We start from the raw sequence: 56,932 nt of genomic DNA on the forward strand, positions 1-56,932 counted from the left end.
CAAGCAAGCAAGCAAGCAAGCAAGCAAGCAAGCAAGCAAGCAAGCAAGCAAGCAATAAAGCTGCTCTCTTTTTCTGCCAAGCAGTCAACTGCATCAATGATTTAGGCGCATTCCGCCCGTTTTACAGCGGGCAGAATGCGCCTTTTTGCGCAGACGGCTGGTCCCTATACGGGGAAAAGCAGAGAAAAGGAGGGTAAAAAATGGAGACAAGCAACCAGAGGAAAAGACGCAGGTGCGGCAGGAATTGGTTTGCGGCGCTTGCTGTGGCGGCGCTCTTGTTGAGCATTCTTCCCACTGCCGCCTTTGCGGCGGGGAGTTACCTCGTTTGGTTGAACGGTTCCTGGCTTGGCGAAGGCGAGACAACGGTCGGCGGTGGCAGGGTTATACTGGATGCGGAAAACAAGACGCTGACCATGGAAAACGTTGCCCTGGATTCATTTGTGTCCTTTGAGGCGGGGGAGGAATTCACCCTGATCGTCAAGGGGACAAACACCGTTGCACCGACAAGCGGCGAGGTGGGGATCACGACTGCGGAAGGCATGCCGAAGCTGAACATCCTGTTGGAGGAAGGGGCCTCTCTCACCATCACGGCGGACACGTCGAATGCGATCTATGTGCGAAATGGCGGCCTGCGCGTTTCCGGTCCCGGCGCGTTGACGGCAAACTCTGTGGGCGGTTATCCCACGGTGTATGTCGCTGGGGACACCGTGTTTGAAAATTCGACGGTCAATATCACCGGCGATCAGGTGGGGCTGTTTGTACAGGACCCGGATTGGACCGAGTCGTATTCCGTTGTGATGCGCGGCGCTGCGGTGGACATCGACGTCACCGCCGGCACGACGCAGGCCGTTTACTGCTCCATGGGCGACATCACAATTGAGAACACAGTTTTGACCACAAAGACAGAGGGGTGGAGCGACGAAAGCGAGGGATTCGGCCTGTATACAGATGACGGCTCGATCCTCATCAAAGGCGACGGGAGCAACGTTGTACACACCGGCGCCATCGGCTTTTTTGCCGACCAGATCACCGTCGAGGGCGGCAAGGTGGACGTCAAGACAGCGGACACTGCGCTGTGCGGATACAACGGGGTGAGCATCACCGGCGGCGGGGTCAAGGCCGAGTCGACGATGAGCTATGCGATCCTCGGCACGAGGGGCCCCGTCTCCATCACCGGCGAAAAGACCGAGGTCACCGCGATCACCGGCGCGGAGGACTATGCCGCCATCAGCAATGCGAACGCGCCGAACAACCCGGCCTTTGGCGACGGCGGTGTCCATCTCGATGCGAAGGTCACTGTCAAGGGCAAAAAGTTGATCGTCGGCGTGAAGAAAAACGCTGAGTCGGCCATCACCCTCGGCCCGAACTTTGAGATTGCCGGCGCGGCACTCAAAACCGAGGCGGTGAGCGCCACAAAATCCAAGACGTATTTTGTGGCTGCGGACGGCGGCAGCGAACTGACCGGTGAGGCTGTGGTCTGCAAGCACAGATTCGGCGGTGCGCCAAACTGGACGTGGTCGGCGGATCACACCTCGGCAACGGCTACCTTCCCCTGCATTGAAAGCGGCGACTACAGTGAGGTTTTGACCGCGGCGGTCACCAGCAAGACGACGCCGGCGACCTGCACAGCGGCGGGAAAGACCGTTTACACGGCAGAGATCACCTTTCTCGGCACAAATTATTCCGATACCCGAGAGGTCCCCATAGCGATCGACAAAAACGCCCACGGCGAGATCGAGCTGAGGGGTGAGAGGGAGGCGACCTGTTCCGAGAAGGGGTACACCGGCGACAGAGTCTGCAAGGATTGCGGAGCGATCGTTGAGAAGGGCCAGGAGATCGAGTTGAAAGCGCATGTGTTTGTGGACGGCAGATGCACCGTCTGCGGCGCGGCTGAAAAACCGGACGATTCGGCCGACCGGCCCAAGGCGCAACCGATTCGCCGGAAACCGGAAGCGGCGGCAATGCCGTCTTTGGCGTTTCCCTCCTCTTTTTGGCGGGCGCTGTTCTGACCGGCACAGCCATACACAACCGAAAGAGAAAATATAACCGCTAAAAGGATTGGCGCCCTGTGGTGTGTTCCCACAGGGCGCCCTCTCTGTGTGCACTGCACAAAAATGGCCGCGGCGGTTGAAGCGGTACCAAAAATGCACGGCAGAGAACGCGTCTCTGCCGTGCATTTTTTGGACAGATATGGGGGGCGGCAAAACCAACAGACCTTTCTGTTTGCGGCTGTTTGGGAAAACAGACGGCCCGCTTGCCAAGGCCGGGATGAGCGGGGAAAAGGGAAGGACAGGCAAATCCGCTTTTCCCTCTTTCAACCCGTTCCAAACAAATCAAAAGGCGATCTGGGCGGGCTTGGACGACAGGCCGCCCTTTCTTCTTTATTCCCGCAAAAGGCGGTCTAGTTGGCCTTTTGCGGCAGGGAGCACCCGCCCCTTGAAAAGGGGGAGATCACTCCCCCACGAACGCCCGCCAGAACTGGAGATAGCTCTCCTTGGTGTACTTGGGGACGAAGTTCTCCTTGACCCGCAGGGCCTCTGCCGCCCCGTCCCAGAGCAGGTCGACGGCGGTGGCGGCCATCATCTTGGCGGGGAGGATGTAGGCCATCTCCTCGTCGCAGATGGCAAAGTCCTTGGCGTGGGCATTGCCGCAAAATCCCCCCGCCACCGGGTGGATGGCCGGGATCACATGGCTGAGATCGCCCATGTCCGACGAGCCGGCCCCCATTTTGGGGCCCACGGTGGCGTCGATGACCTGCTCCTCCCCCAGCAGGGCGCGGGCATTTTTCAAAAACACCCGGTCCAGGTCGGGGTTTTGCCGCATGGGCAGGTAGCCGGGCAGCTCTTTGATCTCGCACCGGGCCCCCACGGCGTAGGCCCCCGCCTCCAGGGCGCGGTTGACCTTGGCGCTGGCCGCCACCACCGCGTCGGTGTCCATCCCTCGGACATAGGTTTCGATGCGCACGTCGGCGGGGACGATGTTGACCAGGTCGCCCCCCTTGGTGATGATGGGGTGTACCCGGATGCCGTCGTCGTCTTTAAAGGTCTCCCGCTGGGCGTTGATGGCCATCAGCCCCAACATGGCGGCGTTGAGGGCGTTGACCCCGTTTTCCGGCTCCACCCCGGCGTGGGCCTCCTTGCCGGTGTACTGCACGATCTTCCCCACAAAGCCGGAGGAGGGGGCCCCCACCACCGACGAGCGGACGTTGGGGGAACAGTAGGAGTGGACCATCATCGCCATGTCCACATCGTCAAAGGCGCCCTCGGCGATCAGCTGTTGCTTGCCGCCCACAAATTCCACCCTGCCCTCGTCCCGCAGTTTTTGGCGGTACTCCAGCTCCACAAACTCCTCGGCGGGGACGGCCAGGAAGGCCAGGTCCCCGTCCAGCTGTTCCATCGCCCCTGAGAGGCAAAGGCCCATGGCCGCCCCCAGCATGGCGGCGATCTGGGCGTTGTGGCCGCAGGCGTGGGCCGCGCCGGAGCGCTCGTCGGCAAAGGGATGGGTGGGGGAGACCACCGCGTCCAGTTCCCCCAGCAGGGCCACGCAGGCCCGGTGGTCCCGCCCGGCGGCCCGGGCCTTGACCCCGGTGATCCCCAGCCCGGTCTGGTAGGGGAGACCCAGCTCGGAAAAGACCGACTGCACCAATTCGCTGGCAAAGTGCTCTTTATATCCCAGCTCAGGGTGGGCGAAGATGGCCCTGCCCGCCTCGATGATCCGCTCCCGGTTCTCGTCAATGGTTTTGAATACCCGCTCTTTCAGCGCCCTGTTGTCCATGGGTGCGCCCTCCTTGTAAAATGGCGGCAGCTGCAATTGACCACTGCCTCCTTGATGCCCCTCTATGATACCGCGTTTTGCGGGTGGGAGCAAGGAGCAAGCGGAAAGCGGCGGTTAAGAAAGAGAGAACAGGGCACTGTCAATCGGATGAACTTTATCGTATTTTCGAGAAAAGAAGTGAAAATCGGTGCTTTTGAAATTTTATTTGAAAAGAATCCGCCAATTTGTCTTATAAAGGAGATATTCGGGGGATTTTTATTGACGGGGACCTGAGGGGTCGATATAATGGGAGGGTAAGAAATGCAGAGCCGGCTGGCGCCGGGGAAAGGCGGGGTGGCGTGATCGAGACCATTCTTCTCGCCGTTTGGTGGGCCCGGCACAAGGGCTATTCCCTGGCCGGCCTCAAGCGGGCGAAACTCCTCTACCCCGCCTATCTGTTGGAACTTGGCACCATTGCCTTTCAGGTCTGTGTCTTCTGCGGGGTCTACACCTTCATTCCCTACGCCCCCATCCTCAAGACCAGCTACATGCTGGCCCTGGCCCTCCCCCTCATCGGCTACCGGCTCTGGGACGCGGGGCTGTTGAGCGCCGGGTGCGTCTTTCTGGGCAGCTTTCTCAACAACCTGGTCATGGGCCTCAACGGGGGGAAGATGCCGGTCTTTCCCACCCTCTCCTACCTGACGGGATATGTCAACAGCCGCAACCTCAACTTAGGGGGCGGCATCCACGTATTGGGTGATGGCGCCACCCGCCTAAAGGTGCTCGCAGACTACATCGACATCGGTTACAGCGTGCTTAGCATCGGGGATGTGCTGGTGCGGGTGATGGGCTTTTTGGCCGTCTACGCGACCCTGCGCCACTTTTCGCAGAGGGCTGCCTCAAAGGAGTTGGGATAGATGATTTTTTTGTTGGAACTCTTGCTGCGGGACATCCCGGAGGTGCTGCTGCTCCTCTTCGGGCTCTCCGTCTTTGCTGGCCGCCCGGTGGAGAAGCGGCGGTACTTCCTCTCTGCCGGGGTGCTGGTGATCACCACCATCCTCACCCGGGCCCTCCCCTTAAACAACGGCGTCTACATCCTCCTCAACGTCATCGTTCTCATCTCCCTGGCCACCTATCTCTGCAAGATCGACCTGCTCACCTCCATCAAATCCAGCTTGATCGTCACCCTGATCTTGGCCCTGTTGGAGGCGGTCAACGTCTTTCTCCTTCAACTCTTCTTCCACGGCGACCTGGGGGCGATCTTTGAAAACCGCCTCTACAAGACCGTTGCCGGCCTGCCCACCGTGCTGCTGATGGCGGCGGTTCTGCTGGGCGCCTACGGCCTTAAAAAAAAGCGGGCCGAGCGCCCCCGGCAGGACTGACCGATGGGCTGGCTGGAAGGGGTCGCCCACCGGGCAGCCGGGCGGGTGGGCGTCGCTCTGGCTTACCCGCAGGAGCGGGTGGAGGTGCTGGCCTACGGCTTTTTCGGCCTCTTTCAGACGGCGCTTCTCCTGCTGGCGGTGGGCGCGCTGGGGGCTTTGAGCGGCTGCCCGCTGGAGGCGCTGACCGCCCTGGCCGGCGGCTCCCTGTTGCGCCGGCTCTGCGGCGGCGCCCACGCTTCCAGCCCCCTTCTCTGCGGGGCGGTGAGCACCCTCTCCTGCTGGGGGATGGCTCTCCTCTCCGGCTGGGCCCTGTCCCTGTCCCGCCCGCTCTGGCTGGCGGGGGCGGCGGCCCTCTCGCTCCTCTCCATCCTGGCGATTTCTCTCTGGGCGCCGGTGGATCACCCCAACAAGCGGCTGCGGGATGCGCAGCTGCGGGCCGCCTTTCGCAGGCGGGGGGTGGCCCTGGCCTCCCTTTTGGCAGCCCTCTCCCTGGCCGGCGGCCTTGCCGGCGGCAGGTGGAGGAGTTGCGGAGGCGCCCTCTGCCTGGCCATTTTCTGGCAGGCGGCTGCCCTCACTCCAGCCGCGGTGCGGCTGACAAAGCGCCGGCAAGGGCCACTGTGCCGGCAGGGAAAGGAGGTGACATGACGTGAAAGGGAAGAAGTGGTATGCAGCGCTGGCGGCGCTGGCAACTGCTGCCGCGGCCCTGATGGCCTCTTCGGCTTGCCTGTGGTTTTTTTACCAGCCGAAGGAACCCGATTGCCTGAACAAGTAAGACGGCAGGGACTGCGCACTGCAAAAAAGAGCCGAAAGGCTCTTTTTTGCAGTGAAGCTATCCTTGACAGGGTCACGAATCGGTCATACAATCGAGAGAGTGGTGACAAAAAGCGACAGGTGTTCGGGCGGCTTGCACGCCTGGGCGGAAAGGGGGGCGGATACAAGAATGACAGCCAAAAAGACAGATCGCCTCAACATACAGGATTTTCTGTTTTCAGTTCGGTTGCTCTCCCTCTTCTTTGCTGCCATCGCCTTTTTGCAGTTTGCCTACTGGCAGGTAGAGACGGGGGCGGAGTTTGCCTCCTATGTGTGGTATGTGCCCCTGGCGGCCATCGCCATCGCCGCGGCCATCTACCTCTGCCTCTTCAACCTGCGCCGGGCCACCAAGCGGCAGCAGCGCTGGGGCAAGGCGCTGGAGTGCGGGCTGATGCTGGGGGTGTTCTTCTTCGCCATCGCCGTCACCGGCCTCTGGGAGAGCCAGTACAAAATCCTCTTCCTCTTCCTCATCATCAGCTATACCTTTGAGTCGGGGATGCGCATTGGCCTGGGGCTGGCGGCCTTTTCCTCCCTGGCGATCCTGGCCATCGACGCGATCTGGGCCCCCACCCAGGGCGGGGTCAACCTGCAGATGCAAAACGACCTGCTCCTCTGCGGCGCCTTCATTGTCACCGCCTGGGCGCTGGGCTTTTACACCCAGGTCCGGCAGGAGTACATCGCCAGCCTGGAGAAGCAGGTGCGGGTGGACGGACTCACCGGCCTTCTCAACCACCGCAGTTTTTACGACGCGGTGCAGGCGAGCTTTGAGGAGGCGGTGAAGGGGGATCGGCCCCTCTCCCTCATCTTTGCCGACGTGGACTACTTTAAGACCTACAACGACTGCCACGGGCACCAGGCCGGCGACGCGGCGCTGGTGGCCCTGGCGGGTATTTTCACCCAGTTGCTGGGGGAGGGGGCGCAGATCTTCCGCTACGGCGGGGAGGAGTTCTCCCTCCTCCTGCCGGGGATGGGGGAGGAGGGGGCCCACGCCCTGGCCGAGCGGCTCCGCACCGCGGTGGAGGGGCACCCCTTCCCCGGGGAGGAGGTGCTGCCCGGCGGGCAGCTGACGATCTCCTGTGGAGTGGCCGCCCGCACCCCCCAACAGGGGGACTACAAGGAGCTGGTGCACAGCGGGGACGACGCCCTCTACCGGGCCAAGTTCTTCCGCAAAAACCGGGTGGAGGTCTATGTCTCGCTGCTGGAGCAGTTCCCCCGGGAGGGGAGCGAGGGGGTGGAGGAGGCCCTGGCCTCCATCAAGGCCCTCATCGCCGTGGTCAACTCCAGGGACATGTACACCTTCGGCCACACCGAGCGGGTGGTCTACTACGCCGACATGATGGCCCGGCAGCTGGCCCTCCCGCCGGAGGAGGCGGGGCAGTTGGTCTACGCCGCCTATGTTCACGACGTGGGGAAGATCAACATCCCCAAAGAGGTGCTGCTCAAGCCCATCGGCCTCACCGACGAGGAGTGGGGGGAGATGAAGCGCCACCCTGAGGAGGGGGCCTACATCCTGCAAAACCTGCCCAGTTTGGCCTTTACCGCCGAACTGGTTCGCCACCACCACGAGCGCTACGACGGCAGCGGCTACCCCGACGGCCTGAAGGGGGAGGAGATCCCCTACCTGTCGCGGGTGCTCACCCTGGTGGACAGCTTTGACGCCATCCTCTCGGACCGGCCCTACAAAAAGGGGCGCACCTTTGAGGAGGGGATCGTGGAACTTGTGCGCTGCCGGGGCACCCAGTTCGACCCGGCGCTCACCGACCGGTTCATCGAGGCCCTGCGCACTGTGCGCTGATGGAGAGAGAAAAGAGAGGGGGGACAACCGGTCCCCCCTCTCTTTTTGGGCGCCCTACCCCTGCGGCGGAGGGCGCAGAGGAAGTGCAGCCGCTCGCCGCTGTAATAGCGGGTGAGAAAGGCCCGCTCCCGCTCCATCCCCAGGGCGCGGGCCACCCGGATAGAGGGCAGGTTGTCGGACTTGATGACGGCGTGCACCTTTTCGGCCCCCAGGGCGGTGAAGGCGCAGTCCCGGCAGGCGGCGGCCGTTTCCCGGGCATAGCCCTGATGCCAGAACCGGCGCTTGAGGAGGTAGCCCACCTCCAACACCTCTGCCCCCTCACAGGGCTGCCACGTCAGCCCCGCCTGGCCCACCGTCTCGCCATTGGCTTTTCGGCAGGCCGCCCAGAGGCCGAAGCCGTACCGGGCGTAGCGCTCCCGCTGCCGGTCCAGCCGGTCCTGCACCTCCTGGGGGGTGAAGTCGTGCTCGTAGGCCCGCATCACCTGCGGGTCCCAGGGCATCTGGGACAGGCCGGCGAAATCCCCCTGCTCCATCTCCCGCAAAGTGAGCCGCTCGGTCTCCAAAACGATCACCCGCCGGTCCTCCTTTCGATTTTGTCCGATCATTTTACTAAGTTTTCGGCGGGGGGACAAGGGCGGGCGCTGTGGTTTGGTGGGGGCTTTTTCTTTTTGTGGGCGGGAGGGGGAGGCCCCCTGGGACGAGTCTGTTTCGATTTTCGCAGCGGCTTGTTGGCAGGGCCTTTTTCTTTGGCTTTTGGCTTGCTCGCGGGGTTCCTCCCCGCCCTTGCCACAGCCGAAAAGGCGCCCGCCGCCCCCTGAAAAGGGAGGGGCGGCGGGCGCACAGACGTCGGATGTTCCCTATTGGGCCTTGACAAACTCCCGCCAGAAGGCGAGGTAGGACTCCTTGGTGTAGGTGGGCTTGTACTCGGCCTTGACCTGGCAGGCGGCCGCGGCGCCGTCCCAGAGCAGGTCGACCACGGTACAGGCCATCATCTTGGCGGGGTTGATGTAGGCCATCTCCTCGTCGCAGACCAAAAAGTCCATGGCGTGGGCGGTGCCGCTAAAGCCGCCGGCCACCGGCTGGATGGTGGGGATCACCAGGCTCAGATCCCCCACGTCGGAGCTGCCGCCCCCGGCGGGCATGGCACTGAGGTCCACCACATTTTTCTCCCCCACCAGCGCGGCGGCGTTTTGCAAAAACAGGGTGTCCATCTGGCGGTTGGTGTCGATGGGCAGGTAGCCGGGCAGCTGGACGATCTCCACCTCGGCCCCCACGGCCATGGCCCCGCCCCGCAGGGCCCGGTCCACCTTCTTGCTGGCGTCGACGATGGCGTCGATCCCCCGGCCCCGCACATAGGTCTCAATGCGCACGTCGGCGGGGACGATGTTGACCAGGTCGCCCCCCTTGGTGATGATGGGGTGCACCCGGATGCCGTCCTCGTCCTTGAAGGTCTCTCTCTGGGCGTTGATCCCCATCAGCCCCAGGCAGGCGGCGTTGAGGGCGTTGATGCCGTCGTGGGGGGCGGCCCCGGCGTGGGCCTCCTTGCCGCGGTACTTCACCAGCTTGCCCACAAAGCCCGAACAGCCCGCACCCACGGCGGTGAACTGGGGGGTGGGGGATCCGGGCATCGAGTGGACCATCATCGCCATGTCCACATCGTCAAAGGCGCCCTCGGCGATCAGTTGCTGCTTGCCGCCCAGAAACTCGATCTTGCCGTCGCGCAGCAGCTTCTCCCGGTACTCCAGCTCCACAAACTCCTCGGCGGGCACCGCCATAAAGACCGCGTCCCCGTCCAGCTGCGCCATCGCCCCTGAGAGACAAAGGCCCATGGCAGCCCCCAGCATGGTGGTGATCTGGGCGTTGTGGCCGCAGGCGTGGGCCGCGCCGGTCTGCTTGTCGGCGTTGGGGTGCAGGGGGGAGACCACCGCGTCCAGTTCCCCCATCACCGCCACCGCGGCCCGGTGGTCCCGCCCGGCGGCCCGGGCCTTGACCCCGGTGATGGCCAGCTCGTTTTGGTAGGGGAGCCCCAGCTCCTCAAAGGTGCGCTGCACCAGGGCGCTGGTGCGGGTCTCCTTGTAGCCCAGTTCGGGGTGGGCGAAGATGTCCTTGCCCAGGGCGATGAGCTTGTCCCGGTTTTGGTCGATGGCCGCGCAGACGGCCGCCTTGATCTGCTGTTTGTCCATTTGTCACTCGCTCCTTCTATCGGGCCGGCCCACAGCCGGCGAAATGGTCGCACAACAACACTATATCCGCCCGCGGCGGGGGCTGACAATGGGGGCTTTTGCCAAAGTTTCGCCCCCTTTTTTGGCGGTGGGGTCATTTCGCCCAAGGAAGGACTGCCGCTTTTGTGAACTTTTGGCGAACAGGAAAAATCAGGGGTTTAAACGCCGGGGGATTTATAGTATACTGTTAGGCGTATAGGAGCGTTTTGAGCCGCCCTTTTGCAGCCGGTTGGGCGGCCTCTTTTTTTCGTTTGGAGGAGGGGTGCGCCGTGGGGGAGAAGCGGCCGTTTGTGTCGGCCATTGTGGTGGCCGCCGGCAGCGCCAGCCGGATGGAGGGGATCGACAAGCAGTTTGCCCCGGTGGGGGGGATCCCCTGCCTGGCCCGCGCCCTGCTGTGCTTTGAGGAGTGCCGGGAGATCGGCGAGATCGTGGTGGTCACCCGGGAGGAGTCGATCGCCAAGGTGGCCGACCTCTGTGCCCGCTGGCGGCTGGGAAAGGTGAGCCAGATCGTCCGCGGGGGGGAGAGCCGCCAGCAGTCGGCGGCCATCGGCCTGGCCTGTCTCGACGGGCGCTGCCAGTACCTGGCCGTCCACGACGGGGCCCGCCCCCTCTGCGACAAGGCCCTCATCCGCCGGGTGCTGCGCGACGCCATCGCCCACGGCGGGGCGGCGGCCGCCGTCCCGGTAAAGGACACCATCAAGGTGCGGGGGCCCGAGGGCTTTATCGCCTCCACCCCCGATCGGGCCACCCTCTTTGCCTGCCAGACCCCGCAGATTTTCGAGGTGGAGGCCTACCGCCGCGCCATGGAGGAGGCCTTTGCCCAGGGGCGGGATTACACCGACGATTGCCAACTCTTCGAGAGCGCCGGCCAGCGCGTCTACCTCTCGCAGGGGAGCTATGACAACATCAAGATCACCACGCCGGAAGACCTGGCTCTCTGCGAGCAGATCCTGGCCGTGAGGGGAGAGTAGGAGAGATGTCAAACATCCGCATTGGACACGGGTACGACGTGCACGCCTTTTCGCCGGGGCGGCAGCTGATTTTGGGCGGGGTGGACCTGCCCTGCGACCAGGGGCTATTGGGCCATTCCGACGCCGACGTGCTGCTGCACGCCGCCATGGACGCCATTCTGGGCGCCCTGGCGCTGGGGGACATCGGCGCCCACTTCCCCGACACCGACCCCATGTACAAGGGCGCCGACAGCCGCGCCCTGCTGCGGGCGGTGCGGGAGATGATGAAGGAGCGCGGCTATAAGCTGGGCAACCTGGACTGCACCGTCATCGCCCAGGCCCCCAAACTGGCCCCGTACATAGAGCAGATGCGCCGCAACCTGGCCGGCGACCTGCAGACCGAATTGGAGAACATCAGCGTCAAGGCCACCACCGAGGAGCACCTGGGCTTCACCGGCCGCCGGGAGGGCATCGCCGCCCACAGCGTCTGCCTGCTGCTGCCCATCGAGACCCCTCCCTTCCCCGACGGGGCGGGGAAACCCGCCCTGTAAACACCTGTAACCTTTGCCATAGAAGGGGGCTTATCCATGCAAGCCATCACCACGTTTTTCGACTCGCTGGTCAGCGTCATCAAGACCATCACCTTTATGGATGTGTTGGACGTGGCCATCGTCTCCTATATCGTCTACGTCGCCTTTATCCTGGTGCGGGAGACCCGGGCGGCCCAACTGCTCAAGGGGGTCATCATCTTTTTGGTGGCCTATGTGCTGGCCTCCCAGCTGGGGCTGGAATCGCTGAAATTCCTCCTCAACGCCATCCTCCAATTCGGGGTGGTGACCCTGGTAGTGGTCTTTCAGCCCGAGATCCGCCGCGCGCTGGAGAAGGTGGGCCGCACCAAGCTGCGCAGCCTGCGGTTTTTCTCCTCCGGCTCCACGGTGGACGACGCCACCCGCAAAAAGGTGGAGAAGGCCATCGTCGTGGTCTGTGACGCCGCCGACATCCTCTCGGGCAAAAAGACCGGCGCCCTCATCGTCATCGAGCGAAAGACCAAGCTGGGGGACATCATCTCCACCGGCACCGTGATAGACGCCGAGCCCAGCGTCGAGCTCTTCGGCAACCTCTTCTTCGTCAACACCCCCCTGCACGACGGGGCGGTGGTGATGCGCGACGGCCGCGTCTGCGCGGCGGGCTGCTTCCTTCCCCTCTCCCAAAACTTTGAGATCAGCAAGGAACTGGGCACCCGCCACCGGGCGGCCCTGGGGGTCTCTGAAAACTCCGACGCGGTGGTGGTGGTGGTCAGCGAGGAGACCGGCCTCATCTCGGTGGCCTGCGACGGCCACCTTCACCGGGGCATCGAGCGCGACTACCTGCAGCGGCTGCTCTCCAACGAGCTGCTGCCCCAGGCCCCCGCCGCCGAGCAGAAAAAACGCCGCTTCTCCTTTGGCAGGAGGGAACACAGATGAAAAAACTCGATTTTCAGCGGCTGATGGATGACAGCCGCTTCATGAAGGTGCTCTCGGTGGGGGTGGCCATCCTCTTTTGGTTTGTGGTGGCCTTCACCATCAGCCCCACCATCACCACCACCGTCTCCGACGTGCCCATCACCATCTCCGGCAGCAACGAGACTTTGTCCTCGGTGGGGCTGGACGTGGTGGACGGGCAAAACCGCACCGTTCGCGTCAGGGTGGAGGGCCGCCGCGAGGTGGTGGGTTCCCTCAAGCCCTCTGACATTGTGGTCTACCCGGTGCTCACCAGCGTCACCGAGGCGGGGAAGTACACCTGCTCCCTGCGGGCGGTCAAGGCCGACTCGGCAGCCGACTTCACCATCCTCTCGATCTCCCCCGAGCAGGTGGAACTGACCTTTGACCGGGTCAAGACCCTCAAGACCGAGCTGTCCGTCGACGTTTCGGGCTACACCGCGGAGGAGGGCTACATCCTCGGCTCCTCCGCCGCCAACCCCAAGGAGATCACCGTCAAGGGGCCCGAGTCGGCGGTGGACCAGGTGGCCAAGGCCGAGGTGCGCCTGGACGGCAAGGACACCAAGCTGGCCAAGACCGCCAAGGTGGAGGCGGAGGTTCGCCTCTACGCCGCCGACGGCAGCGAGATCGAGCTGGGCGGCACCCTTCAGATCGACACCCCCAAGGTGCAGGTGACCATTCCGGTGCTGAAAAAGACCACCCTGCCCCTGAAGGTGGCCTTCACCAACCTGCCCGGCGGCCTGGACGGCAGCGCCCTGCAGTACGACCTGAGCGAGAGCACCATCCAGGTGGCCGGCCCCGCCGAGACGGTGGACCGGATGACCGCCATCACCCTGGGCTATGTCAACGTGCTGGACTTTGACTACAAAAACGGCTATACCTTCCAGGTGCAGGACCAGCTGCCCACCGGTTTTGTCAACCTGGACGACTTCGACTCGGTGGCCGTCAGCTTCGGCAACCGCTACGACGGCGGCAGCTTCACCGTCTCCAACATCAGCGTCATCAACGCCCCCGAGAACTACGACATCTCGGTGGTGACCCGCCGCCTTTACGGGGTGAGATTTGTGGGGCTGCACGGCGACATCGACGCCCTGGAGGGAACCGACATCGTCGCCGAGGTGGACGGCGCGTCCATCGAACTGAAAAACGGCCAGTACAACGTGCCGGTACAACTCTCCACCACCAGCGGGGCCATGGTCTGGCCCACCGGAAGCTATGAAGTGGTGGTGAAGGTGAGCGCCAAATAGGAAGCCCGCCAGAGTCTTTTTGAGAGAGGAGGCCGCCCATTGGCCATCTTGGTGCAAAACATCCCCGTCCCCCTGGGGGAGGACCCGGCCACCGCCTGTCAAAGGGCCCTCCGCCGCCTGGGGCTGAAGCCCGCCCAACTGGCGGAGAGCCACCTGGCCAAGGTCTCCCTCGACGCCCGCCGCCGCGACCGGGTGCGCTATGTCTGCAGCGCCGAGCTGGCGCTGCGCGACCCCACCCTAGAGGAGCGCCTTGCCGCCCGGGAGCAGGGGGTGCGCCTGGTGCGGGAGACCCCGCCCGCCTTCGCCCCGGCGGGGGCGCCGCTGGATCGCCGGCCGGTGGTGGTGGGCCTGGGCCCGGCGGGGATGTTTTGCGCCCTGGCCCTGGCGAGAGAGGGCTACCGCCCCCTGGTGCTGGAGCGGGGCGCCCCGGTGGAGCGCCGGGTGGCGGCGGTGGAGCGGTTTTGGCGCACCGGCGAGCTGGACCCGGCCTGCAACGTCCAGTTCGGAGAGGGGGGCGCCGGCACCTTCTCCGACGGCAAACTCACCACCCGCATCGGGGACGAGCGCTGCGGCTGGGTGCTGCGGCAGCTGGCCGCCTTCGGCGCGCCGGAGGAGATCTTGCACCGGGCCAAACCCCACATCGGCACCGACCGGCTGCGGCAGGTGGTGCGAAGGGTGCGGGGGGAGATTCTCCGCCTGGGGGGCGAAATCCGCTTTGACACCCGCCTGGAGGGGATCGAGATCGCCGGGGGCCGGGTGGTCTCCTGCACCACCGGGGGGGAGAACATCCCCTGTTCCCGGCTGGTGCTGGCGGTGGGCCACAGCGCCCGGGACACCTTTGAACTGCTCTTTGACAAGGGGCTGCCGGTGGAGGCCAAACCCTTTTCGGTGGGGGTTCGGGTCGAACACCTGCAAAGGGAGATCGACCGGGGCCTCTACGGCGATCTGGCCGGGGACCCCCACCTGCCGGTGGGGGAGTACCAGCTCTCCCGCCGGGTGGACGGGCAGGGGGTCTACACCTTCTGCATGTGCCCGGGGGGAACGGTGGTCCCGGCCGCCTCCGAAGAGGGGGGCGTGGTGGTCAACGGGATGAGTGAGTACGCCCGCAGCGGCCCCAACGCCAACAGCGCCCTGGTGGCCGGGGTGGACAGCCGGGATTTCGGCCAGGACCCCCGGGCGGGCATCGCCTTTCAGCGCCAGCTGGAGCGGGCTGCCTTTGCCCTGGGGGGCGGCGGGTACAGGGCCCCCTGCCAGAGCGCCGACGCCTTTTTGGCCGGGCGGCCGGGGGCGAATTTTGGCCGGGTGGCCCCCAGCTATGCCCTGGGGGTCACCCCGGCCGACTTCTCCCGCCTCTTCCCGCCCCGGGTGTACGGGATGCTCCAGCTGGGGCTGCGGGATTTCGGGCGCAAACTGCCCGGCTTTGACGCGGCCGACACCCTCCTCACCGGGGTGGAGACCCGCACCTCCTCCCCGGTGAGGATCCTGCGGGGGGAGGATCTCTGCTCCCCGGCGGCCTTTGGCCTCTACCCCTGTGGGGAGGGGGCGGGCTACGCCGGGGGAATCGTCTCGGCGGCGGTGGACGGGGTTCGGGTGGCCCAGGCCATTATGGGCAGCGGCCGCCCGCCCCGGTGAGCAGCCGGATTTGAGAAAGACAACGGAAGGACTGTCATATATGGATCGAAAAACCCTTGTCGAGGGAGTCTCCCTCACCACCCTGGGGGACGGGCGCTACGTCTGCAACCGCATCTCCGTCAACCTCTGCTTCCCCCGCAGCGAGGAGGCGTCGGCCCAGGGGGCGCTGCTCTCCTACCTGCTGCGGCGGGGGAGCGAGCGCTACCCGGGCTTTGCCCCCTTAAACCGCAAGCTCTACGACCTCTACGGGGCCTACTACGACTGCACCCTCGCCACCCTGGGGGGCTGCCAGGTGTTGAGTTTAGCGGTGCAGACCATCGACGAGGCCTTTGCCTGGAAGCGGGAGAAGATCAACGGCGAGCTGGCCGGCTTCCTCTGCGACATGCTGCTGCGGCCCAACGCCCCCGGGGGCGCCTTCCTCCCCGATGAGGTGGCGGTGGAGCAGAAAAACCTCTGCGAGGAGATCGACAGCGAGATCAACAACAAGCGGGCCTACGCCCTGAAGCGCAGCAGGGAGATCCTCTATGCGGGAACCCCTCTGGCCGGCTCCCGCCTGGGCAGCAAAGAGGCGGTTTTGGCCCTGGACGGGGCGGCCCTCTACCGGGCCCTCCAGCGGCTGCTGGAGAGCGCCCAGATCGAAATCCTCTGCAGCGGCCGGGGCGACTTCTCGGGCGCGGCCGAGGTCTTTGCCCGGCAGCTGGGCGGCCTGCCGCCCCGGCCCGCCGCCTTCTCCCTCCCCCCGCTGCCCGCGGCTGGGGGGCCGGAGGAGGTGGAGGAGACCCTCGCTCTCACCCAGTCCAAGCTGGCCCTGACCTTCCTGCCCGCCCGCCGGTTTGCCCCTGCGCAGTACGGGGCGGTGCGGGCGGCCGTCGCCCTCTTTGGGGGGGCGCCCTTCTCCCGCCTCTTTGCCAACGTGCGGGAGAGACAGAGTCTCTGCTACTACTGCGACGCCCGCTTCAACCGGGTGACCGGGGTGCTGACGGTGGACTGCGGGCTGGACGAAAAGGACGCCCCCCGCGCCGAGGAGAGCATCCGCCGCGAGCTGGCGGAGCTGGCCGCCGGCCACTTTACCGACGAGGAGCTGCAGGACGCCAAGGCCTACCTGCAAAACAGCATGACCGCCATGGAGGACTCCCTGGCGGAGTTGGACCCCTGGTACCTGGGCCAGGTGCTGGAGGGGGACGCCCAGTCCCCCCAGGCCGCGGCCGACCAGATCGGGGCCGCCACCCGGGAAGAGGTCATGGCCGTCTGCGCCAGTTTTTCCCAGCGGCTTTGCTACCTGCTAAAGCCCCAGCAGCGGGCGCTCTAGGGGGCGGCGAGATGGAAGAGAAGCGACTGTTTGCGAGAGGGGAAGGGATGGATTTGGTTCACACCGAGACGATTCGCGCCAAGGGGTTTGAGGGGGGCTACCAGAAGGCGGTCATGCCCTCTGGGCTGACGGTCCTGCTCTACCCCACCGAGGGGCTCTCCACCGCCCACTGCCTGCTGGGCTGCAAGGTGGGCAGCCAGGATTGCGCCTTTTTCGACGGGGAGGAGGAAGTGCGCATCCCCGCCGGGGTAGCCCACTTCTTGGAGCACAAGCTCTTTGAGAGCGAGGAGGGCGACCTCTTTTTAAAATTTGCCAAGACCGGGGCCAGCGCCAATGCCTATACCAGTTTTGACCGCACCTGTTACCTCTTTACCGCCACCCAGAACGTGGCCCAGTCGGTGGACATCCTCCTGGGCCAGATCGGCGCGCCCTATCTGACAGATGAGAACGTGGAGAAGGAGAAGGGGATCATCGCCCAGGAGATCAAGATGTACGACGACGACCCGGACTGGCGCTCCACCTTTGACCTGCTGGGCTGCCTCTACCACAACGACCCGGTGAAGGAGGACATCGCCGGCACGGTGGACTCGATCCAAAAGATCGACCGCGCCACCCTGGAGCGGGTGCACCGCCTCTTCTACGACCCCCGCAACATGGTGCTGGCGGTGGCCGGCAACATCGACCCGGAGCAGATACTGGAAGTCTGCCAGAAGCGCTGCAGCCAGCCCCCTGAGACTCCCTTCTCCCTGCGCCGCGAGCGGGCCTATGAGCCGCGGGAGATCGTTAAGACCTACGCCGAGGAGAACTTGCAGATCGCCGTTCCCCTGGTGACGGTGGGCTTTAAGGAGGCCCCGGTGGAGAGCCCCTTTGACCGGGTGGTGGACACGGTGATTTTGGAACTGCTCACCGGCGAGACCAGCGACTTCTACCGCGAGATGTACGAGGCGGGGATCATCGGCCCCACCTTTGGCTACGACGTGTTCAGCGGCGACAGCTACCACGCCCTCCTCTTTTCCTGTGAGACCCAGAAGACCGGCGAGTTCTCCTATTGCCTCTACGCGGCCATCGAGAAGGCCCGGCGGGAGGGGCTCCCCCGGGAGGATTTTGAGCGGATCAAAAAGGGCATCTACGGCCGCTACATCCGCACCTTTGGGCGGCCCGAGGCCATTGCCACCGCCCTGGTGGGGGCCCATTTTCAGGGCTGCACCCTATACGACAGCATCGACTTTGTCAAGTCGCTTCGCTTTGCCGCCGTGCAGGCCCGGTTTGCCGAGATCCTGCGCCAGGAGCGCAGCGCGGTCTCCATCATCTGGCCCAAGAAAGAGGAGAGCTAGCCGCCTGCGAGGCGAACTCACCACCCGACAAACAAGGAGGATTTTGCAATGGAAGTGCGTTTTCCCGGACTGGGGCTCGAGCTGAATGTCAACGACGTGGCCCTCGAGATCGGAAATTTTAAAATTTATTGGTACGCCGTGGTCATCTGCCTGGGGCTGGTGCTGGCGGTGCTCTACTGCTACCGCCGCTCCAAGCTCTTTGGGGTGAAGGGGGACGACCTGCTGGATGTGGTCTTTTGGGGCTTTTTCGGCGGCATCATCGGCGCGCGGGCCTACTATGTAATCTACGCCTTTGACCAGTTCAAGGACAACCTCTGGCAGATCTTCAACTTCCGCACGGGAGGGATGGCCATCTACGGCGGTCTCATCGGGGCCATCTTGGTGGGGGCTGTCGCCTGCCGGATCAAGAAGATGAAGGTGTTGCCGGTGCTGGACCTGGCAGGGATGGGCTTCTTCATCGGCCAGGCCCTGGGCCGCTGGGGCAACTTTTTCAACCAGGAGGCCTTCGGCTCCAACACCACCCTCCCCTGGGGAATGTACTCCCAAAACACCGAGGCCTACCTCTCCCGCCACGCCACCGCCCTGGCCGATCTGGGGGTGACGGTGGACCCCACCATGCCGGTGCACCCCTGCTTTTTCTACGAGTTCCTCTGGTGCCTGGTGGGCTTTTTGATCCTCCACTTCTACACCAAGCACCGCCGCTTTGACGGGGAGATGTTCCTCATCTACATCGGCTGGTACGGCCTGGGCCGGTTCTGGATCGAGGGGCTGCGCACCGACAGCCTGATGATCGGCCGGCTGCGGGTCTCCCAGCTGCTGGCTGGGGCCTGCGTTGTCGCCGCCCTCATCATCTGGCTGATCGTCAAGGGAAAAATCCGCGCCGCCCACGACGAGAGCTATCTGCGCCCCCAGGGCTGGCAGCCGGCCTGTGCTGCGGCCGCCGCCGGGGACGGGGGGGAGACAGACGCCCCCGAAGCGCCCACCTCTGAAGAGGGCGAAGGGGACTCCGCCGCCCCGGCGGCCGAGACCCCCGACGCGGAGGACGGCCGTTGAGCGCCGCCCTCATCGACGGCAAGGCGGTGGCCGCCGCCGTCCGCGCCCGGGTCGCCGCCGGCTGCCGCGCCCTGCAAGAGGAGCGCGGCGTCACCCCCGGATTGGCGGTGCTGCTGGTGGGGGAGGACCCGGCCAGCCAGATCTACGTGCGCAACAAGGAGCGGGCCTGCGCCGAGGTGGGCATCTCCTCCCGGGTCTACCGCCTCCCGGCGCAGACCAGCCAGGAGGAGCTGCTGGCGCGCATCGCCGCCCTGGGCGGCGACGGATCGGTGCACGGCATCCTGGTGCAGCTGCCCCTGCCGCCCCAGATCGACGAGCGGGCGGTCATCGAGGCCATCCCCCCCGACAAGGATGTGGACGGCTTTCACCCCCAGAGCGCCGGCAGGCTGCTGGTGGGGGAGCCCGGCTTTGTCCCCTGCACCCCCGCGGGGATATTGGAGCTCATCGACTCCACCGGCGTCTCGGTGGAGGGCAAGCGCTGTGTGGTCATCGGCCGCTCCAACATCGTGGGCAAGCCCACCGCCCTGTTGCTGTTGGGGCGAAACGGCACCGTCACCGTCTGCCACTCCCGCACCCGAAACCTAAAAGAGATCGCCGCCCAGGCCGACATCCTGGTGGCGGCGGTGGGGCGGGCGGGCTTTGTCACCGGAGAGATGGTGAAGCCCGGCGCCCTGGTGATCGACGTGGGGATGAACCGGGACGCCGCCGGCAAACTCTGCGGGGACGTGGACTTTGCCGCCGCCTCCCAAAAGGCCGCCTACATCACCCCGGTCCCCGGCGGAGTGGGGCCGATGACCATCGCCATGCTTCTGCAAAACACCCTGCGCGCCGCCGGGGGGAGATAGGGGCGCAAAAATGGCGAAAAACGGCTTTGTCATGGGGGTTTTCCCTTGACAGGGCGGGAGAAATTTGCTAAACTGGGGAAGCCGCATGTTCTGGGCAGACAGAAGCGCGGGTCTCCCGCCGCCCAAGTATACAGCGAGTCTCATGTAAAGCAGGTGCAAATATGTACGCAGTTATCCAGACCGGCGGGAAGCAGTACAAGGTTTCCCAGGGCGATGTCGTCTACATCGAGAAGCTCGACGCAGAAGACGGCGCCGACTACACCTTTGAGCAGGTCGTGGCCATCTCCGGCGACGACGGGCTGAAGGTCGGCACCCCCTTTGTCGAGGGCGCCAATGTCACCGGCAAAATCGTCAAGTCCGGCAAGGGCAAGAAGATCACGGTATTCACCTACCGCCCCAAAAAGGACTCCAAGCGCAAGATGGGCCACCGGCAGCCCTACACCAAGGTAGAGATCACCGCCATCAACGCGTAAGGAAATGATTCGCATCCGCTTTTGCCGCCGCGGCGGCGAGATCGTCGGGTTTCGAGTCAAGGGCCACGCCGGCTTCGCCGAGAGCGGACAGGACATTGTCTGCGCCTCGGTCACCTCTGCGGTGCAGATGGCGGCGAACGGCCTGACAGAGTGCGCGGGGCTGCCCGCCGACCTCTCGGTCAGAGAGGGGGACATCTCCCTTCGCTGCGAAGGGGGGGGCGAGGGTGCCAAGCTGCTCTTTGAAAGCCTGTACCTGCAGCTGTCGCTGTTGGCGCAGGACTATCCCAAGAACATTGTCATAACCGATACGGAGGTGTAGAGGAATGCTGAAACTCAATATCCAGTTTTTTGCCCATAAGAAAGGCGTCGGTTCCACCCGGAACGGCCGCGACTCCGAGTCCAAGCGCCTTGGCGTGAAGCGGGGCGACGGTCAGTTCGTGCTGGCCGGCAACATCCTGGTCCGCCAGCGCGGCACCCACATCCACCCGGGTGAGAACGTGGGCCGCGGGTCTGACGACACCCTGTTTGCCAAAGTCAGCGGCAAGGTGAAGTTTGAGCGCGTCGGCAAAGACCGCAAAAAGGTCAGCGTCTACGAGGCGTAGAAAAGCGGCCTGGCGGTTTTTCGCCCTTTGCAGATGAGCCTTTTCGGAAATCCCGGGCGAAAGCTCGGGATTTCCTTTTGAAAAAAGGCCGCCGCTTCCCCGCCGCCCGCATGGGCCCCGGCAAATCGGGAAAAGGTAAAGGGGAGCGGCAGGGCGGGAGAGCGCTCTCCGAGAAAGGCGCGCCAGCGGGCGCGAACGGGTGAACCGATGTTTGTCGATGTAGTGAAAATCAAGGTCAAGGCCGGCGACGGGGGGGACGGGGCCGTCTCCTTCCGCCGGGAGAAATATGTGGCCGCGGGCGGCCCGGACGGCGGCGACGGCGGCCGGGGCGGCAACGTGGTCTTTCAGGTGGACACCAACCTCTCCACCCTGGTGGACTTTCGCTTCAAGCGCAAGTTCGCGGCCGAGCGGGGCGAAAACGGCTCCGGCGGCAACCGCAAGGGGAGAAGTGGGCAGGACATCCTCATCAAGGTTCCCAAAGGCACCCTGGTGAAGGAGGCCGGCACCGGCAAGGTGATGGCCGATCTCTCGGGGGACGAGCCGGTGGCCGTGGCCCTGGGGGGCCGGGGGGGGGCGGGAAACGCCCGCTTTGCCACCGCCACCCGCCAGGTGCCCCGCTTTGCCAAGCCCGGCCAACCGGGGGAGGAGTTCGAGCTGGTGCTGGAACTCAAACTGCTGGCGGACGTGGGGCTGGTGGGCTTCCCCAACGTGGGCAAGTCCACCCTCATCTCGGCGGTGAGCGCCGCCAAGCCCAAGATCGCCAACTACCCCTTCACCACCCTCTCCCCGGTTTTGGGGGTGGTCTCGGTGGAGGAGGGACACTCCTTCGTCATGGCCGACATCCCCGGCCTCATCGAGGGGGCCAGCGAGGGGGTCGGCCTGGGGCACGACTTCCTGCGCCATGTGGACCGCTGCCGGCTGATTCTGCACGTGGTGGACGTCTCGGGCCTAGAGGGGCGCGACCCCTGCCAGGACTTTGCCGCCATCAACCGGGAGCTGGAGAATTTCAGCGGCGAACTGGCCCAGCGGCCCCAGATCGTGGCCGCCAACAAGTGCGAGCTGGCAAATGAGGAACAGATCGAGCGCTTTGGCGCCTTCGTCCGCGAGCAGGGCTACCCCTTTTATGTGGTTTCGGCCGCCACCCGCCAGGGCCTGCGGGAGCTGGTGAACGCCGTCAGCCGCACCCTGGAGGAGCTGCCCCCCATCGTCCGCTACGAGAGCGATTTCGTGCGGGAGGAGGCAAAGCCCCTGGATTACAGCCAGTTCACCGTCCGCCGGGCCGACGACGCGGCCTACGAGGTGGTCTGCGACTGGGCCGGGGCCCTGCTGGGCTCGGTCAATATGGACGACTACGAGTCCCTCCAATACTTTCAGCGGGTGTTGCGCCAGAGCGGCGTCATCGACCGGCTGGAGGAGATGGGCATCCAGGAGGGGGACACCGTGCGGGTGGGCGACTTCGAGTTCACCTTTGTCTACTAAAAGAGGGGGATGCCTTTGGAACACCCAAAACAGCTCAGCCCGCTGACCCTGGCCTTCCTTGGCGACGGGGTCTACGAGCTGGCGATCCGCCGCTACCTGGTGGAGGCGGGGGGGAGTATGCCCCCCAAAAAGCTCCACAACCTCTGTGTGCAGCACGTGCGCGCCTCGGCCCAGTGCCGGGCCGTGCGCTACATATACGACCGCCTCACCGAGGAGGAACAGCAGATCTACAAGCGGGGGCGCAACGCCAGCGGGGTGACCGTCCCCAAAAACGCCAGCCCGGCGGAGTATCGGGCCGCCACCGGGCTGGAAGCCCTGGTGGGCTACCTGGACTTAAAGGGCGAGACGGCGCGGCTAAGCGAGCTCATCGCCGCCATCTTAGAAATGGAAGAGCGGGAGGGGCCCTGCGCCCCCACCCCGCCCGGCGAACCAAAATAGGAAAAAGGAGGACACACCATGTCGGGACATTCCAAGTGGAACAACATCAAGCGCAAGAAGGAGAAGACCGACGGCGCGAAGGCCAAGATCTTCACCAAGTGCGGCCGGGAAATCTCGGTCGCCGTCAAAGAGGGCGGGCCTGACCCCGCCTCCAACTCCAAGCTGCGCGACGCCATTGCCAACGCCAAGGCCAACAACGTGCCCAACGACAACATCGAGCGGGTCATCAAAAAGGCCATGGGCGAGGGCAAGGACACCTATGAAGAGATTCTCTACGAGGGATACGGCCCCGGCGGCACCGCCTTTTTGGTGGAGACCCTGTCGGACAACCGCAACCGCACCGCGGCCAACATCCGCCACTACTTTGACAAGTTCGGCGGCAACCTGGGCCAGTCGGGCTGTGTCTCCTTCCTCTTCACCCAGAAGGGGGTCATCGACCTGAACGCCGACGGGGTGGACGAGGAGGCCTTTATGGAGGACGCCCTGGAAGCGGGGGTGGAGGACTACACCTTTGAGGACGGGGTGATCGAGTGCACCGTTGCCCCTGAGGGCTTCTCCGCCGCGCGGGAATACTTTGACAAAAAGGGATTTGTCTTCTACTCGGCCGAGGTGGCCTATCTCCCCAGCACCACCACCCACCTGGACGACCCCGATCAGATCAAGAAGATCGGCCTGCTCATCGACCACCTGGAGGAGGACGACGACGTGCAAGACATCTGGCACAACTGGGACGGAGAGGACGGCGAGTAGCCGTTTGCCCTCCCTATCGCTGCCGTTTTGGGCCCGCTTGGCCCCTTCCCGCTTTGCAGCGGAGGAGGGGCCTGGCGGGCCCTTTTTTGCACCGGCGGCGCGGACTGCCACTTGACAGCCCCTCCCCTTTGGGGGATAGTGGAGAAAAACCGAGAGAGAAAGAGAAGTGCCAAATGAAGATAAAAAGCGCCCAGCTCATCTGCTTCAGCGCCGCCGGAACCACCGAGCGGGCCGCCCGCCTCATCGGCGAGGGGCTCGCCCTCCCCACCCAGAGCCGCAACCTGTTGCGCCAGCCCCTGACGGAGGAGTGGGCCCTTCCCGCCGTCTGCCCGGCCGGGGCCCGCGCCTTTCGGGGCCCGGCCTACCGGCTGGCCCGGAAGGGTGTTGAGAAAAAGTGCGCTGGCCGAAGGGAGCCGGTGGCCTTTTTGGGGTGAGCGCCGGCCGGCGCAGAGGTCAGTGGAGCCGCCTTTTCGAGGGGGCGGGGAGTCCGGCTGCCGGCAGAACATTTGCCTGCGCCCCAGCCGGGGCGGGCGGCTGTGGCCGCTCCTCTCCGCCGATGGGGGGCGGCGGTGAAAACGGGTCCTCCTTTCGGCCAACCGCCTGCCCGAAAGGGGTGGCGCTGCGACCTGCCTCCCGCAAAAACGGCGCTGTTTCCCTCCTTTGGAGCTGGGGGAGGGGCAACTGAGACGAACATCCCCTGTCAGCTATGGTTGGTGGCTTTGGCCGCTGCGGTGGGGTAGAATACAGCCATAGGAGGTGTGAAAAGTATGATTCATGAGAATTTGCAGTTTCTGCGCCGGGCCCACGGCTACTCCCAGGAGGAGGTGGCCGAGCGCATCGGGGTCTCCCGCCAGGCCGTCGCCAAGTGGGAGAGCGGCGAGACCATTCCCGACCTGCCCAACACCCAAGCCCTGGCCGCCTTTTACGACATCACCCTGGACGAACTGGTCAACCACCACGACGGCCAGGGCGGGGCGCTGATCTCCCCCAAGGGCAAGCACATCTTCGGTCTGGTGCGGGTGGGGGAGCGGGGGCAGATCGTCATCCCCAAGCAGGCCCGGGAGGTGTTCTCCATCTCCGCCGGGGACCAGCTGCTGGTCTTGGGGGATGAGGAGCAGGGGATCGCCATCGTCAAGGCCGATCTGGTGCAGTCCTTCGCCCACGAACTGATGAAGGCCGCCCAGCGGGAGAAAAACCTGCCCCGCGGCGGGAGAGGGGGCGAGGGGGAGTGAACGCCATTGAGACAAAAGCCCTCACCAAGCGCTACCGGGACAAACTGGCCCTGGACGGGCTGGACCTGTGCATTGGACAGGGGGAGCTGTTTGCCCTGCTGGGGGTCAACGGGGCGGGCAAGTCCACCGCCGTCAAGCTGCTCTCCTGCCTGATCGCCCCCACCTCGGGGGAGGCCTGGCTGATGGGCCACAGCATCCTCCGGGAGAGGGAGCGGGTGAAGGCGGTCATCAGCCTCTCCCCCCAGGAGACGGCGGTGGCCCCCAACCTCACCGTCCGCGAGAACCTGGAGCTGATGGCCGGCATCGGCGGCTGCGCCCGGGGAGAGGCCCGCGCCAGGGCGGCCCAGTCCATTCGGGAGGGGGGCTTTGCCCAGGTGGCGGGGAAACAGGCCCGCACCCTTTCGGGCGGCTGGCAGCGGCGGTTGAGCATCGCTCTGGCTCTCATCACCGAGCCCCAAATCCTCTTCTTAGACGAGCCCACCCTGGGGCTGGATGTCCTCTCCCGGCGGGAGCTCTGGCGGGAGATCTGTCGCCTCAAGGGCCGGGTGACGGTGGTGCTGACCACCCACTACCTGGAGGAGGCCCAGGCCCTGTCCGACCGCATCGGCATCCTGGCCGAGGGGCGGCTGCGCACCGTCGGCACCGCCGGGGAACTGATGGCCAGGGCTGGCGCGTCCAACTTTGAGGACGCCTTTGTCGCCCTGGCGGGAGAGAGGGGGGCTGCCCTGTGAACCGGACCCTCGCCTTTGCGGGCAGAAATGCCAAAGAGATCGTCCGCGACCGCATCAACCTGCTGTTTGGGATGGGCTTCCCGGTGATTCTCCTGCTTTTGCTCACCGCCATTCAAAAACACGTCCCCACCGAGCTCTTTCCCGTCGCCCGGCTGGCCCCGGGCATCGCGGTCTTCGGCCTCTCCTTCATCTCCCTCTTCTCGGGGATGCTCATCGCCCGCGACCGCGCCGGCGCCTTTGTCCAGCGGCTCTTCACCTCCCCCATGCGGGCCGGCGATTTTCTGCTGGGGTACATCCTCCCCCTCTTTCCCATGGCGCTGGCCCAGGGAGCGGTCTGCTACCTGACGGCCGTCTACCTGGGCCTCCCCGCCACGGCAAACCTGTTGCCGGCGATGGCGGTGCTGCTGCCGACAGCCCTCCTCTTCATCGCCATCGGGCTGCTCTGCGGCAGCCTCTTTACCGACCGGCAGGTGGGCGGGCTCTGCGGGGCCCTCCTCACCAACCTTTCCGCCTGGCTGTCGGACACCTGGTTTGAGGTGAGCCTGGTGGGGGGCGCCTTTGAAAGGGTGGCGAACGCCCTCCCCTTTATCCACGCGGTCAAGGCGGGCAGGGCCGCCCTGGCGGGGGACTGGGGCGGCCTCTTTCCCCACCTCTGGTGGGTGGTGGGCTACGCGGCGGCGGTGCTGGCGGTGGCCGTCTGGGCCTTTCGCCGCAGGATGCGCGGCTGACGAGAGCGGGGCCCGCCTTTGGGGTTAGTGCAACATTACTAAAATATTTGGATAAAAAGAGAATTATAAACAATTATGTATATTTAATATTTACAACTTAATATTTTTCTATATAATTATATATAAGCCCAGGAAAATATAGGAAAAGGAGAGCTTTATATGAAAAAGATCATGACTGTAGTTGTGACGTTGGGAATATTATCTACATTATTCTCAACTGCGTTTGCAGAGGGGTGGTAGAAGCCATTCAGACACCTGATTCTCTGGGAGAAACAGGAACAATGCAGGACAAGTTTCCCGAAATGATGGCTAGCCAGGAAATCCAAGAGATGGATATTGAAAAGTATTCTGGTCAAACTTTGCATTCAGATGGTATAAAGCTATATTCACAAAATGTGGTTTTATCAGAACAGCTGAATAATGAGATAAAGGCAACAGAAAGTCATTTAAGCAGTGCAAAAATTAAAAATGTTGACAGATATACACTGATAAATGCAATAGATAATACAGCATTCTATAGAGAAGAGGATAGTGAGAGACTAGTTGCGGTAAAACCAACAGAAATAGGTATAAATATGTATCAGATATTGCAATCTTCAGCGTCTACAAATGAATTGGAGTTGGAAATCAACATCCCATCTGGTGGATATATGGACTTAGCATATAACTCTTTAGGTGAAACAGATGGTTCAATTCTCGTTTATAATGGGGATGGCGAACAGATTGCAGCAGTGAATCCTGAGTCCGCAAAGGATAAAAATGGCGATGAAGTTTCAACTGTTGTTGAGATAGACGGGAACAGAGTTATCCAAAAGATTCAAGTAAATAGTGAAACGCAGTATCCAGTAACCTCGGGTATTGCCTTGGCAACAGGAGCAACTTCTTGGACCAAATATTTTAATTCAACAGGGTGGATTGCTAGGGATGGTGCTTGGTCACTAAGTCTTAATCATAAGACGTGGGTACAGAATCCAACAACTGCTATGGTAAAAGAGACATGGAGAACAGTAGTAGAAAAGCATTACCAAGATACTAAATGGTATAATGCAACAGGATTGTGGGAACAATATGATTGCCATTGCCTTGCAGCTCGAAATAAAAATCCGTGGAATTTAGAGCCCTGGCGTCCGGCAGTTGGAGGAATGCAAACAATTGCTAAAGCCTGCAATCCGTAATGGGTGATTAAATGAATAACCGTATAAAAAGATGGGCTTATGTTATTTTTGGACTTGTTTTCCTGGCACTTTTTTGTTGGGGGGCAGCAGTGGCCTATCAAACGGGAATTGTCCTCGATGAATACGCGTTTTGGTATGAGAGAAATTTAAGTCGAAATGGAATACTTTTTAATTTCTCTATGCTATTGCTAGCTGTGGCTTTGATTGTCAGTATTATTCAGTTTATTCGCCGAAAGGAGATTGGCCGTATAGGGAGGATTGCCTTTGCAACTCTTGTATTGATTTCTGTAGCAGTTATCTCAGACAATGTTCTCTATAATCACTCTGTTATCGAAAGCCATCCACAAGATGATGTTTTTTCCAGTGTCTCTTTAAATGAGATTAACCAACGTATTCTTGTTCCCGAGCAACAGGGAAGTGTTTATCTGTACATTGAACGGGAAGGGTGTCCTGCCTGTGCGACTACAACACCTGCTATACGTACATATCTAAAGAATAGAGGTTGTCGAATATTTTACTATGACACACAAGAGGATAGGGACACAAATCGGGAAGAATTGGATAAAGTGCTTTCTCAGCTAGGAGTGACAATAGTTCCTTCCCTAGTGAAGATAAAAGGTGGCACTGTCCAAAAGCGTTATGATGCAGATCAAATTATCAAAGACTTTATTGCAGGTGATATATTGTTTACAGAGTGACCTATCGAGTAAAGTGGAGCGGGGCGTTTGTATGTCCCGCTCTCATTTGTGGAGAATGCTTTTTCAGATAATTATTCTGGCTTTTCCCCGTACCTGACAGACAGCTGTCCAGTTTTCCCTGCTATCCTGTAAAAAAAGAGAACACTCTTTTAGCAGGAGGAATGAAACATGGCTGCACTGGACTACAAAAAAACAGAGAGATCCCTCTACCTACCCGGCGAGACGCCGTCCCTCATCGAGGTGCCGCCCCTCCCCTTTGTGGCGGTGGAAGGGCGGGGGGACCCCAACGAGGCGGGCGGTGAATTCTCCCGGGCGGTGTCCGTCCTCTACGCCATCTCCTACACCATCCGCATGAGCGGGAAGGGCGGGCACCCCATCGACGGTTTTTTTGCATATGTCGTCCCCCCGCTGGAGGGATGGTGGTGGAGCGAGGAGGGCGTCGAGGCCGCCCCGGGCGACAAGTCCGCCTTTTGCTGGCGGGCGGCCATCCGGCTGCCCGACTTTGCCACCGACCAGGTCTTTGCCTGGGCCCGGGAGGAGGCCGCCCGCAAGAAGAAGTTGGACACCAGCGCCGCTTCTCGGCTGGTGGTGGACGAGGGGCTCTGTGTCCAGTGCCTGCACCGGGGCAGTTACGACAGCGAGCCCCAGACCCTGGCCGGGATGCAGGCCTATCTGGCAAAAGAGGGCTACCGCCCCGATTTGGACGAGCGCCGCCGCCACCACGAAATCTACCTGGGGGACCCCCGCAAGACCCCGGTGGAAAAGCGAAAGACCGTTTTGCGCCTGCCGGTGGCAAGCCTTTGACAGCGCGCCCATTTGGCCGGGGGCGGCCCTTCCTGGGGAGGGGCCGCCCCCCTTTTTGCGCGCGGGGAGAGGCGGAAGGAATTCCCACCCGCTTTGCGGGATAAAATGGAGGATCACCCCCCTCTGGCGCTTGCAACTGGGCGGGAAAAAGGGTATGATAAGATGAATGGCCAAGGGGGGGAAGCGCCCTGTGGGCCGCCCCCTTCGGCAGAATTTGTCGATTTTGATCCATCTGTTTGCGCCCAGCGCCCATCACACCACAGTAGGAGAGAACGCCAGATGAACATAGATACCAACCGCTGCATCCACTGCATGACCCCGCTGGAGGAGGGCCGTTGCCCCCGCTGCCACATCGACCAGAACACCCCCAACCCCCACCCGGCCCTGCCGGTTCACACGGTGGTGGCCGGCCGCTTTTTGCTGGGCCAGGTCATCCACATGGACGGCGAGGGGATCGACTACCAGGGCTATGACTGCCAGGAGGAGCGCCGCGTCACCGTGCGGGAGCTGTTCCCCACAGGTCTAGTGGACCGGGAGTTCAACGGTTCCGCCGGGGTGGCCGTGGGGGAGAGCATGCACTTTAAGACGGTGGTCGAATCCTTTGTCGACCTCTACAAGTCCCTGGCCCGCATCGAGGAGGCCGAGGCCCTCTGCCAGGTCTGCGGCGTCTGGAAGGACCGGGGCACCGTCTACGCCGTGACCGAGCACTTTGACGGCATCTCCCTCTCGGTGGTGCTCTCCCGCACCATTGGCGAGATCGACAGCGCCGCCACCCTCAACATCCTCAAGCCTTTTTTCAAAACCCTGCGGGAGATCCACAAGTTGGGGATGGTGCACGGCGGCATCTGCCCCGACAACATCCTGGTCAACGGGGAGGGGGAGGTCCGGTTGGTGGGCTTTGCCACCTCCGCCCTGCGCACCAAGGGATCGGAGTTGCAGTGTGAGCTCTTCCCCGGCTACTCGGCGCCCGAGCAGTACAGCGTCACCGGCTGGCAGGGCTCCTGGACCGACATCTACGCCGTGGGGGCCACCATCTACCGCTGCATCACCGGCACCCGCCCCCAGAGCGCGGACGAGCGGCTGACTGCCGACGCCCTGCTCCCCCCGGTGGAGGTCAACCACACGGTGGACAGCCGCCTCTCCCAGGCGGTGGCCGCCGCCCTGGTGCTCCCCACCAAGGGGCGCATCCGCACCATTGAGGAGTTTGCCACCGCCCTGCTGCCCCGGCAGGCCCCCGCCCCGTCGGAAGCCCCCACCAAGGAGGCTGTTCGCATCACCGATGAGGAGGAAACAGGCCCCGCCGCAAAATCCTCCAAGAAGGGCGGGAAGAAGCCCGGCGACAACAAAAAGTTTATCTGGATGATCGCGGGGATCGCCGCCGCCCTGGTGATTGTCGGCGCGGCCATTGCCGTCTGGCTCTACACCCGCCCTGCCGAAGGGCCACAGGGGGGCTCCTCCTCGCAGACTTCCTCCCAGTCCGCTTCCAGTGGGGAGAGTTCCTCTGCCGGCAGCTCCTCCGGGGCCGGCTCTTCCAGCGGGTCGCAGGCGGGCGAGGTGAAAGTCCCCAGCATGGTGGGCAAGCCCCTCTCTGACTTTCAAAAGGACTATGCCGACATCCCCTACCGGGTGGTCACCGCTTACAGCAGCGAGTACGACAAGGACGTCATCTGTGATCTCTCCCCCAAGGCGGGTGAGACCCTGAAAGAGGGCGAGGTGCTCACCATCACCGTCAGCAAGGGCCCCGAAGATGTGGAGATGCCCAACATCGTCGGCAAGAATTGGGACAGCGTAAAGGGCGATTTAGACGCCAAGAAGATCAAGTACAACGTGATCCACGTCTACGAGGGCGATGGCGCCAACGGCACCGTTCTCGCCACCGACCCGGCGGCGGGCGCTAAGGTCACCCCTGGAAGCACGGTGGTCACGGTGCGGGTGCTGCAAAAGCAGGGGTAGTTGACCTGGTACAAAAAGCCATTAGGAAGGCGAAGGAATCCGTTCCTTCGCCTTTTTGTGTAGAGCCAAGGGCCCGAACAGTTTGGCCGAGCGGCCTCTCAAACGATGTGCCGGGGAAAGAAAGACGGACAGAGGATGCAGCGCTACGCCTATACATTGCCCTGTCAGATAGAGAGTTGCGGAGGTCGGAGAGGGAGTTTCACCGTGTGGAAGATGCCAGTTTTAGTATAATATAATGCAAAATATACAAATTGGAAATAACGGAAAGAGATGCCAGTTGAAAAAAGAGGAAATACAGCCGGTATTTGCCGCTACAAGGGAGTACTTTCTCAAAAAAGGTCACAGGATACAAAAAAGCGGGCGCGGTCAATACGACCGCGCCCGCTTATCTTTTGGGAAAGGATAGGCTTTGGTTAGGGGGAAATTAGTGCTTCCGCTTTTTCAGGGAGAGGGCTGCCAGGCCGGAGATGGCCAGCGCCGAGAAGGCGATCAGGGAACCGGCGCTGTCGCCGGTGTTGACCGAGTCGCCCTTTTCCTTGTTGTCGTCGGGGGTGGTGTCGTCGGGTTGGCCGGGATCGCTGGGTTTCTGCTCCACCACGGTAAAGTTGGCTTTCAACTCAATGGATTTCTGACCGGCGTAATCGCTGACATAGTCGGCGGCGCGGCTGCCGTCGGCGGCGATGGCGCAGAGGTCGTGCAGGCCGTTGCCGATGCCGGGAACGGTGATGACGCCGTTCTCGTCGGCCACGTATTCGCCAAACTCCTTGCCGTCGATCTCAACTTTGGCCCAGGCGCCGGCGGCGGGGTTGCCGTCTTTGTCCAGCAGGTTGACGGTGGCGGCGTAAGAGGTGGCGGTGTAGCCGGTGTTGATGGCCTTGATCCGCCCGGTCTCACTCAGGACACAAAGGCCGTCTTTGTTCTCGGGCAGGGTCAGCAGATACTTGATGTAGTCGGTCAGGAAGACGTCGTTGGAGGTGTCGGCCCCCACCACGGTGACCTGTCCGTCGCCGTAGTAGGCGGGGTCGCACATGTAGTAGCCGTCGCCGCCGCCCACTTCGTAGGAGCCGGTCATCACCAGCACGAACTTGTCGGTGGCGTTTTTGTCGATGGCGGTGCCGTCGTCCAGGGTGATGGATTGCACCCGGTTGCCCATCCGCTTTTCATCCGAGACGGTGGGGGTCTTGGTGGGGTCGTAGACGTACTTCATGCCCGAGGGGATGAAGAAACGGCCCTTGTTGCCGTAGATCTCGCCGGTGTTTTTGGTGTCCACCTCAGGGGTGTTGACCGAGATCAGGGAGACGCCGTTTTCCACCATCTCCCACAGGGCCTTGTGGCTCATCTTCAGGTAGCGGGTCTCGCCGCCAAAGGGGAGAACGGTGATGATGTCCTTTTTGGTGATGTCGCCGGCGGGGATGGAGGCGCGCACCCCGCCGCCGCCGGTGTAGCCGATGACCGGCAGGTTTTTCAACTCATCCGGGGCGGTCTTCTGCCACTGCAGGGTCCGCCAGCGGTTGGCGTCGGCCACCAGGTCGGCCATGTTGCTCTCGGCGCGGCGGCAGATGGGGGTGCCGGCGTAGAGGCCGATCTTGGTCTTGCCGATGACCTCGGCGTACTTCTCGTTGACCTCTTTGGCAACCGCGTCGGCCACCGTCTTGACGGTGGGATCGGGGGTGTAGCTGGATTTCAGGTCGGCGTTGGGGATGCCCTCGGATTTCACTTCCACGTCGCCGCTTTGTTTGACGGTGATGGTCACCTTGCCCACGTAGTTCAGGGCGGTGCCGGTGGAGACGATGGTGGTCTCGTTGGTGCTGTTGTTGATTTTGATGGCGCCCTTGTTGCTGGAGGCATAGTCGCCGGCATTGCCCATCCGCTCCACATGGTCGTGGCCGTCCACGATCAGGTCGATGCCGGTGACATTCTGGGCCAGCTCGCGGGAGGACCACTTGGCGGAGGACTCGCCCAGGTGGCACAGGGCGATGACCACGTCGCAGCCCTCAGTGTTTCTTAGATTGTTGACGGTTTCCTGGGCAAACTGCGACAGGTCGTTGCCGTGGAAGTTGAGTTTGCCCACCTTGGCGGGCTGGCTCAGTTCAAAGGTCTCGGGGGTGTTCAGGGCGAAGATGCCCACCTTGACTCCGTTAAAATTGACGACTTTGGCTTTGTTCAGGTCACTTAGGCCGGGAATGATCTCCTCCGGGTCCTCAATATTGGCATTGAGGATGTCAAACTTGGCCGCCTTGATGTTGGCGGAAATTTCGTCCAGGGAGTAGTCGAACTCGTGGTTGCCCAGGGCGGCGGCGTCATAGCCGACCTCGTTCATGATCTTGATGGCGCTCTGCCCTTTGGAGTCGGCCACAAAGGGGGTCCCCTGGGAGTAGTCGCCGGCGTCCACCAGCAGCACGTTTTGACCGTTGGCCTTCATGGCGTTTTTCATGCCGGCCAGGTAGTCCAGCCCGGCGTGGGAATCATCGCTCACCACGGCGCCGTGGACGTCGTTGGTGTGCAGCACGGTGATGACGGTGTCCTCTGCATTGGGGGTTGCAAAGGCGGTGGCCGCCATGCTCACCGTCAGGGCCGCTGCCAAAACGGCAGAAAGCCCCTTTTTGAAAAGCGGTTTCATCGTGTGTTTTCCTCCTTCTTTCATGTCCAGAGCCGCCAAACGCGGCCCTCCAATCGGAAGATCGCTCTGCTTCGACCCCGCTTCCCGCGGCCTTTCCCAATCCGCAGGTCCAGAAGAGCAGGAGGGGAATGGAGAGCCAGTTCCCCCTGTCGGAGTAGAAAACAATTTCCATATAGGTATTATACAACATTTACATATTTGTACAACAACAAAAAAAAAAATGGATGCTTTGACGAATAACCAAAATTTATGTAAAAATTATGTAAAGTGTATAAAAAGACAGAGAATTTAGGGGCAAGTGAAGAGGGCGTTTTCATTTTATTTTGGAAAACGCAGGTTTTGACAGGGTTTTCATAAGGCGCTTTCTCCAGGAGGAGAGGGGGAGACCTGGGCCCCCTCCTTTATAGAAAAGAGAGGAACCGATTGCCCTTTTTTTCGGCCGGCGTGTTCGCCCCTCCGCCGGACCGGTGAGGGAGAGGGGATAAAAGCGAAGAGTATTTCCCGAACCCAACCACCCAAGGAAACCGGGGGAGGGCGTCCCTGCGGGAGTTTCTCTTTTGACCTTTTGCCTTGGGGATTGCTGCCGGGCGACCCCGGGGAGGGGAAAAGGGCGGCCGTTTTGCGCCGCGCCGCCGCTGGACTTGTGGGGCGGAAAAATTTTTTGCGGCGCAGAGCTCTGGGATGCCGCGGTGTAGGCAGCCGGCCAAAAGTGCCGTCTGGCAGCGACTGGAGGGAGGCTTTTCGCCATCTTGTTGGGGACAAGGGGCCGGTGAATGGAGGGGGGCTCTTTCACCCGTTTTTGGTGCTTTGCGCGGCGGGTGCCCTTTCAAGGCGGAGGGGAGACGGCAAAAAAGAGCGCCGACCCAGAAGGGTCGGCGCTCTTGCCAGGAACAGGTTGGATCCAACTGCCAATCAGTCGTTGGTGTAGGGCAGCAGGGCCAGATGACGGGCGCGCTTGATAGCGGTCGTCAGGGCGCGCTGATGGAACGCGCAGGTGCCGGTCACACGGCGGGGAACAATCTTTCCCCGGTCGGACAGGTACCGTCTCAACTTGCTGATGTCTTTGTAGTCGATGGTCTCGGCCTTGTCGGCGCAGAAAGCGCAGACCTTGCGGCGGCCGCGTTTGCCGCCGCGGAACCCGCCGCCTCTCCGGTCGCGGTTGTACTCCCGGGGCTCGCGGTTCTCGCGGGGGGCCGGAGCGGTGCTGGAAGCAGCGGCAGGGGCCGCTGCGGTGGTGGTTTTCTCTTCCACGGTCGTTTCCTCCTTGTGTTAGAATGGGAGATCGTCGTCGCTGGCGATCTCTTCAAAGTCACCGGTGCTGCCCGACGAAAAGCTCATGACGTCGCTCTGGGGGGGCTGCTGCGGCATGGAGAAGGTCGTCCCGCCGCTCTGAGAAGCGGAGGATTTGCTCTCGCAAAAATGCACGTTGTCGGCCACGATCTCAAAGGCAGTGCGGTTGTTGCCGTCGCGGTCCTGGTACTTGCGGGTCTGGATCGACCCGTTGACGGCGATCATATTTCCCTTTTTGAAGTAGCGGCAGACAAATTCGGCGGTGCTGCGCCAGGCCACAACGTTGATGAAGTCGGTCTCGCGCTCCTGCCCTTGGCGGACGAAGGAGCGGGCCACCGCTACGGTGAAGCTGGTGACGGGCACGTTGTTGGGGGTGTGGCGAAGCTCCGGGTCGGCTGTCAATCTGCCCATGATGGCTGCGATGTTCAACATAAGCCGTTCCCCTTTCCGCTTACTGCTCTTTTTTGATGATCAGTGTGCGCAGGATGCCGCTGGTGATCTTGTAGACGCGGTCGAGTTCGGCGGGGAACTCGGGCTCGCAGCTGAAGTTGATCAGCACGTAGTAGCCCTCGTTCTCGTGGTCGATCTCGTAAGCCAGGCGGCGTTTGCCCCACTCGTCCACCGAGTCAACGGTACCGTTTTGAGCGATCAGGGTCTGGAATTTTTCGATGAGGGCTTTGATCCCCTCTTCCCCCTGTTTGGTGCTCAGCACGATTACGGTCTCGTAATTTACCTTTGCCATTTTGAATGCACCTCCTTTTGGACATTAGGTCCCCGCAAAAGGGGACAAGGATGTTGCTAAGCGCAACAAAATAATTATACCAGAAAAAACCGCAAAGTCAACGGCGCGCTCGGCAGATTGTGCAAAAAAAGCCGCGGAAAACCGGCGTTTCCACGGCTTTGGGGCAGGGTTTAGAGCCGGCCGGCAAAGTCCTTGAGGTAGGCGCGGAAGTCCTGGCCGATCTCGGGGTGGTCGATCCCCACCTCGACGATGGCCTTTAAGACCCCCAGCTTGTTGCCCATGTCGTAGCGGGTGCCCACGTAGTCGACCCCCACCATCCCCTCGGACAGGGCCAGTTCCCGCATGGCGTCGGTCAGCTGGATCTCGCCGCCGGCCCCGGGGGCGGTGTGCTCGAGGATGTCAAAGATGTCGGGGGTGAGGACGCAGCGCCCGAGGATCGAGAAGAGGGAGAGCACCTCAGCCTCGGTCTGGGGCTTCTCCACCATGTTGTCGATGGCGTAGAGGTTCCCCTCCAGCGGCTTCACCGCCAGGGAGGAGTACTTGGAGATGTCGGCGGCCGGCACCTCTTTGATGCCCACGCAGGCCTTGCCGTAGGTCTCGTAGGCCCGCATCAACTGGCCACAGACCGGGTCTTTGGACAGGATGACGTCGTCGCCGTAGAGGACGGCGAAGGGCTCGTCCCCCACAAAGTTTTTGGCCTGCAAGATGGCGTGGCCCAGCCCCTTTTGCTCCTTTTGGCGCAGGTAGGTGATGTTGGCGATCTCAGCGATGGAGACCACCTGGTCGTAGAGGGCCTTTTTCCCCCCGTCCAGGAGCTTTTGCTCCAGCACGGGGGAGCGGTCGAAGTGGTCCTCCATCACCCCTTTGCCCCGGGAGGTGATGATGAGAATCTCCTCGATGCCGGCGGCGGCCGCCTCCTCCACAATGTACTGGATGGCGGGCTTGTCCACAATGGGGAGCATCTCCTTGGGCATGGCCTTGGTCGCGGGCAGCACCCGGGTGCCCAGGCCGGCGGCGGGGATAACGGCTTTGCGAATTTTTTGCATCGTCTTTAGCACTCCTATCGTCGGTATGGTGATGTGTGATCGGCTCTGTTAGAGCCCGGCGGCGGTCAGCAGGGTGCCGAGCAGGCTGGAGACCATCAGCAGCAGCCCCACAGCGAGGACCGCCCAGCGGCAGACCCCGCCCTTTTTGTGGTAGAGGCGCAGCGTCTCGGTGCGGTCGAGCCCCATGGCCTGGATCTGTTTGATCTTTTTGACCACCGAGCGCCGGTAGATGGCGTTGGCGAAGAGGCCGAAGAAGATCTGCACGGCCATCATCAGCAGGCTGGTGACGGTGTAGGCCATGGCAAAGGGGCCGGTGAGAAGGGTGTTGATCTGGGATTCAGGGGTCAAAAAGAAGATGATGCCGGGGATGTTGAGGGTGATGTTGAGCAGGATGGAGAGCAGGGCCACCGGCCAGACCTTGCGAAAGAGCATGTAGAGGGGGGTGATGAAGAACCCCGACCAGGAGAAGGAGAGTTTGCGCCCCCGCAAGTCCATGTTTTTGAACTGGTAGAGATAGTAGCCCGAACTGGGGCCGATGAACTCGGCCATGTCCTCTACCCGGATGCCGTCGATGGTGTCCTCGGGGTTGACTCCGCCGTACTTGATGTTTTGCTGGTTCGCCGCCATCGGCCCAAACCCCGGCCCGGCGGCGTATTGCTGCTGCTGGCTCTCCAGCGGTTTGCCGCAGGAGACGCAGAAGAGGGCGCCCGGCGGGTTGGCGGCGTGGCAGTGGGGGCAGGGGCGGGAGAAACCGTCCCCCTCCTGCCCGGGGGCCGCGCCCCCCTCGATCCCCGGCGCGGCGGCCGGGGCCTGTTTTTCAGGCTGCCAGGCAAAGTCCTCGCCGTGGCGCTCGGCGTTGGCGCAGTGGCCGAGCTGAAAGTAGCAGTCCCGGTGGTGGGGGGTGCCGCACTCCGGGCAGACGACGATCTGGTCGCCGTCTGCAAACGCCTTGTGACAAACCGGGCAGAATTCGCCCTTGTATGAAGCCAAGAAAGGTTCACCTCCGTAAAAGGGGGGCGGACGGCGACCGTCCGCCCCTCGGCCGCTGCCGGAGCCCGAAGGCCTGCCGGCGCGGCGTCTTTTTGCCCCTGGAGAGCAAAAAGAGATTCTTCTATATTATATCGCACCGCCCCCAAAAATCCAATAGATTGTGTGAAAGAATTGAAAACAGGGGGAAAATGAGGGGGCGCGGCGGTTGAAAAGCCGGGCGGCGGGTGGTAGAATACCCAGAGGGCAGCGGCAACCGCCGCGCCCGGTTGACACTTGCTTTTTCGGAAGGGGACGCCAATGTTATTGCAGATAGAAGAGCTCAAACAGCGCTTGGAGGGGCTGGAAACCCCTCTGAAAGAACTGGGGGTCTCCCTGGACTTGGAGGGGAAGGCCGCTGAGTTGGCCCGGCTGGAAAGCCAGTCCGCCGACCCCGCCTTCTGGGAGGACATGAAGGCCTCCCAAAAAATACTCAAACAGATCAGCGACATCAAGGATGTGCTGGCCCGCTACCAGAAGTTAAAAACCGCCTATGAAGACGCCGCCACCCTCATTGAGATCGCCCTGGAAGAGGGGGACGAGTCGATGGCAGAGGAGATCTCTGCCGCTGTCTCCCAGGTGGAGGAGGAGCTGCAGAGCCAGCGGCTATCCACCCTCCTCTCGGGCGAGTTTGACGGCAACAACGCCATCCTCACCTTCCACGCCGGGGCCGGCGGCACCGAGGCGCAGGACTGGGCCGAAATGCTCTACCGGATGTACGGCCGCTACGCCCAGCGCCACGGCTTCAAGGTCAAGGTGCTGGACTATCTGGACGGGGAGGAGGCCGGCCTCAAGTCCGCCTCCGTCCTCATTGAGGGGCAGAACGCCTACGGCTATTTGAAGGGGGAAAACGGGGTGCACCGGCTGGTGCGGGTCTCGCCCTTTGACTCCTCCGGCCGCCGCCACACCTCCTTTGCCTCGCTGGAGGTGGTGCCCGAGATCGACGACGACCTGGACGTGCAGATCCGGGATGAGGACCTGCGGGTGGACACCTACCGCTCCAGCGGGGCCGGTGGCCAGCACGTCAACAAGACCGAGTCGGCCATCCGCATCACCCACCTGCCCACCGGCATTGTGGTGGCCTGCCAGAACGAGCGCAGCCAGCACCAGAACCGGGAGGTGGCCATGAAGATGCTCCTCTCCAAGTTGATGAAGATCAAGGAGCAGGAGAATTTCGAGCGCATCGAGGACATCAAGGGCGACCAGAAGGAGATCGGCTGGGGCTCCCAGATCCGCTCCTACGTCTTTATGCCCTACACCATGGTCAAGGACCACCGCACCGGCTTTGAGGTGGGCAACGTGGGTGCGGTGATGGACGGCGACCTGGACGGGTTCATCAACGCCTACCTCACCGCCGCCAGCCTGGGCAAGCTGGCCAAATAGCGCACTTTGAAAAAGAGAGGGCCGCCCCCTTAAAGGGCGGCCCCCTCTCTTTTTGCGCCCTTTTGGGCGGGGCGAAATGGGGTCAGAGGCTGGAAATCTGCCCCAGCAGCCAGCGCTGCAGGTCGCCTGCCACCGAGTCGGTGAAGGGCTCGCCGGTGAGCTCGTTGTTGGAGATGACGCGCACCCCGATGCAGGGAACCCCGAAGCGGCGGCAGCACTCGTAGACGCCCACGCTCTCCATCTCCTCGCAGAGTTCGCCCTTTCTCTCCTGCATCCAGCGGATGCGGTCCACCTCCCGGCTGAAGAGATCACCGCTCCCCAACGTCCCCACCGCCCTGCGCCCATGTGGCCAGGGAACCTGGGCGAAGTGGCGCAGCAGCGCCCCGTCCGAGGGGATGGGCACCGAGCGGGGGTCGAAGGTCCAGTCAAAGGGGGCGCAGCCCTGGCCTGCGGCCCGGGCGGGGCTCTGCATCCCGTGCAGGGCCACGGTGGCGCCGCCCACCACCAGATCGCCCACCGCCAGCTCCTCCACGTGGGACCCGGCCAACCCCTGGTTGATGACGGCCCGGGGGGCGTAAGCGCCGATGCCCACGGCGGTGGCCAGGGCGGCGTTGAGGGTACCGATCTGGGTCTCGCTCACCACCAGGGGACGGCCCTCCACCGTCCCGGTGGAAAAGGAGAACCCGTGTAGGGTTTGGTCCGCCCGCCCCTCCAGGGCCGCGCGCAGGGCCGCGACCTCCACCGGCATGGCCCCCTGTATCAAAATGGGTTGCTGCATCTCGTCTGCCTCCTTTTGCTCTCTCTTTTCGCCTGCAGGGCGAAAGGAAAAACAGTATACGGCGGCGACCGCCCGGCTGTCAAGGGCGGGGGAGAAGATTGCGCAATCCAACGAAAAGAGCGGTCGGATTTTGGCAAAAGGGCGGGCTTTTTGGGGGAAAGGGTCGCAAAAGCTGTCGATTTGACCGGGGGAATGCTATAATGAGACGACAGCCGTCGATCCGGAACCCCTGCGGTGCGCAGGCGCCGGCTTTGGCGGCCTATCGCGCCCCGCCCTTCCCGCGGGAAAACAGGTAGGACAGGCCGCCGGGAATGGCGATCCAGAGAACCACGACGGCCAGCGTCCAGCTCTCAAAGTTGGAAATGGCAGAGACACCGGCGAGGTATACAAAGGCCAGGGGGATGGAGACGTACCCCAGTACTCTGTGGGCGGCGATCCAGGTGCCCTCGTCTGTCACGGTCCAGGGCAGGCGGAGCCCGGTGTGCTTGCAAAAGGGGAGTTTGGGCGCCACATTTCCGGCAAAGAGGATGACCGCCGCGGCGATGGCGGCTGCGAAGAACCGCCCGTCGCCGGAAAAGGGCACAAGGCCCCACAGCAGAGAGGAGCGCATTTCATGGAAAAGATCACCTGCCGCTATCCCCTGTCGCGGGAACTGCTCTGCCGGGCTTCCGATGTCCGCTACCGGGTGCGGGGCGGGTGGGTGCGGCTGGCCTGCGCTGCGGCGGGGGGACTGGCGGGGCTCTACCTGGCCCTCAGCGCCGCCGGGCTCTTTCGCACCCGCTTTTGGCAGCCCCTGCTGGCGGCAGCTCTTTTGATCGGCAGCTTGACGGTGGCGCTCTGGGGCAACCGGCTCTTTCTCTGGCGGGGGCTGTGGGGACTGCGCCGCCCCCGCCCCCAACTTTCGGCAGGCGGCGGTGTTGCGGCGGAGCGGCGATTCGGGGCAGATGCTCTTCTACCGCTCGGTGGGGGGATATTCATCCGTCCGGAAGCCGCTTTGCAGGGCTGGCAGGAGGGGGGAGAGGTCAAACTTCGGTGGCTGCGGGGCGACGTCTGCGCCGTCACCTACCGGGGGGAGGACCGCCAGCCCCACGCGGCCGCCTTCCCCTTTGGAGAGGGGGAATCCCGCCCCCTCTTTGAGCAGCTGGAGGGCCGCTGGCAGAGCGATTCGGGAAAATTCAGCCTGACTTATGAGGGGGGAACCTTCCAGCTCCGCCGGGGTGGCGGGGTCGAGACCTACCCCATTGCCAACTGCAAAAAGGTAGAGCGGTCGGCGGCGGTGCTCTTTGATGACAGGGGGCTGCCCCGCTGGATCGTCCTCCCCCAAACCCCTGCCGCCGGGGGGGGGAGGGGCGGGCGGAGGCCCTCCTCCTCTACCCGGTGGCCCTGGATGGGACCGACCGCGTGACCCTGTCGCCCCGGGCCTAGGGTTGCGCCCCGCCCCCTCCTGTGGTAGGATGGAGACGCCGACAGGGAGAAGGGGGGACTTGGTTGTGACAGCGCCGCAGTACGAGCGGGTTCGCCGCTGGTTTTTGGCCCGGCCCGGCCGCCTGGCCGCCCTCAAAGCCGCCAACCGCTGGCTGCCCCGGCTGGTCTACTGCGCCTACCCCCTGGGCCTTTTGGCCCTGGCCTGGCAGCGGGACGCCCGCCTTTGGAAGGTGCTCTGGGTGCCGGCGGCGGGGTTTTTGCTGGTGAGTGCTTTTCGGCGGCTCCACAATGCCCCCCGCCCCTATGAGGCCCTGCCCATTGCCCCCCTCATCGGGCGGGAGAAGGCGGGCCGCTCCTTTCCCAGCCGGCATGTGGCCTCGGCCTTTTTGATCGGCTGCGCCTTTTGGTACCTCTCCCCCTGGCTGGGGGCGCCGGTCTTTCTCGCCGGGATGGGGATGGCGGTGGTCCGCCCCCTGGCGGGGGTCCACTTCCCCCGGGACACCGTTGCCGGGGCGGCTTTCGGGCTCCTCTTTGGCTTTGCCTGTCTCTACGGCCTGCCGTTCTAGGCGGGCCTTTTTCATTTAACGACAAAAGGGAAGGGCTGGCCCCCGCAGGGCCAGCCCTTCCTTTTCATGCGCCGGGTTCAGGCCGCCTTCTGCGCCCCGCCCTTTGCGGTTTTTACGTAGCTGTCCACCTGCTGCTGCAGGATGTCCAGGCTGGCGGGCCCGGTCTCCAGCAGTACCCGGTTGAAATCCACCGGGGAGAAGCGGTCTCCCAGCTGTTTTTCTGCACCGTCGTAGAGGTCCTGGTAGGCCATGCCGGTCAGATAGTACTGCAGGTAGTTGGTGGGGGTCTCCAGGTTGAGGTAGAACTGGGAGCGGAGGGTCTCGTCGCCTATCTCATCGCCGAAATGGCTCTTTAAAAAGGCGGCAAACTGGTCGTAGCTCCACCCGTCGTAGTGCAGGCCGATGTCCGCCAGGGCGATGACGCACTGGGTGTAGCGGTCGTTGTAGGCGTAGAGTTCGGCCAACCCCCGGTCCTCGGTGGCGTATTTGTAGCTGCTGTTTTCCACATAGGTGGCCCACCCTTCGGAGTAGCCGTTGTAGTCGATCATATAGCGGACGGTGGGCAGCTGCAGGTTTTGAAAATAGGTGTTTTGGTACATGTGGCCGGGGTAGCCCTCGTGGGCGATGGTGGAGAAGAGATCGGTGCTGTATTCGCCGTTGATGTAGATCATCTGGGGGCTGTCCAGGGGCTTGTCGATCCGGCTTTTCAGGTAGGCGGCGGGGGAGAAGTTGTCCTTCATCGACTCGTCCACCCAGCGGATTTGGTAGGTGAGGTTTTCGGTGGCGGGAAAGTCCTGCAACATGGCCTCCCCCAGGTAGTCCAGCGTCTCCTCCACCGAGGAGAAGCGGGAATAGGCGGGGGTGGCCCCCTCCGTCAATTCCCGGTAGGCGGCGGGGTCGCTCTTTTGCAGCTCCTGCATCTGTCTTTCCATATCGGTGGCGGCCTGGGCCATGTGGGTGTACAGGAAGGTCTTGACCTCGTCGATGTCCCAGTCGATGCCGGTGCTCTGTTGCAGAAGCGCCAGGTAGTAGTCCTTGCCGCCGGGCTGGTGGGCGAGGCCCAGTTCCTCCTCGGGGGCGTCGATCTGGGAGAGATCCTCCGCCAGCTGGCGGTAGGCGGCCATCAGGTCCTCTTTCAGCAGCTGGCGGCTGGTGGCCTTGGCCTCGGCCTTCTCCCCCTCGCTCAAAAAGGCGCAGCCGTCGATCTTCTCGTCCATGATCGGCGCCAGGTAGGGGGTCTCCTGGGCGGCAAAGGTCTCGCACTGCTCGATGACCTTGTCGAGGATGCTCTGGCACATGCCGCAGCCGTTTTCCTGGCGCTCCCGCTCGTTCTCGGCGTAGAGGCGGAAGGTCTCCCCGCTGGTGCGAAGAATGCCAAAGTAGCTGTCCAGGTCGTTTTGCCGCTCAAAGTAGAAGTTTTCCAGCAGCAGGGGCAACTGGGCCTGAAAGCCGAGGAAGCTGCCCAGGTAGTTGTTGTCCAGATAGTAGTAGTCCAGGGTGAGGAGGGAGCGCTGAAAGAAGTCTTCGAGGATTTGCAGCGTCAGCCGGGAGGAGGGGTTCAGCGACTTCTCGTCAAAGCCCTGCAGGTTTTTCAAAATCTCCTGACAGGCGGCCTTGCTCTCCCGGTAGTCCTCGGCGTCGGAGTGGGGAAGTTTGAGCGGTTCCAGGGAGAAACCGTGGGCCTCCGGGTCCTGAAACAGGTAGTTGAGATCGAGGGAATCGCTGTCCAGAATGGCGGTGGGCAGGGTGGAGAGGTACTGGTCGAACCGGGCCTGTTCCCCCTTTTTGACGCAGCCGGAAAGGGAGAGGGCCAGGCCCAGGGCCAGCACCCCCGCCACGGCTCTGCGGGCCAGATGGCGACTTGTTTTTCTCACGGCAAAGAACTCCTTTTCACAGTGACTTGGCAGGGCGGCGCTCCCCAAGGGACCAGCGCCCTGTGTTTCAGTATACCACAAGCGCGAAGCCCGCGGGGGTATTTGGCCATGGGACGGGGGGCAGGCGAAGTTTGCGCATCTGCCCCGGCCATTCCCAGTATCATTGCCACTTTATAGAAATAATACCACATCGGCCGCCCGGTGAGACCCAATGGCAGGAAAAGGTTGGAAATCTTTCCTTTTTGCGGCCGATGACCCGCCGGTTGTATTGTAACTGCCCGTCCGGGTATGTTACAATTATGACAAACTTCCCTTCTCCGCTGGGGAAGAAATGAGGGAACGGACCGCCATGAGAAAACGCGCATTGCGGGCGCTGTATGCGCTGGAGCAAAATCGGGTGCTCTCCTCTGTCAAAAAGGGGTTTGTCACCCTTGTCCCCCTGCTGATGGCGGGGGCTTTTGCGCTGCTTCTGCGCAGTTTTCCCCTGCCCGCATTTCAGGCGGCTCTGCCCACCCTCTGGGGCGGCGCGCTGGACCGGTTTCTCGCCTGCGTGGGGGAGAGCACCTTTGGCCTGCTCTCCATCTTCGTGGCGGCGGCGGTGGGCTTTCACTACGCCGGCGCCTGCCGGGAGGGGGACCTGTCCACCCAGGTGATGGCCATGGCCCTCTCGGTGGCCTGCTTTGTGGCCACCTTCGGCCAGTCCGCCCCGGCCGAGCGGCTGGCGGGCTTTGGCTCCACCGGGGTGTTCACCGCCCTGCTGTGCGCTGTGGCGGGGACCAAGCTCTTTTTGTTTTTGGGGGAGCACGCCCCCCGGCGCTTTCGCTTTTCCACCGCCGGGGCGGACGAGGGCTTTCGCGCCGCCATGGGAGGGATCGTCCCCGCCCTGCTCTGTGTGGCCGCCTTTGCCGCGGGCAACCTGGCGCTGGACCGGCTGGCCGGGGTGGCCAGCCTCAACGAACTCATCACCGCCGGGGCCAGCGCCCTCTTCTCCCGCGCGGGCAACGACCTGTCCGGCGGCATCCTCTTCACCGCCCTGCAGGGCACCCTCTGGATGTTTGGCATCCACGGCGGCAACGCCCTCGACCAGGTGGCGACCCGGCTCTTTGTCCCCGCCAACGCCGATCCCGCCGCCGTCGTCTGCAAGTCCTTCCTCGACAACTTCGCCCTCATCGGCGGCTGTGGCGCCACCATCTGCCTGCTGTTGGCGCTGTTGCTCTTCTCCCGCTCCAGAGATGACCGCCGCCTGGCCGGGGCCTCGCTGCCCTTCGGCCTCTTCGGCATCAACGAAATTTTGGTCTACGGCCTGCCGGTCATCTTAAACCCCATCTACCTCATCCCCTTCATCCTGGTGCCCATCTGCTCGCTGTGCATCGCCTACTTCGCCACCTGGGTGGGCTTTTTGCCGGTGGTGACCAAGACCGTCGCCTGGACCACCCCGGTCCTCTTCAGCGGCTATATCGCGGTGGACTCCTGGCGGGGGGCGGCGGTGCAGCTGGTGATCGTGGCGGCGGGCACCGCCATCTACGCCCCCTTTGTCAAGCTCTCCGACCGGGTGCGGGCCGGCCGTGAACAGGAGATGCTGCGCGCCCTCACCGACGCCTTTCAGGCGGGGGAGCGGGCGGGAGAGCGGCCCCGCTTTCTCGCCCGGGGCGGACAGCTGGGGGCGGCGGCCAAGCAGCTGGCTTCCCGCCTGCGGGCGGACCTGCAGTCCGGCGCGATCCCCTTTTGGTACCAGCCCCAGGTGGACGCCGATGGCCGCGCCTTTGGCGCCGAGAGCCTGTTGCGCTGGCGCTTTGGCGGGCAGCTTGTCTACCCGCCTCTGGCCATCTCCCTGGCGCAGGAGGAGGGGGTCTACGGCCAGCTCACCGAGTTGGCGCTGCAGCGGGCCTGTCGCGCCGCCGGGGCGTTTCAGGAGGCCATGGGGCGGCCCTTCTCGGTCTCGGTCAACCTGACGGCCGCCCAGCTGGACGACCCGGCCCTGATCGAGGGGATCATCGCCACGGCCCAGGGCGCGGGGGTACAGCCCGGCGGCCTGGGGCTGGAGGTCACCGAGGAGACCTCCCTCATCGACCGCGCGCACGTGTCGGAGAACATCGGCCGTCTCTGGGCGGCGGGAATCCCCGTCTCGGTGGACGATTTCAGCATGGGGCACACCTCCCTGCGCTATCTGCAGGAGAACCCCTTTCGCTACGTCAAACTGGATGGCTCCCTGGTGCGCCAGGTGACCGAGAATGCCCGCAGCCGGGAGATCATCTCCTCCCTGGTGTCCCTGGGGACGGGGCTCTCCTTTGACACAGTGGCCGAACAGGTGGAGACCGTTCAGGTGCGCGACGCCCTCATCGCCCTGGGGTGCACCCGGTTTCAGGGGTATCTCTACAGCCCGGCGGTCCCCCTGGAGGAGTGTGTCGCCCTCTGTCGGGAGGAACCTTGGCGCTAGGCCTTGCGGGTTGCCCTCCGGGGGAGTATACTGAAAAAAGAGACAAAGGCGTCTCGGAGAGGGTTTCTCCGAGACGCCTTTTTTCTCGCCGTTTGGCATCTGCCGGCCGCCCCCGGGGCAGACTGGCAGAGAGGGGAGGAAAAGGCTTTGAGAGACGGGTTTTTAAAGGTGGCGGTGGGCAGTCCCGATCTGCGGGTGGCCGACTGCGCCTACAACGCCGCGGCCAGCGCCCGGCTTCTGCGGGAGGCGGCGGCCCAGAGAGTGAAACTGCTGGTGCTGCCCGAACTGGGGCTCACCGGCTACAGCTGCGGCGACCTCTTTTTGCAGCCGGTCCTGCTCCAGGGGGCCGAAGCCGCCCTGGAGCAGTTGTTGCAGGTGAGTGGAGAGCTGGGGGACCTGGTGGCGGTGGCGGGGCTGCCGGTGCGGGTGGGAGGCGGGCTCTACAACTGTGCCGCCGTCCTGCAGGGCGGGCGGCTGCTGGGGGTGGTGCCCAAGCGAAACCTCCCCAACTACGGCGAGTTTTACGAGCGCCGCCAGTTCACCCCCGGCCCTTTCTGCGGGGGGGAGATCTCCCTCTGCGGACAGCGGATCCCCTTTGGGGCCGACCTGCTCTTTTGCTGCCGGGAACTGCCCGACTGGGTGCTGGGGGTGGAAATCTGCGAGGACCTGTGGGTCCCCCTCCCGCCCTCGGTGGGGTTGGCCCTGGCGGGGGCCACCGTCCTTGCCAACCCCTCGGCCAGCAACGAGACGGCGGGGAAGGCCGACTACCGCCGCCAGCTGGTGGTCGGGCAGTCCGCCCGGCTGCTGGCGGGCTATCTCTACGCCTCGGCCGGGGCGGGGGAGTCCACCGCCGAATTGGTCTTTGCCGGGCACAATCTCATCGCCGAAAACGGCGTCCTCCTGGCCGAGAGCCCGCTGCTTCGGGGCGGGCTCACCTGTAGCGAGCTGGACCTGCAGCGCCTGGCCTTTGCGCGCAGCCGGCGGGACCCCTTCCCCGCGCCGGCGGGGGAGTACCGGCGGGTCTCCTTCTCTGTTTTGGTGGAGGAGACCGCCCTCACCCGGGCGGTGGAGCGAGACCCCTTTGTCCCCGCCCCCGGACCGGAGCGGGAGGAGCGGTGCGGAGAGGTTCTCGCCCTGCAGATCGCGGGGCTGGCGGGTCGGCTGCGCCACACCGGCTGCCGCCCTGTGCTGGGGCTCTCGGGGGGGCTGGATTCCGCCTTGGCCCTGCTGGTCTGCGTCGGGGCGGCCGACGCCCTGGACCGCCCCCGCGCAGATGTGTTGGCGGTGAGCATGCCCGGCTTTGGCACCACCCTCCGCACCCGGGAAAACGCCCGCAGGCTGGCTCTCTCGCTGGGGGTCACCTTTCGGGAAATCTCCATCGTCCGGGCAGCAGAAGGGCACCTGAATGACATCGGCCATCCCCGAGGGCGAACCGACACCACCTACGAAAATGCCCAGGCGAGGGAGCGCACCCAGGTGCTGATGGACCTGGCCAACGCCGGGGGCGGCCTGGTGGTGGGCACCGGCGACCTGTCGGAACTGGCCCTGGGCTGGGCCACCTACGGCGGCGATCAGCTCTCGATGTACGCCGTCAATGCCTCGGTGCCCAAGACCCTGGTGCGCCACCTCGTCGCCTTTGCCGCCGCCCGGGCGGGAGGGGAGAGCGCCGCCGTCCTGCGGGATGTGCTGGCCACACCGGTCAGCCCCGAACTGCTCCCCGCCGGGGCCGGGGGCGGGATCGCCCAGCGCACCGAGTCGCTGGTGGGCCCCTACCGGCTGCACGACTTCTTTCTCTACCGCGCCATCCGCTGTGGCGAGCCGCCCCGCAAGGTCTACCGGCTGGCCTGTATCGCCTTTGCCGGGGAGTTCCCAGCGGGGGAGATCCTGCGCTGGCTGCGCCTGTTCTACCGCCGCTTTTTCGCCCAGCAGTTCAAGCGCTCGGCCCTGCCCGACGGGCCCAAGGTGGGCGAGCTCTCCCCCCGGGGGGACTGGCGGATGCCCAGCGACGGGAGCGCCGCCCTCTGGCTGGAGCAGCTGGAGGGATTGGAGGGCCGGGGATAGGCCCGGGGAAGGCGATTGCCTTTTTGGCCCTGCCCTGGTACAATGGAGAAAAGCCAGCCAAGGAGGACTGCCAGATGGTCAGTGAAGTGCCAATCGTTTGGAAAGACCGCAAGCGCATTTTGGGGATGCCCATCACCTTTACCCGCTACTCCATGTCCGAAGACCGCCTCTTTTTGGAGACCGGCCTCCTCAACACCCGGCAGGAAGAGGTGCTCCTCTACCGGGTGCGGGACATCAGCTTGAAAATCACCCTGGGCCAGCGCATCTTTGGGGTGGGCTCGGTGCTGGTTCAGTCCTCGGACAAGACCATGCCGGTGCTGGAACTGAAAAATATCCGCCGTCCCCGGGAGGTCAAGGAGATCCTCCACCGGCAGGTGGAGAAGATGAAGCTCTCCCGCAAGATTCGGGTGGGCGAGCTGCTGGACGACGGCGGCCACGCCTGCGACGACGATTTTCACGATGGCGAGCAGACAGACGGGGAGGACTGGGAGGACGAGCGCCTCTAGTTCCCCGTCCCCCGAAAAAGAGAAGAGAGAGCCGGAGAGAATGATTTCTCTCCGGCTCTCTCTTTGTGCGAACTATTCCCGCTCCCCCTTTTCCAGGGGGCGGCAGCTCTCCCGCACGATCAGCTTGCAGGGCAGTTCCACCTTGAGGGGGAGGGTGTGGCCCTTTTCGATGCGGTCGAGCAGCAGCTTTACCGCCACCTTTCCCAACTCGTTTTTGGGCACGTCCACGGTGGTAAGGGAGGGGTTGGTGAACTGGCCCATGGCGATGTTGTCGATGGAGATGACCGAGATGTCCTGGGGGATGTGCAGTCCGAACTCCCGGATGGCCTTCACCGCCCCGATGGCGCTGATGTCGTTGGCACAGAAGACCGCCGTGGGTAGCCGGGGGGAGGCGAACATCTTCTTGATGCCGAAATAGCCGTTTTCCATGGTCAGGGCCGACTCGTAGATGTACTCCTCTGAAAAGGGGAGTTCCCGCTCCAGCATGAAGTCCATGTAGGCGTCAAAGCGCACCTCGTTTTTCACCTCTCCCAGGTAGCCGATGCGCCGGTGCCCCTGCCGGTAGAGGTGCTCGAGCACCTGGACGGCGGCCTTGTACCCGTCGCAGATGACCTGGTCGAAGTCGGCCCCGCCGGCGGCCAGCCCCACCACAATGACGTTGCGCAGCTTTTGCAGCCGCCCCAACAGCTCTTTGCGGGGGCGACCCAACACCACCACGCCCCCCTTGTCCAGGTTTTCCAGCATCCGGTCGGTCTTGAAGTCGTCCAGATTGACCGCCGAAAAGGAAAAGCCCAGGGAGCAGCCCTGCACCATGGCCTCCTTCTCCACCGCCCGCAGGATTTCGGCGAAGAACTGGTCCGAGGGCATCATCTGGTCCTGAAACTGGCGGGAGAACATCTCGGTGCGGGCGAACACGCAGGAGATGGTCCGCCCCGCCGGCCGGGGGTCGGCTCCCCGGTCCCGGCTCTTGAGGGCCTTGGCCGCCTCGTTGGGGGTGTAGCCGGTGCGGCGGACGATCTCCCACACCCGCTCGGCGGCCTCGGGGGCGGCGGTGCGGTGATTGGGGTCGTTGATGATCCGGGAGACGGTGGAGATGGAGACCCCTGCCTCCCGGGCGATTTCTTTGAGTGTCATGGCTGGTCACCTGTTTTGGGGCGTCCTGTGACAAGTGAGTGAAAACGATTGCAATATCTTTTTGAAAAGCAGCCGCCAAACCTCTCTCGATTTTTTCTAAATTGTACACTGATGGGAATGCTTTTGCAAGATTAAGCAGAGAAAAAGAGGGATATTTTTCCTATACCCTGTTTTTGTGGCAAGATGTACAATGAAAATCAGGAATTGTAGGCAGGATAACGGTGTGACAACGATTGCATATATTTTTCTTTACAAACCCTCAAAATCGGCTATGATGTGGGTAGAAATTGGGCGAGATGCCCGAGAAGCGACAAGAGGGGGAGAGGGGATTTGGCCCAGTACCTGTTCGTCAACCTAAAGCGATTCGACATTCCTCGCGCGCTGGGGGGGATCAACAGCCAGTGCCCGCCAGCCCGGTGGGGCGAGGCCCTGGTCCGCCAGAGCCGGGCTGCCCTGGCCGAGCGCCCGGGGGTGGAGACGGTCTTTTTTCTGCCGGAGGCCCACCTCCTCCCCGCGGTGGCTGCGGCGGCCGGGCCGGGACCGTCGGTGGCCGTCGGCTGTCAGGGGGTCTACCGAAAGGATGTGGCCCCTGGGGGCAACTTCGGGGCCTTTACCACCTTTCGCACCGCCACCGCCGCCCGCGCCCTGGGCTGCAGCTGGGCCCTCATCGGCCACAGCGAGGAGCGGGCCGACAAGATGGCCCTCACCGGTGACACCGGCGCGGTGGACGCCCTTCTGCGCGACGAGGTGCGCTGCGCCCTGGCGGCCGGGCTCAAGGTGCTCTTCTGCATCGGCGAGACCGCCGAGGAGATCCCGACGCGAGAGGCGGTCCTCCGCCGCCAACTCCGCCAGGGGCTGCCCGGGGTGGACAGGGCGCCCAACATCGTGCTGGGGTATGAGCCCATCTGGTCCATCGGCCCGGGCAAGCCGGTGCCCACCGCCGCTGAGGTGGGGCGGATCGCCGCCCTCATCAAGGGGATCGTCCGGCTGCCGGTGGTCTACGGCGGGGGGCTGAAAGCCGAGAACGCCGCTGCCTTCGGGGCCCTGCCCAACCTGGACGGCGGGCTGGTGGGGCTCACCCGATTTGCCGGGGAGATCGGCTTCTACCCCGACGAGTTCGCCCAGATCGCCGCGGCCTACTTTGCCGCCAAGGAGGAGATTTTGTGAAACTGGAATTTGAGTACGGGCAGGGGATGATGAGCGCCCAGCTGCCCGATGACACCGACGTCTTTATCCCCGGGGAGACGGTCCCCGACCCGCCCTGTATCCCCGAGGAAAAGCTGGTGGAGGCAACCCGGGACTCCATCCTCCACCCCATGGGGATGCCCCCCCTCTCCCAACTGGCCCACAAGGGTTCCAGGGTGGTCATCGTCTTCCCCGACCGGGTCAAGGGGGGGGAGCAGCCCACCGCCCACCGAAAGGTGTCCATCCCCATCGTCCTGGAGGAACTCTACAAAGCCGGGGTGGAGAAGAAAGACATCCTGCTGCTGTGCTCCAACGGGCTGCACCGCAAGAACACCGAGGAGGAGATTCGCCGGGTGCTGGGGGAGGAGCTCTTCTCCCAGTTCTGGCCCACCGGCCAGATTCGCAACCACGACAGCGAGGACTACGAGCACCTGGTGGACCTGGGCGCCACCCCGCAGGGGGACCCGGTGCTGGTGAACAAATACGTCTACGACGCCGATGTGGCCGTCCTCATCGGCCACACCCAGGGCAACCCCTACGGGGGCTACTCGGGGGGGTATAAGCACTGCGCCACCGGCATCACCCACTGGCGCTCCATCGCCTCCCACCACGTGCCGGCGGTGATGCACCGGCCCGACTTTACCCCGGTGAGCAGCCATTCCCTCATGCGCCAGAAGTTCGACGAGATCGGCCAGTATATGGAGGAGCGGATGGGCAAGAAGTTCTTCTGCTGCGACGCGGTGCTGGACACCCGCTCCCGCCAGATCGAGATCAACAGCGGCTGGGCCAAGGTGATGCAGCCCAAGAGCTGGCAGACCGCCGACCGGCGCACCTACGTCCACTGGGCCGAGAAGAAATACGACGTGCTGGTCTTCGGCATGCCCCAGTTTTTCCACTACGGCGACGGGATGGGCACCAACCCCATCATGATGATGCAGGCCATCTCGGCCGAGATCATCCGCCACAAGCGGGTGCTCAGCGACCGCTGCGTGGTCATCTGCTCCTCCACCTGCAACGGCTACTTTCACGACGAGCTCTTCACCGGCTACCGCGAGATTTACGAGCTCTTTCAAAAAGACCACATGAACACCCTGCGGGACGTCAACCGCTACGGCGAGTACTTCGCCACCAACGAGGAGTACATCCGCCGCTACCGCTACTGCAATGGATTTCACCCCTTCCACGGCTTCTCGATGATCAGCTGCGGCCACATCGCCGAGATGAACACCGCCGCCATCTACATCGTGGGGGCCGAACAGCCCGGCTATGCCCGGGGGATGGGGATGAAGACCAGGGCCACCTTTGAAGAGGCCCTGGCCGACGCCCAGAAGAAATACCTGGGAGAGCACCCCAACATCCTCGCCCTCCCCAAGGCGTTCACCACCGCGGCGGTGCACCTGTGCATGAAGGGGGAGTGAGGGCTCGCCGTCCACCTGTCCATCCGTCCGCACCGCTGTCGGCGGCGCGACCGACCTTATATTTAAAGGAGGATTATCCAAATGAAACGAGTCAACTCCATCAAACGGGCCCTGGCCGCACTTCTCGCGGGCTGTCTCTGCCTCACCGCCTTCGCCGGCTGCGGCGACAAGAAGGAGGAGGGGAACGCCGGCAAAAAGGGGAGCGACATCAAGGCCGCCATCATCATCTCGGGCAGTTTCGGCACCCAGAGCTTTCAGGACGTGGCCCTCGCCGGCTGCCAGAAGGCCGCCGACGAGTTCGGATTTGAGCTGACCAAGGTGGAAAACGTCAACTCCTCCGATGCCGGCAGCACCATCCAGTCCCTCATCGGCCAGGGAGTCAACATGATCATCTCCCCCAACGACTTCTTCAACGACTCCATCGAGGAATTGGCCCCCGAAAACCCCGACGTCCGCTTCATCAGCGGCGACGCCGCCGTCCCCGACCTGGAAAACGTGGCCTCCTCCTACTACCGCGAGCAGGAGTCCGCCTTCCTCCTGGGGGCCCTGGCGGGGATGCTCACCGAGTCGAACAAGGTGGCCTTCATCGGCCACACCTCCAACGTGGTCATGGACCGCTTTGACTACGGCTACCAGGCCGGTGCAAAATACGTCAACCCCGATGTCAGCGTCATCTCGATGTACACCGGCAGTGTCTCCGACGTCAACAAGGGCAAGGAGATGGCCGACCTGCTGTATAGCCAGGGGGTCGACTACATCGCCCCCGCCGCCGCGGCCTGCAACACCGGCGTCTTCCAGTCCTCCAAAGAGCACGGGGGCAACTGCTGGACCTTCGGCGCCGCCGACGGGCAGTTTCACCTGATGCCCGACCGCATCCTCGCCAGCCAGGTCAAGCGCATCGACAACGTCTGCTATCAGTTCCTTAAAGATGCGGTGGAGGGCAACTGGAAGGGCGGACAGCCCCAGGAGATGGGCCTCAAAGAGGGGGGCGTCGACCTGCTCTACACCACCAATGAGGAGCTGGCGGCCACCATCCCCCAGGACGTGAAGGACCGGGTGGAGGAGTTGCGCCAGAAGGTCGTCAGCGGGGAGATCAAGGCCCCCGGCACCAAGGACGAGTTCGCGGCCTTCCCCTTCCCAAACAAGTAGGGGGGCAGCCACTTGAGACAGATACCTGTGCTGCTGGATGTGGACACCGGCATCGACGACGCCTACGCCCTGATCATGGCCTGCGCCAGCGAGGAGCTGGACATTCGGGCGGTGACCACGGCGGCGGGCAACGCCTCCCTCTACCACACCACCCGCAACACCTGTAACCTGCTGCACCTGCTGGGCCGGGGCGACATCCCGGTCTCCCAGGGGCTGCCGGCCCCCCTTCAGCGCCCGCTGCTGCGGGCCCCGGAGGTGCACGGGGAGAACGGCCTGCGGGGCTACCAATTCCAGGGGGAGCACCTGGAGGCCCTCTCCCCCCTCACCGCCCAACAGCAGATGGCCCGGGTCCTCGCCGAGAGCGAGGAGCCGGTGACCGTCGTCGCCCTGGGCCCGGCCACCAACGTGGCGGCCTTTCTCCAGCGGTACCCCGAACTGAAATCCCGCATCCGCCGCATCCTTTTTATGGGAACTTCTTATCGCTGTGGCAACCCGACCATCGTCTCCACCTTCAACGTGCTGGTGGACCCCGAGGCTTTTGACATCCTTTTAAAGAGCGGGGTCGAACTGCACGCCCTCCCCCTGGACACCACCCAAAACGCCACCCTCACCCCCGCGGAGTGCCGGCAGATCTCCAGTATCCCCGGCCCGGTGGCAAAAATGGTCTCCCGCACCCTGGCCGGCTACGGCGACCGCATCGGCCAGAAGGGCGGGTGCCTGGCCCAGAAGGACGGGGAGCGGGACTGGAACAGAGAGGGGTTGGCCCACCTGCCCGACCCGGCGGTGATCGCCTACCTGCTGCGGCCCGACTACTTCACCCGCCAGAAGTACTTCTGCCAGGTGGAGTGCAAGGGGGAGATCACCACCGGCTTCACCGTCATCGACATGGACGACTACTACGGCAAGTCGATGGAGGAGCGCAACCTCTGGTATGTGGACTCCATTGATCGAGCCGGTTTTGCCCGGCTGTTTCTCGAGAGCGTCCGCGCCTTCGCGGGCCCGCGGGAGTGAGGGCGCAGCCACAAGAAAGGAAGTGAGAGGCAATGGGGGAGGACATCATCAAGCTGCAGGGAATCACCAAGGTGTTCCCCGGGGTGGTGGCCAACGACCACATCGACCTGTCTGTCCGCCGGGGGGAGATTCACTCCCTGGCGGGGGAGAACGGGGCGGGGAAATCCACCCTCATGGGAATCCTCTACGGGCTGCAACAGCCCGACGAGGGGAGCATCCTCCTGCGGGGGGAGGAGGTGCGCCTGGCATCGCCCAAAGACGCCATCCGCCACGGGTTGGGGATGGTGCACCAGCACTTCATGCTCATCCCCAAATTCACCGTCACCCAGAACATCATCCTGGGGATGGAGGTGGGCAGCCGCCTTCGCATCGACTACCCCAGAGCGGAGGAGGAGATTCGCCAGCTCTCCCAGCGGTACGGCCTGGGCATCGACCCGACCGTCAGAGTCAGCGAGCTGTCGGTGACCATGCAACAGCGGGTAGAGATTCTTAAAATTCTCTACCGCAAGGCGGAAATTCTCATCTTCGACGAACCCACCGCCGTTCTCACCCCTCAGGAGATCGACGAGTTTTGCGACATTCTCACCCGGTTGCGCGACAGCGGCAAGACCATCCTCTTCATCAGCCACAAGCTGGCTGAGGTGGAGAAAATTTCCGACCGGGTCACCGTCATCCGCCGGGGCAGGGTGGTGGGCACCCTGCCCATGGCCGAGACCAACCAGCAAGAGTTGGCCACCCTCATGGTGGGGCGGGAAGTCCGCCTGGGGGGAGGGGCGCGCCGCCAGGTGGAGGACAGCGGGGTACTGCTGGACATCCGCGGCGTCCACTATGTCAACCACCACGGGGTGGAGCGCATCAAGGGCGTCGACTTGCAGCTGCACCGGGGGGAGATCCTCGGGGTGGCCGGGGTGGACGGCAACGGCCAGGAGGAGCTGGAAAACCTCCTCTGCGGCAAGCGCAAACCCTCGGCCGGAACCATCTCTTTTCTCGGGCAGGACATCGCCGGAAAGAGCGTCAAGGAGATCAAGAAGATGGGGATGGGGGTCATCTTTGAGGACCGGCACAAGGATGGGCTGGTGCTGGACTTCTCGGTGCGGGAAAACCTCATCCTGGGGTTTCAGGACCAGAGGCGGTTTTTAAAAGCCGGCGTCTTTCTGGACAAGAAAAAGGTAGAGGAGAACGCCCGCCGCCTGCAGGAGGATTTCGACATCCGCTGCGGCAGTCTGGATGCGCCGGCGGGAAAACTCTCGGGGGGCAACCAGCAGAAGATCATCATCGCCCGGGAGATGAGCTCTGACCCGGAGATGGTGATGGCCATTCAGCCCACCCGCGGGCTGGACCTGGGGGCGGTCTCCTTTGTGCAGGACAAACTGGTGGAGGCCCGCAACCAGGGCAAAGGGGTCCTCCTCTTCTCCCTGGAGCTGGACGAGGTTTTGCAAGTCAGCGACCGCATTGCAGTCATCTTCAAGGGACAGATTGTCAAGGTGCTGAAAAACGAGGGCGTCACCAAAGAACAGCTGGGCGCCTACATGCTGGGCGTGGCCCAGGAGGAGGGATTGCATGAAGCCGCAAACGCTTGAGAGGGAGGGCGCGTCTCCCGCCCCGAAGCCACCCAGAAAGCGGCTGATCCCCCCACCTGAAAAACTGCGGGCCGCCGGGTTGGAGGCGGCCATCTCCCTGCTGGCCTTTGTCCTCTCCATCGTCACCGGGGGGATCATCCTCGCCATCTTGGGGGTCAACCCCTTTACCGCCTACGCCGCCCTCTTTCAGGGGGCCCTGGGCAGCCCCAGCGCCATCGGCGGCACCATCAACCGGATGATCCCCATCATCCTCGCCGGGCTGGCGGTGGCGGTGGGGCAGAAGGGCTCGGTCTTCAACATCGGCGTCGAGGGCCAACTCATCGTCGGTGGCCTGCTGGGCTGTTTGGCGGGCATCTACATCCCCGCCCCGGCGGCGCTGCACCTGCCCATCTGCATGCTCGCCAGCATGCTGGGCGGGCTGCTCTGGGCCCTGATCCCCGCCTGGCTGCGGCTGAAAAAGAATGTGGGCGAGGTCTTCACCACCATCATGTTCAACTACGTGGCCAAATTCCTGCTTGGCTACCTGGTGGTCAAGGTCTTTGTCAACGCCGGCGGCCAGCTCTCGGCCACCGAGAAAATTCGCGACTCCGCCCGGCTGCCTGCCCTGGTGGCCAAGCCCTACAACATCAACGTGGGCATTTTGGTGGCGGTACTGGCGGTGGTTTTGGTGGCAATATTTATTCAAAAGACCCGTTGGGGCTACGAGATGCGGGCCACCGGATACAACCGCGATGCCTCCAGCTCGGCCGGCATCAACGTGGGCCGCAACATGTTTTTAGCCCTTCTCCTCTCGGGGGCGCTGGCCGGCCTGGGCGGCTGCCTGGAGAT

Annotated in this window: 54 protein-coding genes (1 of these 54 cut by a window edge); 41 read left to right on the forward strand and 13 right to left on the reverse strand. The window is 63.5% G+C overall.

The annotated features are described in order from the left end of the window. Window positions 1-200 precede the first annotated feature (200 nt). Window positions 201-2,009, forward strand: a complete 1,809-nt coding sequence (locus tag HJY11_RS09560; RefSeq protein ID WP_208075734.1) for a carbohydrate-binding domain-containing protein — start codon at window positions 201-203, stop codon at window positions 2,007-2,009. 442 nt (window positions 2,010-2,451) lie between these two features. Here the strand turns inward: HJY11_RS09560 and HJY11_RS09565 are convergent, their stop codons facing one another. After that, window positions 2,452-3,774, reverse strand: a complete 1,323-nt coding sequence (locus tag HJY11_RS09565) for an amidohydrolase (RefSeq protein WP_208075735.1) — start codon at window positions 3,772-3,774, stop codon at window positions 2,452-2,454. A 338-nt stretch (window positions 3,775-4,112) separates the two neighbouring features. Here HJY11_RS09565 and HJY11_RS09570 point away from each other — a divergent pair, with 338 nt between their 5' ends. The 5 genes from HJY11_RS09570 (at window position 4,113) to HJY11_RS09590 (ending at window position 7,740) form a co-directional block, all read left to right on the forward strand. Further along, entirely contained in the window at window positions 4,113-4,670 is a 558-nt protein-coding gene (locus HJY11_RS09570; RefSeq protein ID WP_208075736.1) for a DUF5317 family protein, read from the forward strand. Beyond that, window positions 4,671-5,135 (forward strand): hypothetical protein, encoded by a 465-nt coding sequence (locus HJY11_RS09575; RefSeq protein ID WP_208075737.1) that lies wholly within the window; start codon window positions 4,671-4,673, stop codon window positions 5,133-5,135. 3 nt (window positions 5,136-5,138) lie between these two features. Then, a complete protein-coding gene (locus HJY11_RS09580; protein WP_208075738.1) occupies window positions 5,139-5,780 on the forward strand; it encodes an accessory gene regulator ArgB-like protein in 642 nt (213 codons plus the stop codon). Window position 5,781: 1 nt separating this feature from the next. After that, window positions 5,782-5,907 carry a cyclic lactone autoinducer peptide gene (locus HJY11_RS09585; protein ID WP_044993103.1) on the forward strand — a complete coding sequence of 42 codons (126 nt, stop codon included), beginning with the start codon at window positions 5,782-5,784 and terminating at the stop codon, window positions 5,905-5,907. A gap of 168 nt (window positions 5,908-6,075) precedes the next feature. After that, window positions 6,076-7,740 (forward strand): bifunctional diguanylate cyclase/phosphohydrolase, encoded by a 1,665-nt coding sequence (locus HJY11_RS09590; RefSeq protein WP_208075739.1) that lies wholly within the window; start codon window positions 6,076-6,078, stop codon window positions 7,738-7,740. On the opposite strand, the gene HJY11_RS09595 is transcribed toward HJY11_RS09590, so the two are convergent. Further along, window positions 7,623-8,312 (reverse strand): GNAT family N-acetyltransferase, encoded by a 690-nt coding sequence (locus HJY11_RS09595; RefSeq protein WP_368041574.1) that lies wholly within the window; start codon window positions 8,310-8,312, stop codon window positions 7,623-7,625. The two genes, HJY11_RS09590 and HJY11_RS09595, sit on opposite strands and share 118 nt — an antisense overlap. Before the next feature lie 285 nt (window positions 8,313-8,597). After that, complete coding sequence (locus tag HJY11_RS09600) at window positions 8,598-9,923, reverse strand: amidohydrolase (protein ID WP_208075740.1); 1,326 nt, start codon at window positions 9,921-9,923, stop codon at window positions 8,598-8,600. A gap of 308 nt (window positions 9,924-10,231) precedes the next feature. Here HJY11_RS09600 and ispD point away from each other — a divergent pair, with 308 nt between their 5' ends. The 23 genes from ispD (at window position 10,232) to HJY11_RS15500 (ending at window position 30,873) form a co-directional block, all read left to right on the forward strand. After that, window positions 10,232-10,933, forward strand: coding sequence for a 2-C-methyl-D-erythritol 4-phosphate cytidylyltransferase (ispD, locus tag HJY11_RS09605; RefSeq protein WP_208075741.1), 702 nt, complete (start codon window positions 10,232-10,234; stop codon window positions 10,931-10,933). A 5-nt stretch (window positions 10,934-10,938) separates the two neighbouring features. Continuing rightward, window positions 10,939-11,463, forward strand: coding sequence for a 2-C-methyl-D-erythritol 2,4-cyclodiphosphate synthase (gene ispF, locus HJY11_RS09610; RefSeq protein ID WP_208075742.1), 525 nt, complete (start codon window positions 10,939-10,941; stop codon window positions 11,461-11,463). Between the two features lie 36 nt (window positions 11,464-11,499). Further along, window positions 11,500-12,375, forward strand: a complete 876-nt coding sequence (gene cdaA, locus HJY11_RS09615; RefSeq protein ID WP_208075743.1) for a diadenylate cyclase CdaA — start codon at window positions 11,500-11,502, stop codon at window positions 12,373-12,375. After that, window positions 12,372-13,637, forward strand: a complete 1,266-nt coding sequence (locus HJY11_RS09620; protein ID WP_208075744.1) for a CdaR family protein — start codon at window positions 12,372-12,374, stop codon at window positions 13,635-13,637. Before cdaA ends, HJY11_RS09620 begins: the two co-directional genes overlap by 4 nt. Window positions 13,638-13,676: 39 nt before the next feature. Beyond that, the gene (locus HJY11_RS09625) at window positions 13,677-15,269 is read left to right on the forward strand and encodes an NAD(P)/FAD-dependent oxidoreductase (protein WP_208075745.1); all 1,593 of its coding nucleotides are present in this window, start codon (window positions 13,677-13,679) and stop codon (window positions 15,267-15,269) included. Between the two features lie 40 nt (window positions 15,270-15,309). Next, window positions 15,310-16,578, forward strand: coding sequence for a M16 family metallopeptidase (locus HJY11_RS09630; RefSeq protein WP_208075746.1), 1,269 nt, complete (start codon window positions 15,310-15,312; stop codon window positions 16,576-16,578). An 11-nt stretch (window positions 16,579-16,589) separates the two neighbouring features. Further along, entirely contained in the window at window positions 16,590-17,912 is a 1,323-nt protein-coding gene (gene yfmH / locus HJY11_RS09635) for an EF-P 5-aminopentanol modification-associated protein YfmH (protein ID WP_208075747.1), read from the forward strand. A gap of 48 nt (window positions 17,913-17,960) precedes the next feature. Further along, entirely contained in the window at window positions 17,961-18,965 is a 1,005-nt protein-coding gene (lgt, locus tag HJY11_RS09640) for a prolipoprotein diacylglyceryl transferase (RefSeq protein ID WP_208075748.1), read from the forward strand. Continuing rightward, window positions 18,962-19,810: a bifunctional methylenetetrahydrofolate dehydrogenase/methenyltetrahydrofolate cyclohydrolase FolD gene (gene folD, locus HJY11_RS09645; protein WP_208075749.1), complete on the forward strand. Its 849-nt coding sequence runs from the start codon at window positions 18,962-18,964 to the stop codon at window positions 19,808-19,810. Before lgt ends, folD begins: the two co-directional genes overlap by 4 nt. 161 nt (window positions 19,811-19,971) lie before the next feature. After that, window positions 19,972-20,283: a 50S ribosomal protein L21 gene (rplU, locus tag HJY11_RS09650; protein ID WP_021659952.1), complete on the forward strand. Its 312-nt coding sequence runs from the start codon at window positions 19,972-19,974 to the stop codon at window positions 20,281-20,283. 4 nt (window positions 20,284-20,287) lie between these two features. Continuing rightward, window positions 20,288-20,602, forward strand: coding sequence for a ribosomal-processing cysteine protease Prp (locus tag HJY11_RS09655; protein WP_208075750.1), 315 nt, complete (start codon window positions 20,288-20,290; stop codon window positions 20,600-20,602). Between the two features lie 4 nt (window positions 20,603-20,606). Further along, window positions 20,607-20,885, forward strand: a complete 279-nt coding sequence (gene rpmA, locus HJY11_RS09660) for a 50S ribosomal protein L27 (protein ID WP_021659950.1) — start codon at window positions 20,607-20,609, stop codon at window positions 20,883-20,885. Window positions 20,886-21,092: 207 nt separating this feature from the next. Then, window positions 21,093-22,364, forward strand: coding sequence for a GTPase ObgE (gene obgE, locus HJY11_RS09665; RefSeq protein WP_208075751.1), 1,272 nt, complete (start codon window positions 21,093-21,095; stop codon window positions 22,362-22,364). Window positions 22,365-22,379: 15 nt separating this feature from the next. Next, the gene (locus HJY11_RS09670) at window positions 22,380-22,802 is read left to right on the forward strand and encodes a Mini-ribonuclease 3 (protein ID WP_243764402.1); all 423 of its coding nucleotides are present in this window, start codon (window positions 22,380-22,382) and stop codon (window positions 22,800-22,802) included. 18 nt (window positions 22,803-22,820) lie between these two features. Next, complete coding sequence (locus HJY11_RS09675) at window positions 22,821-23,552, forward strand: YebC/PmpR family DNA-binding transcriptional regulator (protein WP_208075753.1); 732 nt, start codon at window positions 22,821-22,823, stop codon at window positions 23,550-23,552. A 173-nt stretch (window positions 23,553-23,725) separates the two neighbouring features. Continuing rightward, window positions 23,726-23,986: a hypothetical protein gene (locus HJY11_RS09680; RefSeq protein WP_208075754.1), complete on the forward strand. Its 261-nt coding sequence runs from the start codon at window positions 23,726-23,728 to the stop codon at window positions 23,984-23,986. Between the two features lie 333 nt (window positions 23,987-24,319). Next, window positions 24,320-24,784, forward strand: coding sequence for a helix-turn-helix domain-containing protein (locus HJY11_RS09685; RefSeq protein ID WP_208075755.1), 465 nt, complete (start codon window positions 24,320-24,322; stop codon window positions 24,782-24,784). Beyond that, the gene (locus HJY11_RS09690) at window positions 24,781-25,515 is read left to right on the forward strand and encodes an ABC transporter ATP-binding protein (protein ID WP_208075756.1); all 735 of its coding nucleotides are present in this window, start codon (window positions 24,781-24,783) and stop codon (window positions 25,513-25,515) included. The genes HJY11_RS09685 and HJY11_RS09690 overlap by 4 nt, the downstream gene beginning before the upstream one ends. Then, window positions 25,512-26,243, forward strand: a complete 732-nt coding sequence (locus tag HJY11_RS09695) for an ABC transporter permease (protein ID WP_208075757.1) — start codon at window positions 25,512-25,514, stop codon at window positions 26,241-26,243. The genes HJY11_RS09690 and HJY11_RS09695 overlap by 4 nt, the downstream gene beginning before the upstream one ends. Before the next feature lie 281 nt (window positions 26,244-26,524). After that, the gene (locus tag HJY11_RS09700; protein ID WP_208075758.1) at window positions 26,525-27,418 is read left to right on the forward strand and encodes a DUF2599 domain-containing protein; all 894 of its coding nucleotides are present in this window, start codon (window positions 26,525-26,527) and stop codon (window positions 27,416-27,418) included. An 89-nt stretch (window positions 27,419-27,507) separates the two neighbouring features. Continuing rightward, on the forward strand, window positions 27,508-28,116 hold the full coding sequence (locus HJY11_RS09705; protein ID WP_208075759.1) for a hypothetical protein: 609 nt from the start codon (window positions 27,508-27,510) through the stop codon (window positions 28,114-28,116). 168 nt (window positions 28,117-28,284) lie between these two features. Then, window positions 28,285-28,920, forward strand: a complete 636-nt coding sequence (locus HJY11_RS09710) for a GyrI-like domain-containing protein (protein WP_208075760.1) — start codon at window positions 28,285-28,287, stop codon at window positions 28,918-28,920. A 279-nt stretch (window positions 28,921-29,199) separates the two neighbouring features. Further along, window positions 29,200-30,873 carry a PASTA domain-containing protein gene (locus HJY11_RS15500; RefSeq protein ID WP_208075761.1) on the forward strand — a complete coding sequence of 558 codons (1,674 nt, stop codon included), beginning with the start codon at window positions 29,200-29,202 and terminating at the stop codon, window positions 30,871-30,873. A gap of 424 nt (window positions 30,874-31,297) precedes the next feature. Here the strand turns inward: HJY11_RS15500 and HJY11_RS09720 are convergent, their stop codons facing one another. The 6 genes from HJY11_RS09720 to HJY11_RS09745 all read right to left on the reverse strand — a co-directional run bounded on the left by HJY11_RS09720 (window position 31,298) and on the right by HJY11_RS09745 (window position 37,561). Further along, entirely contained in the window at window positions 31,298-33,493 is a 2,196-nt protein-coding gene (locus tag HJY11_RS09720; protein ID WP_208075762.1) for a bifunctional metallophosphatase/5'-nucleotidase, read from the reverse strand. Window positions 33,494-34,405: 912 nt separating this feature from the next. Then, window positions 34,406-34,744, reverse strand: coding sequence for a 30S ribosomal protein S18 (gene rpsR, locus HJY11_RS09725; protein ID WP_021660838.1), 339 nt, complete (start codon window positions 34,742-34,744; stop codon window positions 34,406-34,408). Between the two features lie 18 nt (window positions 34,745-34,762). Continuing rightward, window positions 34,763-35,215 carry a single-stranded DNA-binding protein gene (locus tag HJY11_RS09730; RefSeq protein ID WP_208075763.1) on the reverse strand — a complete coding sequence of 151 codons (453 nt, stop codon included), beginning with the start codon at window positions 35,213-35,215 and terminating at the stop codon, window positions 34,763-34,765. Between the two features lie 19 nt (window positions 35,216-35,234). Beyond that, window positions 35,235-35,525, reverse strand: a complete 291-nt coding sequence (gene rpsF / locus HJY11_RS09735; protein ID WP_208075764.1) for a 30S ribosomal protein S6 — start codon at window positions 35,523-35,525, stop codon at window positions 35,235-35,237. Window positions 35,526-35,695: 170 nt separating this feature from the next. Further along, window positions 35,696-36,571, reverse strand: coding sequence for a UTP--glucose-1-phosphate uridylyltransferase GalU (galU, locus tag HJY11_RS09740; protein ID WP_208075765.1), 876 nt, complete (start codon window positions 36,569-36,571; stop codon window positions 35,696-35,698). A 48-nt stretch (window positions 36,572-36,619) separates the two neighbouring features. Further along, on the reverse strand, window positions 36,620-37,561 hold the full coding sequence (locus tag HJY11_RS09745) for an RING finger protein (protein WP_208075766.1): 942 nt from the start codon (window positions 37,559-37,561) through the stop codon (window positions 36,620-36,622). Between the two features lie 297 nt (window positions 37,562-37,858). On the opposite strand from HJY11_RS09745, the gene prfB reads away from it, so the two are divergent. After that, on the forward strand, window positions 37,859-38,980 hold the full coding sequence (gene prfB, locus HJY11_RS09750; RefSeq protein WP_208075767.1) for a peptide chain release factor 2: 1,122 nt from the start codon (window positions 37,859-37,861) through the stop codon (window positions 38,978-38,980). Between the two features lie 82 nt (window positions 38,981-39,062). On the opposite strand, the gene HJY11_RS09755 is transcribed toward prfB, so the two are convergent. Continuing rightward, the gene (locus HJY11_RS09755; RefSeq protein WP_208075768.1) at window positions 39,063-39,758 is read right to left on the reverse strand and encodes a 5'-methylthioadenosine/S-adenosylhomocysteine nucleosidase; all 696 of its coding nucleotides are present in this window, start codon (window positions 39,756-39,758) and stop codon (window positions 39,063-39,065) included. Window positions 39,759-40,017: 259 nt separating this feature from the next. Next, the gene (locus tag HJY11_RS09760) at window positions 40,018-40,341 is read right to left on the reverse strand and encodes an SdpI family protein (RefSeq protein WP_208075769.1); all 324 of its coding nucleotides are present in this window, start codon (window positions 40,339-40,341) and stop codon (window positions 40,018-40,020) included. Between the two features lie 30 nt (window positions 40,342-40,371). On the opposite strand from HJY11_RS09760, the gene HJY11_RS09765 reads away from it, so the two are divergent. Then, window positions 40,372-41,163 carry a hypothetical protein gene (locus HJY11_RS09765; RefSeq protein WP_208075770.1) on the forward strand — a complete coding sequence of 264 codons (792 nt, stop codon included), beginning with the start codon at window positions 40,372-40,374 and terminating at the stop codon, window positions 41,161-41,163. 85 nt (window positions 41,164-41,248) lie between these two features. Continuing rightward, complete coding sequence (locus tag HJY11_RS09770) at window positions 41,249-41,749, forward strand: phosphatase PAP2 family protein (RefSeq protein WP_208075771.1); 501 nt, start codon at window positions 41,249-41,251, stop codon at window positions 41,747-41,749. A 77-nt stretch (window positions 41,750-41,826) separates the two neighbouring features. On the opposite strand, the gene HJY11_RS09775 is transcribed toward HJY11_RS09770, so the two are convergent. Continuing rightward, window positions 41,827-43,623: a DUF885 domain-containing protein gene (locus HJY11_RS09775; protein ID WP_208075772.1), complete on the reverse strand. Its 1,797-nt coding sequence runs from the start codon at window positions 43,621-43,623 to the stop codon at window positions 41,827-41,829. Window positions 43,624-43,972: 349 nt separating this feature from the next. On the opposite strand from HJY11_RS09775, the gene HJY11_RS09780 reads away from it, so the two are divergent. From HJY11_RS09780 to HJY11_RS09790, 3 genes are all read left to right on the forward strand, one after another. Beyond that, window positions 43,973-46,060, forward strand: coding sequence for a PTS sugar transporter subunit IIC/EAL domain-containing protein (locus tag HJY11_RS09780; RefSeq protein WP_208075773.1), 2,088 nt, complete (start codon window positions 43,973-43,975; stop codon window positions 46,058-46,060). A 147-nt stretch (window positions 46,061-46,207) separates the two neighbouring features. Further along, window positions 46,208-48,121, forward strand: coding sequence for an NAD(+) synthase (locus HJY11_RS09785; protein ID WP_208075774.1), 1,914 nt, complete (start codon window positions 46,208-46,210; stop codon window positions 48,119-48,121). 74 nt (window positions 48,122-48,195) lie between these two features. Continuing rightward, complete coding sequence (locus HJY11_RS09790; protein ID WP_208075775.1) at window positions 48,196-48,627, forward strand: PH domain-containing protein; 432 nt, start codon at window positions 48,196-48,198, stop codon at window positions 48,625-48,627. Between the two features lie 72 nt (window positions 48,628-48,699). Here HJY11_RS09790 and HJY11_RS09795 read toward each other — a convergent pair whose 3' ends face one another. After that, the gene (locus HJY11_RS09795) at window positions 48,700-49,761 is read right to left on the reverse strand and encodes a LacI family DNA-binding transcriptional regulator (protein WP_208075776.1); all 1,062 of its coding nucleotides are present in this window, start codon (window positions 49,759-49,761) and stop codon (window positions 48,700-48,702) included. Between the two features lie 330 nt (window positions 49,762-50,091). Between HJY11_RS09795 and HJY11_RS09800 the strand changes: the two genes are divergently transcribed. The 6 genes from HJY11_RS09800 to HJY11_RS09825 all read left to right on the forward strand — a co-directional run. Then, window positions 50,092-50,928, forward strand: coding sequence for a triose-phosphate isomerase family protein (locus HJY11_RS09800; RefSeq protein ID WP_208075777.1), 837 nt, complete (start codon window positions 50,092-50,094; stop codon window positions 50,926-50,928). Next, entirely contained in the window at window positions 50,925-52,364 is a 1,440-nt protein-coding gene (locus HJY11_RS09805; protein ID WP_208075778.1) for a lactate racemase domain-containing protein, read from the forward strand. The genes HJY11_RS09800 and HJY11_RS09805 overlap by 4 nt, the downstream gene beginning before the upstream one ends. A gap of 81 nt (window positions 52,365-52,445) precedes the next feature. Beyond that, window positions 52,446-53,513, forward strand: a complete 1,068-nt coding sequence (locus HJY11_RS09810; protein ID WP_208075779.1) for a BMP family lipoprotein — start codon at window positions 52,446-52,448, stop codon at window positions 53,511-53,513. A 12-nt stretch (window positions 53,514-53,525) separates the two neighbouring features. Continuing rightward, window positions 53,526-54,524, forward strand: coding sequence for a nucleoside hydrolase (locus tag HJY11_RS09815; RefSeq protein ID WP_208075780.1), 999 nt, complete (start codon window positions 53,526-53,528; stop codon window positions 54,522-54,524). 32 nt (window positions 54,525-54,556) lie between these two features. Further along, the gene (locus HJY11_RS09820; protein ID WP_208075781.1) at window positions 54,557-56,104 is read left to right on the forward strand and encodes an ABC transporter ATP-binding protein; all 1,548 of its coding nucleotides are present in this window, start codon (window positions 54,557-54,559) and stop codon (window positions 56,102-56,104) included. Beyond that, window positions 56,085-56,932, forward strand: partial view of an ABC transporter permease gene (locus HJY11_RS09825; RefSeq protein ID WP_208075782.1) — the 5' portion only. Its footprint extends 283 nt past the window's final position; 848 of the gene's 1,131 nt are visible here — the first part of the coding sequence; its start codon is at window positions 56,085-56,087; its stop codon lies off the right edge, out of view. Before HJY11_RS09820 ends, HJY11_RS09825 begins: the two co-directional genes overlap by 20 nt.

Source organism: Bittarella massiliensis (ex Durand et al. 2017) (genome assembly GCF_017566145.1).
Classification (GTDB): Bacteria; Bacillota; Clostridia; order Oscillospirales; family Ruminococcaceae; genus Bittarella; species Bittarella massiliensis_A.

What these genes read in the sequence shown, in the direction of transcription:
- HJY11_RS09560 (WP_208075734.1), top strand. Translation starts at nt 201, where the DNA reads ATGGAGACAAGCAACCAGAGGAAAAGACGCAGGTGCGGCAGGAATTGG.
- HJY11_RS09565 (WP_208075735.1), bottom strand. Translation starts at nt 3,774, where the DNA reads ATGGACAACAGGGCGCTGAAAGAGCGGGTATTCAAAACCATTGACGAG.
- HJY11_RS09575 (WP_208075737.1), top strand. Translation starts at nt 4,671, where the DNA reads ATGATTTTTTTGTTGGAACTCTTGCTGCGGGACATCCCGGAGGTGCTG.
- HJY11_RS09580 (WP_208075738.1), top strand. Translation starts at nt 5,139, where the DNA reads ATGGGCTGGCTGGAAGGGGTCGCCCACCGGGCAGCCGGGCGGGTGGGC.
- HJY11_RS09590 (WP_208075739.1), top strand. Translation starts at nt 6,076, where the DNA reads ATGACAGCCAAAAAGACAGATCGCCTCAACATACAGGATTTTCTGTTT.
- HJY11_RS09600 (WP_208075740.1), bottom strand. Translation starts at nt 9,923, where the DNA reads ATGGACAAACAGCAGATCAAGGCGGCCGTCTGCGCGGCCATCGACCAA.
- ispF (WP_208075742.1), top strand. Translation starts at nt 10,939, where the DNA reads ATGTCAAACATCCGCATTGGACACGGGTACGACGTGCACGCCTTTTCG.
- cdaA (WP_208075743.1), top strand. Translation starts at nt 11,500, where the DNA reads ATGCAAGCCATCACCACGTTTTTCGACTCGCTGGTCAGCGTCATCAAG.
- HJY11_RS09620 (WP_208075744.1), top strand. Translation starts at nt 12,372, where the DNA reads ATGAAAAAACTCGATTTTCAGCGGCTGATGGATGACAGCCGCTTCATG.
- HJY11_RS09630 (WP_208075746.1), top strand. Translation starts at nt 15,310, where the DNA reads ATGGATCGAAAAACCCTTGTCGAGGGAGTCTCCCTCACCACCCTGGGG.
- yfmH (WP_208075747.1), top strand. Translation starts at nt 16,590, where the DNA reads ATGGAAGAGAAGCGACTGTTTGCGAGAGGGGAAGGGATGGATTTGGTT.
- lgt (WP_208075748.1), top strand. Translation starts at nt 17,961, where the DNA reads ATGGAAGTGCGTTTTCCCGGACTGGGGCTCGAGCTGAATGTCAACGAC.
- rplU (WP_021659952.1), top strand. Translation starts at nt 19,972, where the DNA reads ATGTACGCAGTTATCCAGACCGGCGGGAAGCAGTACAAGGTTTCCCAG.
- HJY11_RS09655 (WP_208075750.1), top strand. Translation starts at nt 20,288, where the DNA reads ATGATTCGCATCCGCTTTTGCCGCCGCGGCGGCGAGATCGTCGGGTTT.
- rpmA (WP_021659950.1), top strand. Translation starts at nt 20,607, where the DNA reads ATGCTGAAACTCAATATCCAGTTTTTTGCCCATAAGAAAGGCGTCGGT.
- obgE (WP_208075751.1), top strand. Translation starts at nt 21,093, where the DNA reads ATGTTTGTCGATGTAGTGAAAATCAAGGTCAAGGCCGGCGACGGGGGG.
- HJY11_RS09675 (WP_208075753.1), top strand. Translation starts at nt 22,821, where the DNA reads ATGTCGGGACATTCCAAGTGGAACAACATCAAGCGCAAGAAGGAGAAG.
- HJY11_RS09680 (WP_208075754.1), top strand. Translation starts at nt 23,726, where the DNA reads ATGAAGATAAAAAGCGCCCAGCTCATCTGCTTCAGCGCCGCCGGAACC.
- HJY11_RS09685 (WP_208075755.1), top strand. Translation starts at nt 24,320, where the DNA reads ATGATTCATGAGAATTTGCAGTTTCTGCGCCGGGCCCACGGCTACTCC.
- HJY11_RS09700 (WP_208075758.1), top strand. Translation starts at nt 26,525, where the DNA reads ATGCAGGACAAGTTTCCCGAAATGATGGCTAGCCAGGAAATCCAAGAG.
- HJY11_RS09710 (WP_208075760.1), top strand. Translation starts at nt 28,285, where the DNA reads ATGGCTGCACTGGACTACAAAAAAACAGAGAGATCCCTCTACCTACCC.
- HJY11_RS15500 (WP_208075761.1), top strand. Translation starts at nt 29,200, where the DNA reads ATGAACATAGATACCAACCGCTGCATCCACTGCATGACCCCGCTGGAG.
- HJY11_RS09720 (WP_208075762.1), bottom strand. Translation starts at nt 33,493, where the DNA reads ATGAAACCGCTTTTCAAAAAGGGGCTTTCTGCCGTTTTGGCAGCGGCC.
- HJY11_RS09730 (WP_208075763.1), bottom strand. Translation starts at nt 35,215, where the DNA reads ATGTTGAACATCGCAGCCATCATGGGCAGATTGACAGCCGACCCGGAG.
- rpsF (WP_208075764.1), bottom strand. Translation starts at nt 35,525, where the DNA reads ATGGCAAAGGTAAATTACGAGACCGTAATCGTGCTGAGCACCAAACAG.
- galU (WP_208075765.1), bottom strand. Translation starts at nt 36,571, where the DNA reads ATGCAAAAAATTCGCAAAGCCGTTATCCCCGCCGCCGGCCTGGGCACC.
- prfB (WP_208075767.1), top strand. Translation starts at nt 37,859, where the DNA reads ATGTTATTGCAGATAGAAGAGCTCAAACAGCGCTTGGAGGGGCTGGAA.
- HJY11_RS09755 (WP_208075768.1), bottom strand. Translation starts at nt 39,758, where the DNA reads ATGCAGCAACCCATTTTGATACAGGGGGCCATGCCGGTGGAGGTCGCG.
- HJY11_RS09765 (WP_208075770.1), top strand. Translation starts at nt 40,372, where the DNA reads ATGGAAAAGATCACCTGCCGCTATCCCCTGTCGCGGGAACTGCTCTGC.
- HJY11_RS09780 (WP_208075773.1), top strand. Translation starts at nt 43,973, where the DNA reads ATGAGAAAACGCGCATTGCGGGCGCTGTATGCGCTGGAGCAAAATCGG.
- HJY11_RS09790 (WP_208075775.1), top strand. Translation starts at nt 48,196, where the DNA reads ATGGTCAGTGAAGTGCCAATCGTTTGGAAAGACCGCAAGCGCATTTTG.
- HJY11_RS09795 (WP_208075776.1), bottom strand. Translation starts at nt 49,761, where the DNA reads ATGACACTCAAAGAAATCGCCCGGGAGGCAGGGGTCTCCATCTCCACC.
- HJY11_RS09810 (WP_208075779.1), top strand. Translation starts at nt 52,446, where the DNA reads ATGAAACGAGTCAACTCCATCAAACGGGCCCTGGCCGCACTTCTCGCG.
- HJY11_RS09820 (WP_208075781.1), top strand. Translation starts at nt 54,557, where the DNA reads ATGGGGGAGGACATCATCAAGCTGCAGGGAATCACCAAGGTGTTCCCC.